This is a genomic window from Clostridium boliviensis, from assembly GCF_033342255.1.
GTDB classification, from domain to species: Bacteria; Bacillota; Clostridia; order Lachnospirales; family Lachnospiraceae; genus Lacrimispora; species Lacrimispora boliviensis.
Window position 1 is genome coordinate 1 of the sequence record NZ_JAWONS010000167.1, and the last position, 57,671, is coordinate 57,671.

Below are 57,671 nucleotides of genomic sequence, written 5' to 3' on the forward strand. Positions count from 1 at the left end.
CAATATAATACATTACACGGCGTCAGGATCTGACGTTCTAATATATGAGGTGAAAAAGATGAAAATAAGAACTGTTGTATGTATCTGTTTATCCGCGGGACTCTTGCTGAGCGGGTGCGCAAAAGGAACTGAACGAATGATTCAAAAAACAGAAAGTACCGTTGATAACACCACTAACGAAACGTTGCCGCCAGCCAGTGAAAGTGTTGTGCCAACCAGTGAATCAACTGAAGAAACCGGAACCAGTCATGTCAAATCAACTGTCCAATTATTTGAAGGAACTTATTTTGATGAGGGCGTTTACAAATATGTAGATCTTCCGGAGACAGAATCACCGTTTGTATATTGTAATATCGAGATCAGCCATATTACTGATACCTCTTTTGATTTTACTATATCCGAAACCGTCATGGCGACCGGTGAGAGTACGGTTATCTTCCCTGCCAGTACAGCTTTTTTCACAGGAGATGGCGGAGAAGCCATTTATGAAGGAAAAGATCAGACCCTTCATTTTGAATTCCCCCATGATCAGGACCTTTATCCTATCATACGTGATATGAAGGTTACCGGCTTACCTAAATTAGAAGGAAATACTTATATCAACAATAATATCCCAGGACATGAAGCCGGATAACTCCACTCCGCACAGAAAGAAGGAGGCAGTAAGCGATTAATTTTACTGTCTCCTTTTTCTTATGCCGTTTTTAACAATCCAGTATATCAGCTCTGCTCACATAGGAAAATGGTTCAGTGCATGATTATGTATGTTATAAACCTGTCTCAGACTATAGTTGGTTATCTCACTGATCTCCTCCCATGTATATCCAGAGATATACTTTAACAAAAGTATGTTTTTTTCTATTTCACAGTCCATCCGGTTCACATTTTTCGCGATTGTTCTGCAAATCTGATTCTTATCTTCCAATTGCTTTCTAAAAGATGAAAGTATATCCGTCATTTTCATATCCAACAGATCTGTACCAAATTTCTCTGACAGAACAGACAGCGGCAGATTCTGTTCCTCTTGCAGATGAGTCAGCAAATCACCCAACGTCTTTACGGAAAAACTGAGCGCCTGATAGGATCGCAAGTAAGCTTTTTTCTGCTCTTTCTTTTCATATTTACCGTTCATCCAGTTACCCTCCTTAAGTTATTTACTAAGTAAAAAGGCGGTTGGGAACAGTTTGTAAACCAAAGACCATTACATTGTATTGCATGCTGCAATGATTGTAAGATTCAGTTATAGAAAACGCGGATCCGATTTTCTGTAACTTGATATTCTTATAAACAGGAGGTATTCATATGGGAAACATTGAAATTGCTGCAAAATGGATGATTGATCTGGCTGACGATGACTCACATGGCTATGATCAGACGCATAGATGGGGACCTGACTACGATTGCTCTTCCGCCGTCATCACAGCATGGGAGAATGCAGGTGTGCCCGTTAAAAGTAACGGAGCTGCAGCTACCGGTTCCATGTACAGACCTTTTCTGAAATGCGGGTTTTCTGACGTTACTTCTCAGATCACACTGAGTTCCGGCAAAGGATTAAAATATGGTGATGTACTGCTAAAGACCGGAACCAGCGGACATACTGCCATGTATATAGGCAGCAGTAAAATTGTACATGCCAGCATTAATGAAAAAGGAACTGCTACCGGCGGAAAAACCGGTGATCAGAATGGAAAAGAAATATGTGTCCGCTCTTACTACAACAAACCTTGGACCTATGTTCTGCGGTATACCGGGAGCGGTGGCGGTTCAGCCGGGGACAGTACAATCAGGAGTTTTCAGATCTGGCTTAATAACAACTATACTGCCAGATTAACTACAGATGGCGTTTATGGAACCAATACAAAAAAAGCTGCTACAAAAGCGTATCAAAGAGTCCTTGGTGTGACTGCCGATGGTATTTTCGGTGCAAACTCAAAGGCTGCAGTGAAAACCCTGAAATCAGGAAGCAAAGGAAATGCGGTTCATCTCCTGCAGGGAATGCTCTATTGCCGGGGATATAATCCCAATGGGGTAGATGGTATCTTTGGCTCAGGAACAACAAAAGCAGTAAAGAGATTCCAGTCCGCCAAAGGGCTTAATCCCGACGGACTTGCTGGTGCCAATACGATGTATGCACTTTATAATTAGATGCCAGTCAGCATATTAAAAGGCTATGACTGTATAAAACAAGGAGAAGCTATATGGAAGATAAATTAAATAATACAGCATCTGCAGCAAGTATTTCGCTGCCAGAGAGCGGAGGTTGGTTTGAAAGTGCTTATATCAAATGGAATCCTGTCAGCAGCGCAGTTTCCTACAATGCGTATATAAAACCTTCGCATGCAAGTGACTCTGCTTATTTGCAGATTGATAATGAATTAATAAGAAAGTATTCCACCTGTTGGAGAGCGGATGCGGTGGGCCTTGCAGCCGGTCAATATATTATGAAAGCAGAAGCAATACTCTCCAATAATACAAAAGAAAGCATTGTTTCCGGTGCTATCACCGTGAGTTCAAACGACAGAAGCGGATTTGCTTTTTCTGGTGATTCTGAGTATAAATCCGGTTCTGGCGCATACAGAGAAGATGGAATACTAAAAGATAATGCACAAGTGATTTATGTGACATCTGATACAGCAAAAACCGTAACACTTGATGTTACAGTAAACGGATCCGGCAAAAAACAAACAGGTACCGGTATTGGTGAAATTTTAAAATTACGTCAGAAAGGATATGACACCACTCCGCTTGCGATCCGTTTTATTGGACAAGTTACGGATAGTGACATGGATGGAGAGCTGAATAGCAAAGGATACCTTGAGGTAAAAGGAAAAGCTTCTTACAAAGAAATGAATACAACTATAGAAGGCATCGGAGAAGATGCTACTGCCTATGGCTGGGGAATCTTGGTCAGAAATTGCGGAAACGTGGAAATCAGGAACTTAGGTATAATGTTATTTCCAGACGACGGGATATCACTTGATACAGCTAACTGCAATGTTTGGGTTCATAATAATGATATCTTTTACGGAACTGCAGGATCCGATTCCGATCAGGCGAAAGGAGATGGTTCTGCCGATGTTAAGAGCGGATCCACTTATATAACCCTCTCCTACAATCACTTCTGGGATTCTGGAAAATGTTCTCTCTGCGGAATGAAAGATACGGAAGAATTTTTCGTAACCTATCATCATAACTGGTACGACCATTCCGACTCCCGCCATCCAAGAATCCGGGCAGCCTCCGTACATATTTTCAACAATTTCTTTGACGGAAATGCAAAATACGGCGTTGGTGTTACTAAAGGGAGTTCCGCATTTGTGGAAGCAAACTATTTCAGACACTGCAAATATCCTATGATGAGTTCCTTACAAGGTACAGATGCTTTGGGTGATGGTACGTTTTCCGGTGAAAATGGAGGTATGATCAAAGCCTTTGACAATATAATAGAAAATGCATCAAGCCTGATCTATGCAAACTCCAATGACGGAACAGCAAGGTACGATGCAGTCTCCTTTGATGCTTATCTGGCATCTGCAAGAAATGAAACTGTTCCAAATTCTTATAAAACCTTGGCTGGAGGCTCTGTTTATAACAATTTTGATACCAGCAAAGAGATCGGTATCAGCCTCTCTGATATTAATCAAGTGAATGATGTCAAGCAGATTGTTACAACAAGAGCCGGGCGTTTGAACCAGGGTGACTTTGCCTGGATATTTAACGACACAGTGGATGATATTTCTTATGATTTAAATGCAGCATTAATGTCCAAAATAAGAAGCTATGTAACAGACCTTAAATCAATAGGAGGAAAATAATCCCCAATACACAAAGACACGCGGTAATTGGTATCTGCCGCGTGTCTTAACAATGCATTTCCATTATACAGTAAATATACATGGTTCAAATAAAACATTGATTTTATTGTCACGTTTCCTCAGACCACAACTCACCCAGCCGTCCCGAATAAAATGAGGAATATAAGGAGGAGGAATAAGTGACTGATGCAATGGCCAGGGAAAATTTATTTTTCTCCAGGATCTTTGCTGCTTGTGCAATTCGTTTATTATGTATCTCTTTCTCCCTAAGGCCTAACCGTCAGTTTTTTCTGTATAAAATTTCACTATATGTAAATAATAATTCTAACTTTTAATGCAGAGGAGCAGATTATATGAATCGAGATAAACTCATAGCCCAGGTAAAAAATGAATATGCACGAATAGCCTCATCGGAATCCCAGCAGCACTTTCACCAGACGACAACCGAGATCACACCTGAAGCATATTATGAAAATCTGTTAAGTAACGTTATAGACGAGATTAACAAAGGAACATTCGATAATTTCAAATCCGGGGAAGAAGTAGTGACCGCCATTGCAAATGATAAATCCTGGCTTTCCGGTTGGAAATAGAAACAAATTTACAGTTAAAAACCGCAGTCCTTTTTATGGATTGCGGTTTTTATTCTAAAACAAATTCTTTTTATACAGCATATAACCAATGATACCACAAAGCACCATGGATGCGGCGATTATTATCCAGAAAGAGAACTGTGTATGCAAAGGTAAACCTACGTTCATTCCAAAGAAACTGGATATCATTGTATGAATAGCCATAACAATAGTAATAGAAGTTAAAAATTTCATAACTATATTCAAATTGTAAATAAAAATAACCAGAATGGAAAACAACCTTCCGGGTCGCAATCCATTCTGTCCACCTCCTTTTAATTAAACTTTATACAAAATTTACTCACATTAATAGTCTGCCTAATTCTGATAATTGAACTTAATGCTTCTATTAGCTCCAATCCAAAGAAAAAGTCCCACAAAACAAGTCAATCCCTCAGAAATTGTCATGGACCAGATAACACCATTAACTGCAAACAGTAAATTACCGATAATCAAAATTGGAATAAATATAATTCCCCTTACAACGGACATAACAGTAGATTGCACACCTGCTCCAAACGCTTGAAATATGCCTGTAAAAAGAGCGGACAGACCAGCGAAAATACTGGAGCAAAGCTGCGCTAAGAGGATTGTCTGACCGATAGCAATAACCTGAGGATCAATACTAAACAAACCAATTACATGTACTCTGAGTGTTAATAGAATGACTGACAACCCTAATGTAATACCTGACAAATAGAATGCAGTCTTGCTGATTATCTCTGTTAAGCGCTCCTGATTCTTCGCAGAATAGGCATATGCAATTAACGGAACAGCTCCCATTGAAAAGCTCATGGCAATAAAGTCTGCAATTTGAATAACTCTTTGAGAAATACCAAATCCAGCGACAACACTGTCTCCATAGAGCATAGAATAATTATTGAAAAGCAAGCTGGTAATTACCATAAAACCATCAAGTAAAAAAGCGGAAATTCCAACTTTGAAAATATTTTTATAAATCTCTTTACTTGGCTTAAACTCATAAATTGACACACTCTGGACCGTGCTCTTCTTTTGCAGATAATAGACAAACCAGGATACAGAGATCACGTTACCAATAACAGTTGCAAGTGCAGCTCCCATGATATCCATATGCAAAAGGAAAATAAGAATGGGGTCAAGTACCATGTTTACTATAACACCAGCTAACATGCCAATCATCGAGGCCGTAGATGCTCCTTCCGCACGGACTGTTTCCTCCAGCGAAAAATTAGCAATAACAAATGGTGCTCCAATAACAAACATCAGAATATAATTTTTTGTGTATAGTAAAGTGTCGCCCTTTGCTCCCAAAAGCTGTAAGAGTGGTGATAACAATGGCAGACATATCGCCATAAAAATAATACCTGTGATTATTGACGACCAAAAGTTTATGGAACAGACTTTTTTTGCACTGCTGCTATTGTCCTCTCCCAGCAGTCTTGACACATAGGTTCCGGCGCCCACTCCGAACAGGTGCCCAAGTGCCATTAGTATTGATGAAAATGGCAATGCCAGTGTAACTGCCGCCATCATGGCAGTATTATTAAGTTTACCAATAAAAAAAGCATCTGTGATGTTGTAAATAATTGTAGCAATAAAACTTAGCATCATAGGAATTACCATATGCATTATTGCTTTTGTAACAGGTGCTTTTTCCAGATAAAAAAGTGATTTTTGATCTATATTTTCCATGTTTTCCATATTTAAAATTCCTTTCCACGCCCCTGGCCCCTTCCGGATCTGGCGCCAAATTGTCTGCCACCTGAAAAGCGGTCATCAAAACGTCCGTCAAACGGATTCCCTCTGTGCATACGCGGATCAAAATCACGTTCATTCTGTTCATCACCAAGTTCATTTTCCAGAGATACGATAATACGATTAAGATAATCGCTTAAGTTCCTTTGTTCCTCTTCACTCAGGCAATCGAACAGCTTATCAAAGCTGAATTCCGGTTCCGTTGCTTGCGTTGCATTAATTCCTTCGTTTGTGAGTTTAATATTCATAACCCTGCGGTCAGTTTCTGATGGTGTACGTACAATGTACCCATTCTTTTCCAGCTTAGAAAGTAGTTCACCTAATGATTGGGGTCTCATGTCCAGCAGGTATGATAACTCTTTTTGGCTGATTTCCTGTTTCATCTTAAGAATCGCTAAAACTCTGCCTTGGCCTTTGCGTGGATCGCCCATAGGGCCAAAGTGCATATGGTTCAGCTGATGATACTTATGGAGCAGCCACTCCACACGTGTAAGTTGCATGATTAAGTCAAATTTTTTTTCTTCCATCTAGATCCCTCCAGTTATTTGCAAAATTAATAAGGTACCTTTCGATGTCATTATACAGGTACCTTATTAATTTGTCAACATTTTTTTGAAGGTACCTTCAAAACGGCTCTGGGAAGCAAGCCCTAGAGCCGTTTTTCTTCTATTGATGCTGTTTTTGCGGAAAAAACTTATATCCTCAAATGTTCCAAGCGCTGTACGATCTTTTTTAAATTTTCCTCTACACCGTCACCCTGTTTTGTAAGGTGCAGTTCATCGACAATTCTGCCATCACGCATAAATAATATACGTTGGGCATTTGCAGCCACCCTGGTATCATGGGTAACAAGCAAAAGCGCTGTTCCTTCCGCATTAATCCGGGAGAAAAGTTTCATTGTTTCATTGGCGGATCTGGTATTAAGTGCACCCGTAGGTTCGTCACAAAAAATGATCTCAGGTGCCATTAAAAGTGCACGGCAGATGCCTGCGCGTTGTAACTGACCGCCCGAAACCTCAGTAATATTCCTCCCCTTAAGCTCTTCAATTCCCATCTTTCGCATCAGCATATCAGCTTTTTCGGTAAGAATATCAACATTTTTATGGTATCCACGTAATGCTGGAAGCAAAATATTATCAAGAATATCTAAATTTTTAAGCATGGTAGGCTGCTGAAAAACAAATCCCATACCAGTCCGGCGCAGTTGTGAAAGGGCATCTTCTGAAAGCTTTGCTAAGTTTTGGCCATTAAAGGAAACCGTCCCTCCGTCTATGGATTCCATTCCGCTCAAAGCAAAAAGCAGGGTGGATTTCCCTGATCCGGAAGGCCCCATTACAGCCACAAATTCTCCCTTTTCTATCTGTACAGACACCTCCCGTAAAACCGTTTGCTTTTCATTCCCTTCACCAAATGTTTTGACAATTTTATGACCCAACACCAAAGTCTTCATTGTTTACTCCTTTATGTGTGCTGAAACCTGAATATTTTTTATACCCGACGTGCCAAACACAACAGCAAACACAACAGCACAGCTCATTGCCAGCGGGGAAATCAGATAAGCGAAAACAGGATTAACTGCAAATTTGAATGCGGTTGCTCCAAAAGATGCAATCACCATACCTGTCAACATCTCTCCAAGTGTATTGGCAAGAATTGTCCCCGCCAGAATTCCCATAAACAGCACCAACAGAAAACGGGAAAAAAACTGAACCGTAATGTCCCCGCTTGTAAAACCCAGCGATTTCATAACAGCAATGGGATGCCGCTCTTTTGCGATTAGCATTTTCATCATGAGCAGCGTGACCAAAATTGTCATGAGCAGTGCTGCAATCATTGCTGCCACAGAGATATTTCTAATAGAATCAATTGTCGGACCAAAGGTCTGAGCAATATAGCCATCAATATCTGCAACCTTTGCAAACGAAAACTGCTGCGTGTATTTTGCTGCTTTTTTGATACTTAAGCCGTTTTCTTTCAGCTTTACATACACCGTATACCACATGACGTTCCCGCCGTTTTCTGCGAACGCTGCTTTTGCAGTTTTTCCTCCGTTGGTAATGTCGGAATAGATGCCGCAGACCTTTAAGTCCCTCTCTCTGTCTTGATCTGTCAGAACAAGAGTATCTCCAATTTTCTTCCCCAATTCATCCGCATTCATTACAGAAAGAGCGATTTCGTCTTCTGCGCGTGGTGCCTCTCCTTTGACATAGTAAACAGGGAACTCTGTATGGTTGCCTAAATCAATTTTGATTGTTTTGTCTGCGCCGTTTGTGGTCTGTATGGGAAACCGTTTCGTCGTATGCACTACATATTCTGCAACAGCCTCATCCTTCTTAAGAGCTTGCGTAATTGCCGCTATCTTTTCGGGATTCTTGTCAGCTTGCTGAACGCGGATCATAATATCAGATCTTCCGATTCCCATATAAGAGCTAAATCCCGGGGAAGAAATCGTGCTGTATAGATTCTGAGGTACAAGCATAATAAATGTTGAAACTACAACCACGAGCAACATGGTCAAATAAAGACTTTTTCTGGATAGAACGTCCTTAACACCCAGAAATACATTCGTATGAAGCAGCCTGTTTTTTCTCAGCGGCATTCTTTTAACACTTGTGCCTTTTTCCAAAACAGAACCAAACCGGATTGCCTGTGCAGCTGGTATTTTTCGAAAACGGTTAAGCACATTGTTAACATAGATGATCACAGCAAGAAACACGAAAAAGACCGCAGTTCCTCCCCACATTCTAGCAAATACCGTGCCTGTACTGTGTCCCATTGCAAGGAGGATATTTTCAAGCGCAACTCCTTCCAGCGCAATAGACAATCCCCAGCCAAGTGCACTGCCTATCGCGGCAATAACTGCATATTTTCCCAGATAAAGCTTTTTCATATCAGTGATACGCAGTCCGATTGCCTTCATGATCCCGATTTCGCGGGCATCTTCCTCGATTTTAGCAATCAGAGTGAAGCGAATACACAAAAAGGCAATCAAAACTGCCAAACCACTGATCAGCAAAAGCACTGCAATCATCAATCCATCGGATACTGCATTCATCATCCGAAAAAGCGGAAAGGTTACCGTTGGTCCATTAGATTCCAGCCCTGCGCTGTTATATGCTGTTTCAAATTTGCTAAGAGCAGACAGGCTCTTAAGCCGAAACTCAATCAGATATTCAATATTCCCCTTGTTTCTGATTGACGCATAGTCGTTTTCGCTCACCAAAAAACGCTTGGAAGACGCCAGCGGAGAATTCATCTGGGAATCACGCAAAAGACCAGCAACAGTAAATTCCTTGCCTGCAATGGTAACTTTTTCTCCAGTTCCAGCCTTTGCGTAAGCGATCGGAAGGTAAATTTCTCCGTCAACCGGTTTAATGATTTGTCCATCGAGATCAAGAAGGTAATCAAAAACGTTGCTTTGTGTGCAGAGACCATTATCCTGAACACTGTCTGCAAGCGTATCGCCTCCGATTCTGATTTCTGCCCCGTCTATGTTTAGGAACTCCAATACCTGAAATTCCTTGACATCACTGTTTTCCTGTGCAAAGCGCTCCAGCCGTGCTGTATTGACCGCTCCTGCATGCATCTGCAAAAAATGCGGGGTTTTTGCCTGTGCCATCAGCTCATCAATAGAGCCTGCAAGCTGTAATCCCAAAGTCACCCCCAATGAAATGAGTGCTGCAGCTGCAGTGATAAATAACAGCATAATGACTGAAATTGTACGGCTTTTAATAAAATCATTCCAGATGATTCGTCTGAACATCGCCCTCTCCTTTTTCAAGCCTTTGAATTGATTTAAATTGATACAGCAAAACGGATGCAATACACAATAGAATACCTGCCATTATGATAAGAAACCCGGATCCCCTGCCCTTCCCGGTACCCAGAAGCCGGCCGGCACTTCCTGAAAGACTTCCCCCTTCCATCAGCAGCGGAGTAAAGAGACGGTCTGCAAGCAGCCCCGAAAAGCCATAGGCAAACACATAACCCATTTGGGAAATCAGTCCCACAAGCCCCCACGCTCGCCCTTGAAATTCATTTTTAATATTGGTACGCAATAAATAATCAATGCTCATATTGGAAAAAGGCAACATAGAAAAAAACAAAAATCCTGCTATGGTTATCATAATAAGATTTTCACGAAAACCAAACAGTGCCATAAATACGCCAGCACAAAACAGCGCACCGCACAAAATTTTCACATATGCCTTTTTAATTGAAAAAATACCCAGTAAAACACTGGAAACCAGCATCCCCATTGCTGACAAAGACTGTATAGTACCCAATGCACCGCTGTCTGAAAAGCTTAGAATCATAGGAGCGGCAAGTGTCTGAATAAAGCCCAGACATAAAGTTATGACAGAGCCAACCAAAACCAACGTCAGTACCCCTTTGTTTTGAGCGATTGCTTTCCACCCATCTTTAAAGCTGGCAGCAAAAGAAGGATTTTTTGTTTGAGGTTTTGCCTCCAGTCCTTTTCGCACAGCCATGGTTGCCATAACTGTGACGAAAAAGGTACATATATCAAGAATAAGCAGCAGACGTATGTCTGATACCTTGAGCAAAAGTCCAGCTATTGCAGGCGAAATCAGGTATTTTGCGGAACCAGCCATCTGAACAAAACCGCTGGCCTTTGTGTACTGTTCCTCTGTCAGCAGATCAGTCACAGTTGCCCGGTAAGCAGGCTCCAGCAGAGAGAAGAATACGGAGCTTATGGTCACTCCTATACAGATCTGCCAGAATGCTGCCTCTCCATCCCAAAGAGCAAACAGGATAAACAAAGGTCCGATTGCCGAGAGACTGTCCCCGAGTATCATCAAAATCCTGCGGTCATAACGGTCAGCCAGTACCCCTGCGGGCGCACTGAGCAGCAGCGAAGGTAAAAAGGCTAATAACAAAACAAAAGACACTTGCGACGCCATTCCCGATTGCTGATATACATAAACACCTAAACCAAAAGATGTGAGTCCTCCGCCTATTGCCGAAATAAGTTCTCCAGACCAGAGTAGTATGAACCTTCCAAACGGTTTTGACGTATTACCCATTGCAGTCCTCCGTTCTGTCTTCAAAAATCTGTAAAGCAAATGAAAGGGTACCGCTTTTTACCCCCAGCATACGTTCAACATTGAAAATAAGCGCATTTGCACGGGGTGCATATTCCTGTGGATTTATGTCCAGCATGTCACCATCAAACACTGTACTTGCATAAACCACCAACATCTCCACACATTCGTAGGGAAAGGGTGTATGGAACAAACCTTGTTCAATACCTTCACAAATTATTTTCGCAAGAATTGGCGTAAGCCCATTCAGCATGGTTCTTTGCACTTTTTGATGCATCAGCGCATTCTGCGGCCTGTGAATATGCTCAATGACTTCTTTGCCGCTCTGATCCATCTTGAGAGTCATAACGGATTGAATAATACGCTCGTAAACAGATTTGTCTTTATCTTCGGCGATTTCCTTTGCTGCCTTTAAAAGGCGGCTGCTGTGCCGCTGGATCAGTGCGTCCATGATGTCCTCTTTTGATTTGAAATGGTAATACAGCGTTCCACGGGCGATTCCGACTGCTTCTAAAATTTCATTGGTGCTTGTTCCGTCAAATCCTTTCTGAGTAAACAACTGTTCAGCCGCATCCAATATTTCGTTTTTGCGTTGATCTGCATCTTTTATTATTCTCATAAGATCACCTTTCTTTATAGACCGACTATCTGTCTACAATGTAATACATTTTGTAACGAATGTCAAGTTACCTTTAAATATCAATGCAAAAACAAAAAAGCCAGCTGATGCCCGTGGCAATCTGCTGACTTTTTGTATTACAATGATTTCCATTATACAGTAAATATCTGCTTTATCATGCTATTGATTGCCATCTTCTCTGAATTGGATATATCCGCATTAAATTCAGAACAGGCGTATAAGCAAATGTTTTCAATATCTCTATCCGATAACTTCCTGCTGTTTGTAATCTGATTCCATAATAAAGTAAAAATGAGCCTGCCTGAATCAGATAGAAAATTCGTATCCATATTAAAATTTGAAAACTCAAAAACAGGTTTAAAAGCTTCACTTAAGTTATTTTTCATGCAATCGCCCTCATCTTATCTCCTGCCAGGCCTTTTGCCAATTCATCGATATTGACATTAAACTCATCTTCTGATGGACGTTCCATTCCTTTATGAGGTATCCTTTCCCAATCCGAAGCACTGGCTTTCGATGTTTGGGAAAATGATTTGTACTGAATTCCAGATATTCTGCTAATATTAAAATTTGATATAACAATCACTTCCTTTACCCTTTTTTTAGAAATGATAAATAATTCATATACTATATAATATCGGCAAAATAATCGGACAATTAATGCGAATCACAAAATTGTGTTAGTTAATCCTTAGCAAAACTCCTGGCTTATTTATTATCAAAATAATATCTCGGCTTACTCTGCGTCTTCTTTTTTTAATCAATTGCTTCTGTGGGACATCTGTGAAGACAAGCCATGCAATGGGTACAGTCATTGCCCCATATGGGCTTGCCATCAGTTAAGATTATATTATTCAGCGGACATAGCTCTACACATTTACCACAACTAACACATCTAGTTTCATTAACATGAAATCCTTTTGCGCGAACTAGCAGCGTATAAAAAATGCTGTTTATCATATCACTGCTTTCCAGTTTCCCTACAATCCCGGTGTTGGCAGTATTCACAGCGCAATGGACAAGAGCAGTATCGTACAGATTATCCAGGGGTTTTTACAATATATTGCGGATGATAACAATTATATTCAGATTTTGCTCAGTGAACGGGGGGATATTGATTTCCAAAAAGAGCTTTTTACGATGATTTACAGAGAATGCGAATTAATGGCATCGCCAACACCTTCATCACAAACGGAGTTTTATTCTGTTTTTGTGCTCAATGGAAGTGTTGGTCTGATACAGCACTGGCTGAAATCCGGATTGACGAAATCAGCAAATGAAATAGCTGAAATCATCTTTAACATGGCAGCTCTTATTAAATAAATAATTTCACCTGTTCACGCATTTTATGTACTCACCCCACCAATCTTTCATACATGGCTTATTTAATAAAGTACAGAGATCTGCGATAATTATGTCCCTGTACTTTATTATCTATAAAATACTTCTGAAGATATTATAAGAATTATAAACATCCACAATTCCATACCCCCAGCTCTGATTGGGATATTGAAGATTACGATTTCTTTGCGCTCCCCGAAGAAGAAATTTTTTGACTCCTACAGTATCCAGACTGGGATAATTATTATTTACAATCCCCCATTCAAATATCATGGCTGCTATACCTGCCATGTGTGCAGCAGCCGCACCCGTACCTGTTATGGCAGTAAATTCATTATTTAATGTGGGACCTACTACGTTAACACCTGGAGCTGCCAGATCCGGGTTTATAATATTTGATGTTGAAAATCCTTTTCCCGACTCCGGGTATAACGCTCCCGTTACTGCATCATAAGCTATGGCTGTAATTGGTATCAGACTGTTACCAGGCGATGTTATGGTAGTGTAGGGGTTTGGATTAAGAAAAAATGTATCATTTGATATAAAATTACTGGAGGGCAGCCATATGTGGAAATCTCCAGGCAGATCACCCCCGCCGGATACTTTAAACCTCCAGATGCCCGGTGCCGGACTTTTAAAACGCAGCATAATGACCTGTTTACCGCTGTCCCGCTCGATCATAACATAATCAATATAGAGGATTGTCTGGTCAAATATAAAATGTACCTGCTTGGTCTCAAACAACCCCCGGGAAATTGCCGGAACGTATTCACCGGAAGGAGATAAAATATCCATTGCATAGCTCATGGGAGGACTGCCCCAAAGTTCCATTGTAAAGCCATATTCATCCGGTGCTACATTCAATTCTACCGTTACCTTTTCAGCCGGTCTGAGAATACTGTAAAAATGTCTTCTGGCTTGAGCTTCATTTCCTGCGGCAACAGTAATTCCCACTCCAGGGCAATCACCTACTATCTGTAACAGTGAACCCAGTAGTCCATTATTGCCATGTGGACCCTGAGAAGTTCCTACGGCTATACAGACTATCAGCGGCCGCTTTAACTTATCTGCTGTATTAATCAGATACTGAACTCCCCAGTTTATATCAGTTTCCTGGTAACAGATGGCATCAGGAGGGATGAAATAGAAATCAGTAAGATTTTTTTTAGCCTGCTTTAGTTTAACGACTAACAATTCTGCATCCGGAACAACGCCCACGAATTGATTACTCTTATTTTCCGAACCAGCTGCAATTCCTGCCAGCATAGTACCATGACCATTTACATCCATACTGGGAACAACCTCCAGCGGGTCTGCGCTGTTTAATGCCTGGTTAATTTGTTCAGCTGTATATTCTGTCCCATAGTATGCAGTATATCTTAAATCCGGATATGGACCGCTATCTATGGTCTGGTCCCAGATTGCTGCTATTTTAGTCGTTCCGTCTTCTTTGAGGAAAACCGGATTCGTATAATCAATGCCGGTGTCAACGAACCCTACGAGTACCCCCTTCCCCCTCAAATTAAGTGCTGGTATATTCCTTAATGATGTAACTCCAGATGCAGTCAGGCTTTCATAACTCAGTAAAGAATAGCATCTGGGTATCCCTGAATATCCAAAATCTCTGATCAGCCGGGACGTGACCTGGGAAATTGGTAAATAAATACCCGCATAACCTGGATTTGTAATATGTACAGAATATTCTTCATATTGCTTCAGTATGTTAAGATTTCCGTTATATTGAATAATCAAATCCATATAATCATTGCTGGTTATCTTAAACCTGTCCTCTGGCATCATCCGCTTCACCTCCAGTCATCATCAGACAATAAGCCCCTGAAAAATATTATATAAATCAAGTATTCCATATCCCCATTCATAATTCGGATATACCAGTTCCGATTTTCTTTTCGCCCCACGGATCATAAAAACCTTTAAATCCACCGTGCTCATTTCCGGATAATTACCTTTTACGATTCCCCATTCAAACAGGAGGGCCGCCGCTCCTGCCGCATGAGCCACTGCAGCACTTGTACCCGTCACCCGGACAAATCCATGGTTTAAAGATGGACTTAATATATCTACTCCCGGAGCAGCAATCTCCGGCTTAACAATATTAATGCGCGTGTACCCTCTGCCGGCGTCTATATAAAGACTGTTATCTGCCACATTATAAGCCGTAACGGAAATAGGGTTAATGGCACAAGATAAGGAAAGAAGTGTGATATTCGGATCAGATTTAATAAAAAACGTATCTGGTCCTATAAAGTTACCCATCGGGAGCCACATATTAAAATTAATGGGGAAAATCCCTTTGCTGTATACATTGAATTTCCACCTGCCCTGGGATGGCTTTGAAAATCGCAGCAGGATCAACTGGTCCCCGCTCTGTGATTCTACAAGTTGGGAGTCAACATAAATAATTGTGGGTTCAAATATAAATGAAATCTCTCTGCTCTCATCAAGCCGGAGATTAATGACTGGTATATATTCACCCGAGGGAGATGTAATATCAATAGAAAAAGTATTCGGTACTGTTCCCCATAATTCCAGAGAAAATCCGCTTTCATTGGGACCAACATTCAGTTCCACTGTTTCATATCCATTTTTCTCTGTAATAAATCCCCCAAAATGTCCCCTTGCAATTCCTTCATTGCCAACTGCAATTAATATTCCTAATCTTGGCCTGGTTGAATGGAACGATAACCAATTGCTTGTGGTACCTCTTCCATCATGCGCATACTGTGCGGTATCCACAGCAATACACATAATAATTGGCTGATCTTTTAAAGCAGCATAATCCATTAAATACTGAATTCCATAAATAAGATCCGTTTCCTGATAGGCCACTGCATCTTCAGGTATCCGGAAAAATTCTTTTAAATAAGGTTTCGCTTGTTTCATTTTTACGATCACTAATTCAGATTCAGGAGCAACGCCGGAAAATCCATTTTCAAAATCTTCGCCGCCTGCTGCGATTCCGGCAACCATGGTACCATGACCAATCTCATCCCTTGATGGTACAATACTGTATGGGTCCTCCGCCTGCAAAGCTGCATTAATCTGTTCTCTTGAATACTCTGTACCATAAGGTACCGTTTCCGATCCAATTTCCGATATTATCGTCTGGTCCCAGATACTGGCTATCCTTGTTGTTTTATCATTATACTGGAAAACAGGATTTGTATAATCAATACCGGTATCCACAATGCCAATCAATACTCCCCTTCCTTTTAAATTCAGATTGGGATTATTGCGGATAACCGGTATTCCGGATGCTTCCAGACTCGTTTGGCTGACTAAACCAAACAACGATGGTATAGAAGCATACCCCAGCCTGGATATCACATCTTCCGTCATAATACTGGCCGGAAGATGCACAACTGCATAAAAATAATTTATTACATTAACAGAGCCTGCTTCGTATTGTTCAAGAACAGATACATCAGAGCAAAAGCTAACAAAAAAATCTGCATATTCATTGCTATATATTTTTTCAATATCTACGGAATTCATGAATTACCTTATTTATTTTCTTATCCTATTATATTAATACGTATTCGTATAATAGCACTGATTTACATATTCTCTCGTTTCACATAGTAGGTATGAAGAAGTTCATGTGCTTTTTCTCCATAGGGTTCACCGAGAAATTCCTCGTAAAGCTTTTTAATCGCCGGATTTTCATGTGATTTTCTGAATTTCTTGTTTTTATCTTCTTTATATATTCCTTCCATTCGTTTTTTCAGAACATCAAAGTTCCCAAAATTATAGGGCTGACCGCCGCCGCCTATACAGCCTCCCGGACAGGCCATGATCTCAATCGCATGGTAATGGGATTTACCGGCTCTTATATCCTCCAGAATCTTTCTTGCATTGCCCAGACCATGAGCAACAGCAATATTGATATCCTGGTCATTGATCTTTATCACAGCTTCCCTGATTCCATCGAACCCCCTCAGCTCATGAAACTCAACCTCTTCAAGGGTTTCATTAGTAAGCCATTCGTATGCAGTCCGCAAAGCAGCCTCGATGACACCGCCGGTGGTGCCAAATATAACAGATGCACCGGTAGATTCTCCCAGTGGTTCATCAAATTCTTCATCCTTTAGATTCATCAAGTCAATGTTGGCCTCTTTTAACATATCACCCAATTCTCTTGTAGTTAATACCGCATCTACATCCTGTATGTCATCATGCATAAGCTCTGGTCTGGCAGCTTCATACTTTTTGGCCAGGCAAGGCATAATAGAAACCACAAAAATATTTTTGGGATCGATCCCCATCTTCTCTGCATAGTATGTTTTCGCGATCACACCAAACATCTCATGGGGGGATTTGCAAGTAGAGGGAATGTCAAGCATATCATTGAACTGGTGTTCAAAAAACTTGACCCAGCCCGGGCAGCAGCTTGTGAGTATGGGAAGCCTTCCCCCATGCTGCAGTCTGTGAATAAATTCCGTTGCCTCTTCCATAATGGTAAGATCTGCGGCAAAATCTGTATCAAAAACTTTATCAAATCCTAACATTCTAAGAGCAGCTACCATTTTCCCAGTGACCACCGTTCCCGGTTCAGCACCAAATTTCTCCCCCAGTGCTACCCGCACAGCAGGTGCTGTCTGAACGATGACAAATTTGTCTTTGGCATTTAGTGCTTCCCAGACATTTGGGATGTCATTTACCACGGTCAATGCAGCTGTCGGGCATACGGAAACACACTGCCCGCAAAAGGTACAAATGGATTCATGCATGGGTACATTAAGCGCTGGTGCTATGAACGTATCAAATCCCCGGTTAACTGCGGAATACACATTGACCGTCTGTACCTCATTGCACATAGTCTCACATCTTCTGCATAAAATGCATTTATCCATATTTCGAATGATTGCTTTACTTGAGATATCCTTTTCATGAGTTGCCCTGACTCCATGAAACTTGATCCGGCGTATGTCCAGTTCTGCTGCCAGTGACTGTAATTCACAGTTTAAATTCTTTTCACAAATCAGACAGTCCGTCGGGTGATTGGATAGAAATAATTCCACCACCAGTCTTCTTGCCTTAATACATCTTAAGGTGTTTGTCCTTACAATCATCCCCTCCGATACCGGAGTAGCACAGGAAGGGGCGAGATTTCTCCTTCCCTCGACTTCTACCACACATACACGGCAGGAAGCAGATCCATTTACCGTTTTAACATGTTCCAGATTAAGGTAGCAGAGTGTGGGTATCCGAATATCCAGTTTTTTTGCAGCCTCCAGTATGGTTGTTCCTTCCTCCACTGCAATCTTTTGACTATTAATTGTAACATTGACCAGCCCCATAAGTCCGCTCCTTCCTTAACCTTTTTCAATGGCATTAAATTTACATGTATTATAACATGCGCTGCACTTGATACACCTTGACTGATCAATCACATGAACCTTTTTAAGTTCTCCTTCGATGCAGTGCGCCGGACATATTCTTGCACACGCAGTACAGCCCACACACTTTTCCGGTAAAATATGAAAGGAGAAAAGTGACTGACAAACTCCGGCAGGACATCTTTTATCCTTTACATGAGCCAGATATTCATCTTTAAAATAGTGTAGAGTACTGAGTACAGGATTCGGAGAAGTCTGTCCCAGTCCGCACAGGGATGTATCTTTAATCACGTCGCCTAATTCAACAAGATCCTTCAAATCCTGTTCCGTACCATTTCCTTTTGTTATCTTTTCAAGTATCTCCAGCATTCTTGTATTTCCAATGCGGCAGGGAGTACATTTTCCACAGGATTCATCCTTGGTAAATTCAAGGTAGAACTTTGCAATGTCCACCATGCAGTTATCCTCATCCATAACAATCATACCGCCGGACCCCATCATGGAACCGATACTGTTAAGTGACTCATAATCAATGGGTATATCTAAATTTTCTTTTGTGATACAGCCTCCGGAAGGCCCCCCTGTCTGTACCGCTTTGAACTTCTTATTATTCTTTATTCCTCCGCCGATTTCAAAGATTACCTCTCTTAAGGTAATGCCCATTGGCACTTCCACCAGTCCCACATTATTTACCTTTCCGGCCAGAGCAAAGACTTTTGTACCTGGGGACTTCTCTGTACCTATCTTTTTAAACCAGTCAGGACCTTTTAAAAAGATAGGCGGTATATTGGCAAATGTCTCAACATTATTCACACAGGAGGGTTTATCCCAGACACCTCTCTGTGCAGGAAACGGAGGTTTTGAACTGGGCTCCCCACGTTTTCCTTCAACGGAATGGATCAGGGCTGTCTCCTCTCCGCATACAAAGGCACCGGCGCCATACCGCAAACCGATATTAAAATTAAACCCTGTGGAAAAAATATCCTCACCCAGAAGTCCCAGTTTCCTTGCCTGTTTTATGGCAATTTCAAGCCGGCTGATCGCAAGGGGATATTCCGCCCTGATATAAATATATCCATACCGGGCTCCTATGGCATAGCCTGCTATTGCCATTGCTTCAAGAACAGAATGGGGATCTCCTTCTAATATGGACCGGTCCATAAATGCGCCTGGATCTCCTTCATCTGCATTACATATAATATATTTTTCATCCGACTGACTCTTGCTTGTATATTTCCATTTGAGACCGGTGGGGTAACCCCCGCCGCCTCTTCCCCTGAGACCTGACTGGACAACTGTATCAATCACTTCATCCGGAGTCATTTCCGTTAAGCATTTTGCCAATGCCTGATACCCATCTGCCGCAATGTATTCATTAATATCTTCCGGGTTGATAAATCCACAATTCCTAAGTGCTCTGCGGACTTGTTTTTTATAGAAAGGAATGGATTTTTGACCTTCTAATCTTTCGTTTGTATTTGGTTCCACATACAAAAGACGTTCCACCTTACGGCCTTTTATCACATGCTCCGTAATGATTTCTTCTGCATCCTCCGGCTTTACCGTGATATAAAACACATTATCCGGATAAACTTTTAAGATCGGACCTTTCTCACAAAAGCCAAAGCATCCGGTAACGACCACTTCCACCTCATGGGTTATTTCGTGTTTCTTAATCGATTCCTTTAACAGCTTTACAAGCTCCAGGCTGTCAGACGATGTACATCCGGTACCACCACAGACCAGTAAATGCATTCTGAAGTTACTCATAAGCCCTCCTCCTTATTCCAGGTTTTCAAATGATTTATTGATAATTGCATTTTGGAGAAGGCGGCCGTTTTTTATATGCTCATTCACAATCTCCCGTCCTCTTTTCTCATCCACTTTTCCATATATGACAGACGGCATGTCTTTGGAGACAACCTCTACCACCGGTTCCTGGGCACAATACCCCATACAGCCGGTCTGTGTTATACTGACATTGGTTAGTCCCTGCTTTGTAATTTCATCCAAAATGGCTTTCATGGTTGTTCTGGCGCCATTTGCAATCCCACAGGTCGCCATCCCCACACGGACTAAAACCTTATCTTCGGATTCAGCAGTAGACCTTAGGTCTAATTGATCAAGAGCTGCCTGTCTGATCTTTTTAAGTTCTTCCACAGTCTTTAACTTAGCCATCACTCATCCTCCTGATATTCTTTCAGAATTGTTTTAACCTGGTTCAGTTCTACCCTTCCATAAACCTTATCATTTACCATCACCACCGGAGCTAGTCCGCAGGCACCAATGCATCTTAATCCTGATAACGTAAATTTCTTATCTTCGGTTGTTTCACCCGCCTTGATATTTAAGATTTTTTCAAATTCTCTCATAATGGCATCGGCACCTCTTACAAAGCATGCGGTTCCCAGGCATACATTGATCACATACTTACCTCTTGGTTCTGTGGTAAAGTAAGAATAAAAGCTAATGACACCAAAAACTTTTGCACTGGGTATTTCCAGCTTTTCTGCAATATAGAAAATCACATCATTTGACAAATATCCATAGAGCTGCTGAGCCTTATGCAGTACAGCAATTAGCGCTCCCCTTCTGTCATCCATGCTGTCAATAAATTTCTGCAGCTGTTTAAATTTCTCCTGCGTATTGCATTTGCTTTCCATAAATAGATCTCCTTTTGACTTTATGTAGACGTTGTCTGTCATACAAAGGTTAGATTTCCTGATTATCCTGACTTATATACATATAATTGAAAATTAAATAAACCCGGAATATAAGTTCCATGCTATAAACAGTAATAATATAAAAATTATATCAATATCTTTTATATATATCTGATACATGGCAAAGGAGTACAGATGGATTTTTTGGAAAGCAGAACGTATACGAATTTAGGTATCGCCTATAATGCGGAAGCAATTGCCAGTACAAGAGACAGAATTTTTGCTGATATGGCAAGACTGGAAGGCTTCATGGAAATAGGAAATATATACGACGTGACCTCCCAATATAATAAAGAACATGCTAGAATCTGGTTAAGGCAGTTAAATCAAGGTGTACTTCCGAATACGGAGGAAGCGCTTGTGCAATCCAGAGATAATGATTTAAACCTGGCTAATAATCTTTATCAGGATTTTGCACGAATTGCACGGGAAGAAGGTTTTATGGATATTGCAGCACTATTTGCAGGGATAGCCAACATAAATTATCAACTGGGAACAACATTTTCCAGGTTGTACGAAAACGTAGTACAGAATGAGGTATTTTGTAAACCGGTTGAAACACTTTGGATCTGTATGCAGTGCGGCAATATTATGTCCGGAGAATGTGCACCGCTAATATGCCCTGTATGCGGTTTTCCTCAGGGATACTACCGTTTATATAATGAAATCATTTAAATTTCCTTATTTGTAATGTTAACTGCCAATAAAAAGAGCTACCGTATCGGCCAACCAGCCAATATGGCAACTCTAGTCTGCAACATAACTGAAGCAGCAATGTCCGTTGGTTTTGATGACATCAACTATTTTTCTCGTGTCTTCAAAAAGTACATGAATCAAATTTCTAAATGCCAGATTATGCACAAAAAAATATTTATACAAACCAAAGGCACGGGAATTCCCGTGCCTTTACTTATTTCATCGCAATCATTAAGTATCGATGTATAGTTCCCTCAATTTTACCAGTTTCATCGATCAGCCTTTGCATTTGTAACAACTGTGAAAAACACTTTTCCACTGAAAAATCTGGAAACTCCCATTCTATAATGTGTGCAAACCATACAAATGCACCAACATCATAAAACTTGATAGGTCTATATGCTTCTTCAGCCCGAATAAGTTGGAATTTTGCATTATTAAATACTTTACTCTGTTCTCTAAGATTAAGATGTGGAAAAGGTTTCTTAGTTCCTGGCAAAACCATTTCTATTAATTCTCTCTCGTTTTCACCACCGACTTGTTCTGTTATAAATATGCCATCTTTTTTCAGTAATCTATATAGTTCTTTGGCGTCGAAATCGCCATGGCGATTTATAATCACATCAAAGATTTCATTGCCATATGGTATTTCAGATGGATTATTACACTCCTTAAAGTTTATTCCAAGGGGGAGTAATTTTTCTCTGCACAAATCTACATTTGGTTTATAACCTTCCGTTGCTGATGTTCTACTATATGGATGATTTAATGAAAGTAAAAACTCACCGCCCCCAGTATCATAATCTAAGATTTCTGAATTACTAGTTATATAGTTTCTAACTGTTTTTTCGTAATCCCATGGTAAGTTGTTATCTTCCTCATATCTACCATAAATATGTGAGAAATCCCAGCCATGTATATGTGCTATATCCTCTTCTTTTTTCCAAATTACTTTTAATTCTTCAGCGTTCATCTTTTCTGCTTCCTTTCAAAATTAAATATATTTTGATTGGTGCAGTTTCTGACAACATAAGTAAATTTCCAGTAATTAACCTCGATACAATCTGCTGTCAGTTTTAGAACTGCACCGAGTAGTTAATTCGTTTCATTAACGTAAACCTCCAAATTCCTGTTATTTATCAGCTTTGTGTTTTTTAGCAGTAGTTATTGTATTTGTTTCGCCCTGTTGAACACTACTTTGTTTTTATTATAAGATGTTCAACCTTCCGTGTCCATATTAATGAATCATTTTTATTTTAATACGGGTAAACATATCCTTCCACTTTTTCTGCGGGAGTTATTTTAGTTACCATAATAAGAGGATCCGCATATTTATGCCCATCATAATCATCGTAATTTAAATTCAGAGTTCCCTCTACGGTTATCCATGAATCTTCTTTTAAGCTTTTTACTTGACTGTAATCACAGAGAATACCGGCAGGAGCCAGATCAGCGACACAGCAGGTCATCGCAAGACGAGCCACTGCAAACTCATTTTCTCCATAGGCTTTCGTATCCTTCAGTACATATCCTGTCATTGTAATGGTATATCCTTCGTATTGCTCCTGCTGCTGGTCCAACAGCCGCCTGGGAATCATCAGTTTCCGATATCCGGTATAGCCGCAAATCAGGTCCTCTTCCCCGTCCTCAAACTGTATTACTAAAGCTTTCACTTTCCTTTTATCAAATAGATTGTTTAAAAAGGTCGTTTTACCTGAATCCAGGTTCCCTGTAACAACATAAACGGGTATTTCCATATTTCTCCTTTACTAAAATAGTACCCAGAAACCTTTTATCACGAAATCAAGAAGAGGCAGACGAGTCCATAAATGACTTTAACTCCTGACTAACTGACGGATTCTGTATCAGGAACTCCAACATCCCTTTTATCCTGAACACGGTAAAAGAGCATAGCGTATGTTCAACCAATTCCGCTTCCTCTAAGGCATTTGCACTTCCTATCAATGTAAAAAAACTTTCTATAACATTGTGACGCTCCAACAAATAGGCCCCTGTTATTCTCCCTTCTGTGGTTAAAAGGATGTTATCAAGATTATTATATTTTAAGAAATCCAATTCAACAAGTTTGGAAACCATTTTAGATGCAGAAGATGGTCTGACATTTAATTTCTCAGATAGCTTATTAATGCGCGTATACTCCTCTTCTAAACACAATCGATACGTCATCTCAAGATAATCCTCCAAAGCAGGGGTTAGTCTGCTCTCGTTTTGCTTTATCAGCTGATATCCGCGTACGGTATGAAATTTGTTTTCTATAGGCTTGTTCATAAGCACTTCCCCCATCACAACATTTTTTGAAGTATTCCTGTAACACGTTATGCTTTATCTTCATAAATTAGTCATAAGAAACGGTGTTTCCCGTCCCTAACTTGGCAGCCTATTATTCTATTACTTAAAAACCACTTGCCTTATCTCTATTTTAGGCATATTATGTTAATATATTTAGGTGCACCTAAAAACGTGGATGTTACAACTAAAAAAAGGTGAAGATTATGGATAATTATACAAAGCGGCTATTTAGCCGCAAGATACCAACTTTGATTGTCACAGTTCTTGTCTTGCTTATTGGAACGCTGACATCACATTTATGATACATGGAGGAAAATAAAATGACACCCAATAAAGAGGATTATCTAAAGACTATCTATAAACTCGGTGGCTTAGAGAAGCTGGTAAGCAATAAACAAATTGCAGAAGCCCTGCAGATTTCACCCGCCTCTGTGACAGAAATGCTGGGGAAACTCAAGCGGGAAGGGCTGATCCGGTACGAACCCTACAAGGGCTCCAGTCTGACGGAGGAGGGAATGCATTCCGCCATCTCCTTAGTGCGGGTACATCGGCTTTGGGAGGTGTTTCTGATGCGCCACTTAGGATACTCCTGGAGCGAGGCTCACGAAGATGCAGAGCTGCTGGAACATATTACTCCGCAGCGCCTTACTAATCGGCTTGATCAGTTTCTGAATCACCCTGCATACTGTCCTCACGGAAGTTCCATTCCTAACCCCGACGGTCAGATTGATCTCATTCCTATGCAGCCCTTAAGCCACCTTGCTATTGGTGTAAGCTCCCATATCCGAAAAGTCACGGAAGAAAAAACGCTGTTGGACTATTTACAGGAAAAGGGAATTGTAATCGGAGGTACAGTACGTATTATTGAGGCCGCTGCATACGAAGGCCCGCTCACCCTTGATATGAACGGCGAACGCATTCAAATTAGTTATAAAGCAGCCTGTCAAATCTACGTGGAGGACACAAAAGAACTAAAATATCAACTAAATTGTTAAGGAGGATTTTATATGGTAACTACTCAAATGTCATTAAACCAATTACCACTCGGAAGAAAAGCATATGTTTCCGCTTTGACTTTTGACGGTACAATAAGAAGACGAATGCTGGACTTAGGTATCGTCGACGGGACTGAAATAGAACCCCTGTATAAGAGTCCCACAGGCAATCCGGCAGCCTACCTTATTCGGGGTGCTGTCATTGCATTGCGATCCGATGTATCTGAAAAAATCATAGTATCGATGATATAATATTATTTCATTATCTTAGGAGGATAACTTATATGGGCCTTACCAATGCATCAACTGGGACGGGAGTTTTAAATCACTGCGGCTTACATATTGAGAAGGTGACACCAAAAGATAAGATAATCGCATTAGCAGGAAATCCAAACGTAGGTAAAAGCACAGTTTTCAATGCTCTGACAGGGTTAAATCAGCACACAGGAAATTGGCCCGGGAAAACCGTTGTCAACGCACAGGGAAAATACCGATATAAAGATACGAATTTCATCATGGTAGATATTCCAGGGACCTATTCGCTGATGGCAAATTCCACCGAAGAGGAAATTGCCAGGGATTTCATCTGCTTTGGGGGTGCTGACAGTGTGGTAGTCGTAGCTGACGCTACCTGCCTGGAACGAAACTTAAATCTGGTTCTGCAGACACTGGAAGTTACTGACCGCGTTATATTGTGTGTTAATTTAATGGACGAAGCGAGAAAGAAGAAAATCAGCATTGACTTAAAGATTCTCGCTTCAAGACTTGGAATTCCGGTAATCGGGACCAGCGCGCGATCCAAAAAGGGATTAGATGACTTGATGGATGCAGTGAAAGAATTATCAGAAAGCGAAACAGCGCATAATACGCTGCACGTAGATTACGGTGAAGAAATAGAAGCTGCTGTCAGTCTGATGGAACCAATTCTTGCTGATCTTTTAGGTGAACAAATCTGCCGTCGCTGGGTGGCTTTAAAGTTACTTGACGGGGATGAGAGCCTTCTTACCTCCCTAAAAACTCATCTTGGCTTTGATCTTTTGCAAAATGAGGAAATTGCACAGGCGTTCAAAGAGGCAAAACTCACTATGGAAGATGCCGGGATACAGACCGACCAGTTCAGGGATCAAATTGTTACAAAAATTGTTATGAGCTGTGAGAGTATCTGCAAAGAAGCCGTCACCTTTGAAAAAGAGGAATATGCAGCACGAGACCGCAAAATTGATAAGATACTCACATCAAAAATAACTGGTATCCCTATTATGATTGCGATGCTATTTGGTATCTTCTGGATTACCATTACTGGTGCCAATATTCCTTCCAGCCTTCTTTCCTCTGGACTGTTTATGCTGGAAAAACCTCTGTCCCAGTTCTTTTTATGGTTGTCTGCGCCGGAATGGTTACGGGGAATCTTCGTAGATGGTATTTTCCGTACATTAGCCTGGGTGATCTCCGTAATGCTTCCTCCAATGGCTATCTTCTTTCCGTTATTTACACTACTGGAGGATTTGGGATATCTGCCGCGTGTGGCATTTAACCTTGACAATTTTTTTCGCAAGGCCTGTGCCCATGGAAAACAGGCACTAACTATGTGTATGGGCTTCGGGTGTAATGCCTGCGGTGTAATCGGGTGCCGAATCATTGACTCCCCACGCGAACGATTAATTGCCATTCTCACAAATAACTTCGTTCCCTGCAATGGACGGTTTCCAACACTGATCGCTATCATTACCATGTTTTTTGCCGGAGCAGCCAGCGGGACATTCCAAACCGTTATTTCTACCCTGATGCTGACCGGAACTATTGTGCTTGGTGTTGCAATGACGCTTCTCATTTCAAAGTTGCTTTCAAAGACAATTCTTAAAGGAATGCCCTCCTCGTTTCAGTTGGAGCTTCCTCCCTATCGCCGGCCGCAGGTTGGGAAAGTCATTTTGCGTTCTATTTTAGACCGGACACTTTACGTATTAGGAAGAGCCATTGTCGTTGCAGCTCCTGCAGGACTGGTCATCTGGATACTGGCCAATATCCATGTCGGGGATCTAAGCCTGCTTGCTCATTGTGCCGGTTTTCTTGATCCGTTCGCCAGATTCATTGGTCTTGATGGGTACATTTTAATGGCGTTTATTTTAGGCTTTCCAGCTAATGAAATCGTAGTTCCTATTTTAATTATGAGCTACATGTCAGCAGGAACATTAACTGATATGGATAGCCTGACAGAATTACATCAACTTTTTGTAAATAACGGCTGGACCTGGCTTACAGCCGTATGTTCAATGCTGTTTACGTTACTGCACTGGCCATGCGGAACAACGTGCCTTACAGTAAAAAAAGAAACCCAGAGTTTAAAATGGACACTGGTCTCCTTTGCAATTCCAACAGCGGCTGGTATTTTTGTATGCATGGTTGTGGCAAATACTGTAAGATTGCTGGGACTTGTATGAATTGCTGATTTATAATGTCTAAATCACATACTGCCCTACCATAAAAAAAAGGAAAGCCGGCATATCGTCAGCTTCCCTTTTATTATTATTTACCATTCATCAAAAGTATTCAGATTTAATAGCCGCTGATCCTAATCCTATCGGTCCGGTTCCATCTTTTCCTGGTATATTTTACACCCCTTTCTTTTATAAAATATCATTATCTTTGTTTCTAAAATCTAAATTTATATTTGAATTACTCTTCCCGTATTATTATATAAGAATTTTTCTTTTAATTCCTGACGAATAAGGCGTATTCCTTCCTCACCGGTACAATGTGATACTGCTATTAATTGTATTTTCATTTCTTTAAAGGCATCAACTGTCTTTTGAACTCTTGCTTCATCAGCCTCAATCAAGTGAGTTCCGCCAATTACAGCATAAATTGGAATATCTACATTTTCAGAAATTGTTTTTAATATGTTTACGATTCCAACATGAGAACAACCAACAATTACAACCAATCCTCGTTCTGTAACAATCCCCAATGAAATTTCATCCTCAAAATCATCTGGAATATACTTAGTATTCTCTTTTATAAAAAATCGGTTGTTTCTTTTTTCATAGTCTGTATGCTTCATAAAATGATGAAAGACCATAATGTGTTCAGTCAGATATACCATTTCTTCTTTTACTTTTCGTAAAGAAATTTGATTCTTTAATATAAATTCCTCATCAAATGAATTACCATTAAATTTATATCCATGAGTATCTGCCATTTTGTATTTAGGCTTAAAGAATTCTTCTCCTGCAATAAGCGTTGGTAACTTACCAGCTTCACTTACAAGCTTTTCAAATCCGCCACTGTGATCATAATGTCCATGACTGATGAAACAAAAATCTAAATCATTTATGTTTTTATTAAGAGCCTTGGCATTTTTAATGAAATCGCCACTCTGCCCGGTATCAAATAGAATTTTCTTTTCGTCAGCTTCAATATATAAAGATAATCCATGCTCAAATAATAACTGTCCATCATCTGACGGATTATTTTCGATCAAAGTTGTTATCTGCAGCTCCAACGTATTCTTTTCCTCTCAAACAATTTGTTTTTCTTAATCATTACAGTGCCCCTCATGAGCGTGTTCTGTACATACACTTCCAGTCGATTTTAATACACCCGCAATATAGTGTTTTACAGCATCATCTGCATTTCCCTGTGCCCCAACTACAACTTCAATTCCATTTTCATTGAATAAATCCTGTGCTGTTTTTCCCATTCCGCCGGCAATAATAACTTCTGCATTCTTCTCTTTTAAAAATACAGGAAGATATCCTGGTTTATGTCCTGGGTTTGGTATAAATATTTTATTTTTCACTTCAGCATTATCTGCATCATAAAGAGTAAACCCTTCACAATGTCCAAAATGTCCACTTACCATAGTTCTATCACTTGCTACTGCTATCTTCATTTTTAATTCCTCCTATTAAGACTATTCATACGAACCCACATTTCCTCAATGGCTATTCTTGCTGAACTGTCTTCAAACTCTGTTATTGGGCATAATGTATTAACGGATTCCATAACCTTTTTATCAAAAGGTATCTTTCCAACTACATAAAGAGCTTTTTTACGTGCATAGTTTTCTATCTGAGATGTCATATCAGGATTAATATCATATTTGTTTATACAAATCATTACCTGGGTTTTAAAATGCTCGGCGAGTTCCAAAATTCTTTTCAGATCCTCAAGGCCGGATCTGGTTGGTTCTGTAATTATGAGTGCGATATCTGTTTCTGTAATAGATGCAATCACTGAACAGCCAATTCCGGGTGAACCATCCAGTATTGTAATATTATTATCTGCTTCAAAACGTTCTGAATTTTTTCTAAGATAAGTTACCAGCCTTCCGGATCCATCACTTCCAATTCCCATCATAGCTCTGGATATGATACCTTTATCTGTTTTAGTCAGAAACGTATCTGCCGTCTTTTCTTCTACTAACGCAATAGCATTCTGAGGACATACCAAGGTACAGGCTCCACAGCCTTCGCAGCTAAATGGGTCAATTTCCAGGTTTTTTATTGCTCCAAACCTGCATACATCTTCACAGATTTCACATTCGATGCAAAGATTCCTGTCTATTTTCGCACATTTGCCACCATAGAAATTTTTCTTTTCAATATCCATTCCTTTATAAAAAAGATAAAGGTTAGGCGCGTCCACATCACAGTCTACTCTTATCACCTTCTTGGCCAATTCAGATAAAGCCGCTACCACAGTTGTTTTACCAGTTCCACCTTTTCCGCTTAGCACTGATATTACCATGCAAACGCCCCCTTTATCCTCTGCGCCATACTATCAAAAATTGGTTTGTGGTATGGATCCTCGCACAGCATAATACCCTTTGAATATATCGCTGCAGCTTCCATGCTGTATGGAATAACTCCAAATAATGTAATGTCATTCTTTCGGCAAAAGTTTTTTACCATATTTTCCTGTCCATCATCTTTATTTATGATGATTCCATATGGAATGTCATAAAGCTTTACAAGCTCCACAGCCATTTTTAAATCATGAAGTCCGAATTCAGATGGCTCAGTAACCAAAATGGCTGCGTCTGCAATTTTAAGTGACGCTACTACATTGCACGACGTGCCGGGAGGGCAGTCTATGAAATGATCTTCCATGGGTAACTCTTTCAGACATTTCTGTATAACCGGTACTGCCATTGGTTCACCTACATTCAAGATACCACGGTAACAATGAATTGCTTTCGCAGTTCCCCCTTCCAATTTACCAATGGAACGCCTTGCATAAGATAAAGCGTCTGTTTTACATACAATTTTGCATGCTCCACAGTCGTGACAGAGTTTTTCAAATACTACAATATCTTTTCCCGCTTTAGCCAACGCATGAAACTGACAAGTTTTGGCACAAACACCGCATAACACGCATTTTGTTTTGTCAATAACAGGATATTGGACATAAACATTATCTTTATTTTTTATGGAAGGGTTTAGAAAAATAAATCCGTTTGGCTCTTCCACATCTAAGTCTACGTAGCTGACACCTAATGTCACTGCAAGATTGGTTGCTACCGTGGTTTTCCCTGTTCCTCCCTTTCCGCTAAGGATCGCTATTTTCATGCTATTCCCCTCTTCCTGTCACATACCATGGTGGGCACTTCCGGCAATACTTATTTCAGAAAGTTGATTCTTCTGATACATTTCAATTGCTCTGAATACAGGAACAGCATCACAGCTATATGCCTTCATATCAGCTTTTTCTAGTAATTCAAATGCATTAGGCCCAAGATTTCCTGTAATAATAACATTCACATTTTTGTCAATAATCTGGCTTGCTGCTGCAATTCCTGCACCACCGCCTGAAGCCACACCTTCATTGCCGATTACACTGTATTCGCTTGTCTCAGTGTCGTAAATCTGAAAATAATCACACCTGCCAAATCTTCTGTCAAGCTCGCTTTCCTTATACTCCCCAGATGCTGAAACTGCAATCTTCATTTTTGCTACCTCACTTTTCCTTTTAGTTAATTATGAGCATATGCTTATTATAATACTATTCAATGAGGTTTTTGTCAAATGCCAATTACAACTATTTAAAAAAGTAACTTTTAAATAAAAAGCCAGCACTTCGCCCATTGCGAAAAGCTGACTTTTAAAGTCGTATACAGAATTGTAATAATATGGGATGATACCGATGAAAATGATAAAATTGTATTCTAACTTAACTTATGAAAGCTGCCTTAACCGCCAATCTGGCATTCCAGACCTGACATTCTGGCAATCTTCAGCATATTTTCCATCTGTTCACTGTTCATGGGTTCTATTCCCTTTAAGGAATAGTCTTCTCCCAGCCCTTCATATTTTGCCTCCCCCAAACGGTGATATGGCAGAAGATGAAGACGCTTCACTCCCTGAATGGAGGCAGCGTAGGTGGAGATCATTTCAATCTCCTTTTCTGTATTATTGAATCCAGGAACAACCGGTACACGAATAATCAGTTCCGTTTCAGACAGACCAATCTTCCTGATATTTTCCAGTATCCCTCTGTTTGACAGTCCCGTGAACTTCAGGTGCTTATCCTCATCCACATGCTTCATATCACACAGTGCCACATCAAGCCAGGGAAGAAGCTGTTCAATCACTTCATATTCCGCAAATACAGATGTCTCAATGGCGGTCGAAATCCCCTCAGACTTACATGCCTCAAGTAAAGACCTGGCAAAGTGCGGCTGCATCAGGACTTCTCCTCCGGAGATTGTTAAACCACCATGGGAACGGTAATAGTAGATGATGTCTTTCCTGATCTCCCTCATCACTTCCTCTACCGTCATTTCCTTCCCAATCAGCTTCTGTTTTCCCTGAACAAACATATATTGCGGTTCTTTGGATAGATTCTCCGGATTGCAGCACCATTTACAGCGCAGCGGACACCCCTTCAAAAAAACAAGGGTTCTGATTCCTGGTCCGTCGTGAACGGAAAATCTCTGAATTTCCGAAACTATTCCTTTCGCTTCATATATTCCCTGCATGCTCCGTCTCTCACTCTCCTAGAATACTTGCTCTGTACGATTAATAATGTCATCCTGAAGGCTCTTATCAAGGTAAATGAAATGAGCGCTGTATCCAGCCACACGGACAACCAGATTCTTATATTTATCGGGATTATTTTGTGCATCAACCAAAGTCTCACGACCTACTACATTATACTGCACATGCATTCCTTTCTGATCAAAGAATCCTCGTACCAATGCTGAAAGTTTTTCCAGTCCTTCTCTTCCGCTAAGAGCAGAGGGATGGAATTTCTGATTGAATAATGTACCGTTCGATACAATCATATGGTCTAAATGTGCAACGGAATTCGCAGCTGCTGTCGGTCCATTGGTATCTCTTCCTGATACAGGTGATACACCGTCAGCCAAAGGCTCTCCTGCCTTTCTTCCGTCCGGCATTGCACCAGTCTGTTCTCCCATTGGCACATTAGCAGATACGGGATATAAACCTGGCTGGAATTGTCCTCCCCTGACATTTCTGTATTTTTCTACTTCGCGGCAATATACCAGTGCAGAAAGTCTTGCCAGGTCATCGGCTTCTTCAATATCATTTCCGAACTTCGGCACATTTTCCATATCCTCCAGCATACTGCTGTAATCACCGGAAGCTTTCTTTCCTGTTATTCCCTGGGATGTAATCTCTGCAAGACGGGCAATATGTTCCGGAGTCAGGCTCTTTCCTCCTTCTGTCAGACGACGTACTACTTCCTTTAAAATCTCTGCATCCACGGCTTCTAAGGATGTTCCGCCAAAGTTATCTTCCATAGCCTGTTTGATCTGGGCGAGGGTATACTTTTTCTTATCAAATACAAGTTCCTTGATGCACATCAGAGAATCGCCCACATTTGCAACACCAACTCCCTGAGGTCCGGTAAAGTTATAATGGGCTCCACCGCACTGAATCGACTTTCCTTTTCCAATACAATCATCTACCATAGATGATACAAAGGGAAGGGGCGCTCTCTGACCATGGGCCATATCAACGGAATTATCTGCATTGGTGAGGAATCTTACACAGTATTGCATCTGTTTCTGATAAGCTTCCAGAATCTGCCCAAAGCTTGTAAAGGAAGTAAATTCTCCGGTCTGAGGCGTAATTCTCACTCCATCCAGACAGCCATTGTAAACCACCAGTTCCAGAACTTTTGCCAGGTTAAAGAATGCTGCATCATGCCAGCCTTCCGTCTTTCCACCGACCTGAGGCTCCACGCAGCCGATGATTCCATAATCTCTCGCATCTCCCAGAGTAAGCCCCCTGTTTACCAATGCCGGAATGATTACCTCATCATTGTAATATGCAGGCATACCGAGGCCCAGTCTTGAAGTTTCAGCAGCCTTAATTAACAGTTCATGAGGAGAACCGTTCCAAACACGGATTGAAATAGATGGCTGGGGAAGCTTTGTATGCTGGGTTGCTTCCAGGCATGCAATAGACAATTCGTTGGTCGCATCGATTCCTGCCTTATCCTGCCCTCCTACAATCAGGTTCTGGAACATGGGATAACCGCCAAAGCCTTTGGTGGATCCGGTATCACGGACTTTGTTCACATCATTAAACTTCACCCAAAGGCAGTCCAAAAGCTCCTGCGCTCTTTCCTTTGACAAATTCAGATTATCGATATCTGCCTTATAATAGGAATATATATACTGGTCAAAACGCATGGGTGAAATGGAGTGACCATTGGATTCAATCTGTATGATTGCCTGAACAGCCCAGAAGGATTGTAAAGCCTCATAAAAATTCTCCGCCGGATTAGCAGGAACTTTCCTGCAGTTTGCTGCAATCACTCTCAATTCCTGAGCCCGCTTCATATCTTTTTCTTCTGCAGCCATCTTTTCAGCAAGAGCTGCAAAACGCTCAGAATAACGAATCGCTGCTTTTGATGTAATAATTACCGCATTTAAGAAATGGGTCTTCTCAATCGAGTCAGGACAACCTTTATCCAGGTTCGCCAATGCATTCTCCGCATCTTTGATGATGCCTGAAAAACCATTCTTTAAAACCCTTTCATAATCAACGCTGATATGGCCTACGCCATTAAAATAATAATTTCCCACAGTGAACACATTATGATTCATAGCTGTCTTTGTATCATCATACATTAATTCTGTTGCCAATTCATTGACAGTACGACCGTTCCAGTATGTAAAGCACTCTTTCAGCTGATTTTTCACTTCATCTGTAATGGTAAAAACATCACCTTTACGCTGCGGAAGAGAATCAAACTCATCCAAAAGCCATTTGTTAGAAAACTCCGGAAAGATCTGTGTGGATCTGGGTGCTGTCGTAAGATTGCCTACAATTAATTCACTGTCACGAATTACCAGCGTCATATTTTCCAGAATATATTCCAGAGCTTTTGCTCTTCTAAGAACCATCGGCAATGCTTCTGTCTCTTTATAAGACTTTGTTATCAGTAAAGCCCTCTCTGATTCCACTGCCGGCAATGCTTTATATAATCCATCGATTAAGTTTTGAATCCTTGGGCTTGTTTCCTCTGGCCCAATATTTAATATCTGCTTCATGGTTTTTCCTCCATCTCAACTACATTTTTTCTCTCAAAGGTTTAATGACTTTTTTGTATATTCCACCGCCTAAAAAACCGCCGAGAAAAGGTCCGAAAATCGGAACAATTAGTCCATATAAATTGCTGCCTAACCCATATTTTCCCCAGCCTGCTGCCATTACAAACAATCTCGGGCCAAAATCTCTGGCGGGATTCATGGCAAATCCAGTCAGTGGTCCAAAGGCAATCCCACAGAAAATAACGATGGCACCAATGGCAATGTCTCCGATTCCCGTGTCGGGTGCAGAAACATTTTCCTTGTCTGTCACTGCATATATGGTAAGTACCAGCATTGCAGTAATGACTGTTTCATTGATAAATGCTTTCAACATGGAGACCCCGGCTGCCGCTCCGGTCACAAAGATCCCCATAGCTCCGGTTCCTTCTGCAGTTCCTCTTACCCATCCGTTCACTTCTTCCATTCCACTTATTCCGGAAGAAAACAGATAGTATACAAGTGCGGCCGCACAGAATGCACCAAGTGTCTGCGCAGCGATGTAACACACAGCCTTTATCTTGTCAAATCCGTCCCATACAACCAATGCCGCCGTAACTGCAGGATTTAAATGAGCGCCGCTCACACCTCCCACAATATAAATCGCAATCGTAATCGCCCCACCCCAGCATACTGCCATAAAAGGATAACTAATATCACTCATTTTAAGCACCATGGCCGCTACAGAGGCAAATCCAATTGAAACAAATATGAATGTGCCCAGGAACTCTGCCAAACATGGAATCAGTATTTTTTCCTTCATCCCCTTATTTTCCTCCTGTATAGCTTTTTTTGTACAAATCCTTTAAATCCTCTGCTAATGGCTGGAGGGGATTTGTCTTTGTGCAGTTATCTCCTGATGCAGCCATTGTCATCTGGTCCAGATTATTATAAAAATCTGTCTCTTTGACACCTGCTTCTCTGAAAGAAGCCGGAATTTTAACCGCTTCAGACAACATCTTTACCGCTGCCTGCAGCACTTTGGCTCCGTTTTCAGCATTTTTAAGAGAAAGTCCAAGCCTCCATGCAAGAATCCCATATCGTTCCCTCGCTCTCTGATCGGCTGCATTGTAACCCAACACCCATGGGAGTAAAATTGCATTGGCTCTTCCATGTGGAACGTGCAATACACCGCCGATCGCATGTGCCAGAGAATGATTAATTCCAAGGGAGGCATTCGTAAATGCCATTCCCGCCATACAGGACGCATCGTGTAAAAATCCTCTTGCCTCTAAGTCATTTCCATGCTTTACTGCTGTCGGAAGGTATTCAAATACAATCTCCACTGCTTTTTCTGCCAGGGCATCTGAAAAATTGCTTGCATCAGTAGAAACATAAGCTTCCAAAGCATGAGTCAATACATCCATCCCTGTATCGGCAGTAATGGACGGGGGAACTGTTTTTGTCAGATCACCATTCAGTACTGCTATATCCGGGAGCAGAGCATCATCGACCACCGGAATTTTGCGCTGATCCATTTTAATAACGGAAAAATTAGTAACCTCTGATCCGGTTCCGCTTGTGGTGGGTATTGCTACAAACACCCGCTTTTTATCTTTTTCTGCAATTTTCCCACTGCAGTAAAGAATACTTTTCGCTGCATCAATGGTAGATCCGCCACCGCAGGCAATAACCAGATCAGGATCTGTCTTTATAAAAACTTCCGTCCCTTCTGCAATCAATGCGGTATCCGGGTCAGGATAAATATGGTCGAACACAGTTACCTGTGCATCCGTTTTTAACTGTTTCGTGACAGGTTTAATGTTTCCGCTTTTAACCATAAACGGATCGGTAATGACCAGAACCCTGTCATAGATTAATTCATCCAATACCTGTATGGAACCGGCACCAAAATATACTGCCGGCTTAATCTGAAATTTTTTCATTTTGATACCCGCCTTACCTTATTCAAATTCTATGGTATCAACAATTCCCACAATGGACATATCGCCCACCATGCTCATATCGTTGTCTACGCTGCCGCCCCAGTCAACCAAAACACAGTCTCCGACACCTGCGCCAACCGCATCAATGGCAACAAAGGGAGTTTCACTTTCCATCAGTTTTCCTGTCTCATCCACTGACTTTATCACCAAAAGCTTTCCACCCACCAGTCTGTCTGTCTTCTGAGTGGCTACTACTTTTGCTATTACTTTTGCTAAATGCATGTAATCACATCCTCTCAGATTCCGCTCAGTATCCGGCGTACCAGATCTTCCACTTCTGCACTTGGTATAGAAGTTTCGACCTTCTGCTCCATCTTCACACAGCCACAGGCTGGGATCTCCCTTTTCATTTCTTCTAAGGAACGCACTCCATAAGCGATACGGCGTATATTGATCAGGTTCGCCGGCCCGATGTTATCCGATGTGGAACTGCCTCCAACTGCACCACAGCCTAGTGTCAGGGCCGGAACAAGATTGGTGGAAGCTCCGATTCCGCCGAGAGTAGCAGGGGTGTTGACCAGCAAACGGGATACATTCTTCTTCAAAGCGAACTCACGGATAATATCCTCATTCTGGGAATGAATCGTCATGGTGTGGCCTTTTCCTTCATTGTTCAAGATTTCCATACAACGCAGGCAGGCACTTTCCCATGTGGGCTCCGTGTAAAATGCCAGGACTGTTGTTAGTTTTTCCCTGCTGTACGGATTTTTGTGAGAAACTGTATCCTGGAATGAAACCAGAACCTTTGCGTCACCCGGTATCTCAATGCCGGAAAGCTTTGCCAGTTCCTGAGCACTTTTTCCAACAATCACCGGATTCATTGTCATATTGGAACGAAGCAGAAATCTTCCCAGTTTTTCGGACTGCTCTTCTGTCATAAAATAAAATCCCTGACGCTTCATCTCTTCCACGATCGTATCTTTCATCTCTGCTTCCACCACAACAGATTGTTCCGACGCACAGATTACACCATTGTCAAAGGTTTTGCTCTCTAAAATCTGGCTTACTGCCTTTTTCACATCTGCACTGCGCTCAATAAATGCGGGGCCATTTCCTGGTCCTACCCCTATGGCCGGAGTTCCTGAACTGTATGCCGCTTTCACCATGGCTTCTCCGCCTGTAGCCAGAATCAAACCAATATCCTTATGCTTCATCAGGGCATTGGTGCCATCCACAGTCGGGACATTGATGCACTCGATTAATCCCTCTGGTGCTCCTGCTGATACACTTGCATTCTGAAGAATTTTCACGGTTTCCCTGATGCAGTTTACAGCAGATGGGTGTGGAGAAAATACAATTGCATTTCCTGCCTTTAAGGCAATCAGGGATTTGAAAATAACCGTTGATGTTGGGTTTGTAGATGGAATTAAGCCGGCAATGACTCCCATTGGTACGCCTACTTCCATCACTTTCAATTCTTTGTCATCACGGATCAATCCAACCACTTTCTGATCTTTCATTGCCTCATAGACATACTTGGCAGCAAAAACATTTTTAACTATCTTGTCTTCCCATTTCCCGTACCCGGTTTCTTCTTTTGCCATCTTTGCCAGCATTTCAGCATTTTTAAGTGCTGCTTCCATCATGGCCTTTACGACCTGATCCATTTGTTTCTGGGAAAACTCCTGATAAGACGACTGTGCTTCTTTTGCTTTTGCCACCTTATTTCTAACCTCCTGTATGCTTTGGAGGTCCTTATCATATTCCATCACGGCTGATTCCCCTTTTTCTTTTCAATAATTTCTACAATAATGTTCTTTTCGTTTAATGCTTCTCTTGCCAAAGGAGTGATGACACTCCTGGAAGATACTCGGACCCTCTGTCCCGGTCGGAACCCCTGTGCATCTTTCATGGTCAGCACCTGAAATACCTCTAATGATTGTTCTGGTAAATGGTTTTCTGAATAAATGGGGATTTCCGGATAAAGCATCTTCTTCAACCGGGAAGAAAATTCCTCCCGCCCAATCAATATGGCTCCAAATTCGTTCCATCGCTCCTCATAGCCAGCCATCATCCGATTATAGGACTCATTGAGATTCATCCCTGTTTCCCTTGTATGTCCGCTATTCGGACTGCAGTTTTCCGTCACTGCAAGAATGGGAATCTTCTTCATAAAGCCAGCTGCAATCGCCATGGAAACTAAGTTGTCCTGAATTCCCATTGCTCCCTTTGCCAGAGTATTTCTGGTTAATACCGGAATAATGATTATGTTAATTTCATTTATTTCTCGATATAATGTCTCCCCATCCAGAATATAGCGTGAGTCCAGCCTGTCTTTGATTTCACTGGATGCAAGGCTTTTAAAAGCCGGAGTCACCGCTATTTGGGCTTCTGTCAGCAGCAGCTCGTCTACCATCGTCTGATATTCCTGATAATCTGCAGTACCTCCAGTCAGCAGAACCAATGCCTTTTTATCCATCATTGGCAAAAGACTTTTTAAAATATTTCTGATAATTTCTTCTTTTTCCATCATTTTATTACTATGCCTTCTCTTTCACAGATGGAATTGACATAGCAATTCCTATGGGTGTCACCAACAAAGGATTTTTCGGTTTATAAACTGCAATCCCCAGATATTTTTGAAAAACTGTCTCAATTCCCTTTACGCAGCTGGTTCCTCCTGCTAAATAAATGGGCCCCTCCTGTTCTTTCATAAAGGAACGGGTAATGTGCGCCATTTTTTCCATAACAGGCTGAATCATGGTAAAAACCTGCTGATAGTTGTCCTGGCTTTTTTTGTACTGCTCCGCCTCTGAAAAGTTCAGTTCCATGGCACCGGAGATCACTAAAGTCATGTGAGTTCCACCGGTGGGTTCATCCATGGAATATAAGATCTGGCCATCTTTTACCGCTGAAACACCGGTAGTACCGCCGCCTATATCCACGACAATTCCGTCCCTGATTCCCATCATAACGGCGGCAGCTTCCGGTTCATCAATTACATGAGTCACATGAAAACCTGCATTTTCCACCACGTTACTGATCACCTTTGTATTTCCGGTTATGATACCTGGCGGAATTGCGGTCGCTGCTTCTTCCAGTTTCGTGCTCAACCGTTTTTCCAGTCTGCTTTTTAGTTTTTCCAGTATCCGGACAGCATCTATGAATTGCACCACAATTCCGTCCTTCACTACGTTGGCTGGCTCCATTTCAAATGCTACCGGGCGGTTTTTCTGGTCTAAGACCGTCACCACAATATTCGAGGTTCCCAGGTCCACGCCTACTTTCAGAGGCAGCACAAATTGTTTTAAATCTATGAATTCTTTTTTGGAAGTTGCATTCATTTGGAGCAGATATTCATTCCACCGATCCATTTCAGTCTGCTCTCTGATCATATATTACCATCCCTCTCACTTAATCAGCTGAACAACGGCATCTGACGGGGTTCCTGCAGCATTGGCCTCATCTGTATCAATGTGGAACTCCGGCGCGGACTGCTCCGTTACCCGGATTACCACATGGTGCATGGTATAGCCTCTTTCACCCGGAATTTCTACAGATACCGTATCACCGTCATTTACCTGAAAATGCAGGGCATCCGCAGGACTCATATGGATATGAGGTTTCGCAACAATAACGCTCTCCTTCATCACCATCATCCCCTTTGGCCCGATTACACAGATGTCTGCTGCACCACTCAAATCGCCGGAAAGACGCACCGGTGGGTTTACACCCAATGAAAATGCATCCGTACGGCTGATTTCAACCTGGTTTTGTTTTCTTACCGGACCAAGCACTCTTACATTTGAAAAACTGCCTTTTTTTCCGGCAATGCACACAGTTTCCTTTGCTGCATACTGCCCGGGCTGTCCAAGATCTTTTGCCTTTGTCAGCTCATATCCCTTTCCAAAAAGGATCTCCACAGACTCCCTGGTCAGATGGATATGACGGTTTGACACTCCCAGTGGTATTCCACTTTCCGCCGGCTGATTCTCCACCATAGACAATATTGCTTTTACAGTGAATTCCTGATGACTGGTCATGTTCCATTTCCTCGCTTTCCTCTTGCATGAATGCACAATTTCTCCATTTGTCCCTTTTCTCTTGGACACTTGGGGTCCTTGCACAGATTGCAGGTATATGCTGGATTTTTTTCATTCTCAGATTCGCTGTCTGCTATCTTTTCTTTTTCCTCTGCCGGTTTTTCACTGGATTCCACCTGTGTGGCTTCTTCCACTTTCGCAGATTCTTCCGTCATAAGCCAGCCCTTAAGCCCTGCGGACAGCCGGGGTATTACATGAGCAGATACTACTGTTCCGACTTTTTCTGCATTTACCCGTGCTGAAGTGACTGCCGCTTTTACAGCTCCCACATCACCGCAAAACTTTACAGTAAAATAGGCTCCTGTGGCATTCTCTATGCCCACCAGAGAAACATTTGCTGATTTAAGGCCAGTATCTGCCGCTTCTACCGCCGCAAGCAGACCAATTACTTCAATTAATCCCAGCGCTTCATCTTTCAAAATGCTCTACCTCATTTCTGTGCCATTTTACAGTGTGGGAGTCGTAACAGATACTGGATTCTGTCCCATACCACGAAGAACGGAAAGTCCCACATCCCTTGCAGCCAGCACAGACTGTCTGACAGCTCCTGAATCGCCTGAAAATGTCACAATAATCTCATTGGAAAAACATGTGCCTGATGCAGGGCTTGCATATGTAACAATATCAACATTTGCTGTTTTCATAGCCATATCTGCCATAAGAAGTCCTACTGCTGCCGGTGCTCCTACCGTAATTCCAAAAGCCTTTCCTATGGGAGCATTAAATGCCTTATTGAGCGCATAACTTGCGCGGGCAGTGTAATGAAGCTCAATATGCCCTGCATCACATCCATACACATTACCAAAGTTTGTATCAAGAGACGACAGCATAATTTCTACGGCACGTCTTGCGTCAGATACATCTTCTGCTGCAAATATAATCGTACTTCCATGTCCTGCTCCGCCTTTTGTATCACGGCAGAATTCTACGCTCACAACTTCTGTGTTTGTAGCTTTTACTGCCTCATCGGCTGACATCACATGAGGTGCCCCACCTGTTCTGGAACTCACGATACCGATGGAACGATACTTGGGATCCAGCTTTAAATTTTCATGCAGATGATACTCCAGATTTGCAATTACCAAGCCAACTGTATCCCCAATTCCGGCACCTACAAACTCAGTGAGATTGCACTGAGTTAAAGCAGCTGTCTCCACTTTTTCTGTTGTCTGCTCTTTATTCTCAGAACCAGTAACAGAACTTAAAATCTTATCTAATAAATCCTTATCCATGATCTACCCTCTCCTGAATTATTTCTCCTGAAATTTTGGTAACATTTTCTCCACATCTGTATGTGGTCTTGGAATTACATGAACAGATACAACCTCACCCACACGTTTTGCAGACGCAACACCTGCATCAGTGGCTGCCTTCACTGCACCGACATCCCCCCGTACCATTACGGTTACTAAACCAGAGCCGATTTTTTCATAGCCGATTAAAGCCACATTTGCGGCCTTTACCATTGCATCTGCTGCCTCAATTGATGCAACCAATCCTTTTGTTTCTACTAAACCTAATGCTTCCTGTCCCATTTTATTACCTCCAGATTTTTATTTTTATCTATGCAATCATGCAAATGGCATGTTACATTTTCACAAATAAAAGTGTTGATTCCCTGTTATCATTATCAATATTATCACATACATTTGCGTTCCCTTAGGATTTCAGGAAGTAGTTCTAGTATTTTTCCCATCTGTGATCTGGTATTATTTCTACCTCTTTTTTTAACTATCCGCTATTTAAGGGATACTCAAGGTGGGAAAAATACCACTTCGTAAAAGTGAATTGAAAAGACCAGTCAACTATGTTATTATTTTATATATCTAAAATGAGGAGTTGAGTTTTTCATGAATCCAGAATTTGATCTTTTACTCGAGAATTTAATTGACTTTGATGAATTCAGCAAAATTCAATCTGAGCTGTCAAGTATCGTAAGCTTTTCTGTAGTAACCGTTAATATCGATGGGAAACCATTTTCTTCTCTTAGTAATTTTTCTACATTTTGCCAGTTAATCCGTACTTCTGAGGCGGGCCGACAGGCCTGTATATCATGTGACTACTACGCTTTGAAGCATTCACTTGAGATGAGGCATTCGATTGTGTACGATTGCCACTGTGGTTTAAGAGACTGTGCTGCTCCCATTATTGTTAACGATGTTCTTTTAGGCGGCGTTTTAGGTGGACAGGTTTTGATTCATGAACAGGACAGGGCATTAATTGATACAGAAAAGCTGGCAAATAAATTTCATCTATGCAAAGAGGATTTAGACCGGACAGTAGCAGAAATTCCTGTTGTTGCAGAAGACTATATCCAGACATGTCTGAAGTTTTACAGTTTTTTTGCCGAATATATCGCAGAAAAAAGCTATAAGACCATCATCCAACAGCAACTCAATCATGAAACAATTGAGCGAATCCGCCAACAGCAGATTGCTTCTGCTCAGACCTTAAAAAGGATTCAGGCACAGATGAATCCTCATTTTCTTTTTAATGCCTTAAACTCCATCGCACGTACAGCACTTCTTGACGGATCTGAAGAGACAGAACAGCTGATTTATGATTTATCTAATTATTTGCGTTATACAATCAAAAATACTTCTGATACTCCAACCATTGAAGAAGAACTGAACAATTTGAATTATTACCTGAATATACAAAAAGCACGTTTTGGGGATAAGATTGCCTGCCATATTCATGCAGATGAAAGCATCAGAGACTGCCGCATTCCCAGCATGACCCTTCAGCCTTTGGTTGAAAACTCTTTCATTCATGGTTTAAAAGACTGTATGGCGAATGGAATTATAAGAATTGATATTTCAAAGACGAATAAAAATCATAAAAATGATATTTTAATTCAAATTTATGATAATGGATGTGGTATTTCAGAGGATATCATTGAATTGCTGCAAACAGAAGAAAATATTGATAACCCTGCCTCTGGATTAGGATTAATGAATACACAAACCCGTATTAAAAAATTATACGGTTCGGAATACGGAATAACCATTGACAGCAAAGTGTACACTTATACTAAAATTGATATACTTCTCCCAGTCACTTACCGTTAGCACTAAAGGAGGTGGATTGTATGTATAAACTTTTAATATGCGAAGATGAATCATTGGAAAGAAAGGCCCTGAATCTAATTATTCAGCGTCATTATCGCAACATTCATTTAGTTGGATCTGCAACCACCGGTTTTGAAGCGATTAAGTTAGCTCATCAGCATTTACCAGATATTATCCTGATGGACATTGATATGCCTCAATGCAATGGATTAGATGCGCAAAAAGAAATTTGTAATTTTTTGCCTAATGTAAATACAGTTATTATCACTGCTTACAATGAGTTCACTTATGCACAACAGGCAATAAAATGTGGTGTTATTGACTTTTTGCTAAAACCGATTGCTCCAAATGATCTGTATAACTGCCTCGACAAAATATTAGGATCAATGAAAAAAAAAGATACTTCCCCTACTGTACCGCCTAAATATACAGATTATATTCAAGAAATACTAAATTATATTGATTACCACTTTTTAGACGATTTGAATTTAAGTGACCTGGCTTGTGAATTCAATTTAAATGAGAAGTATATAAGCAGATATTTTAAACAAAAAACAGGAACTTCTTTTACGGAATATATAATAAAACTGAAAATAGAACGTTCAAAAAATATGCTAAAATTCTCTGATGCTCCCATTTATGAAATTGCAGCGGACTTAAATTTTAATGATGCTTCCTACTTTACAAAAGTTTTTCAAAAACAGGAAGGTATTTCTCCCTCTCAATATAGGAAAAATGCGGGGAACTTCCAGATTGTATAAATACTAATCCCCATATAACCAAAATGGTTCCTGAAGCGTAGGTGTTAAATAGAAGTGTATTTAAAAAGAGCCTTATAAGTTCTTATGAACAATTTCTTTTAAAACGGGTAAAACATGGGCTCTCATGGTCTCACACAAAATAAGGGTTCCGGTAATATTGTTATGGTAATATTCCAGCTCCAATAGCTCCACACAGGTATGGCTTCCAATATATCCGGCACCCCCTGTCACCAGTATTTTCATCCTTTATCCCTATTCTTTCTCTATTGAAATTTATTTATAATTTCTACCATCTCCACCCACTTCTTCTCCATATCTGCTACCAGAGCAAACTGGGTTCTGGCCCTGTCTAAGTTATGGTTATTCCTGCTGGTGTGAAAATAGGTATCTCCCTGAAGGTAATCCGTTAAAAAACGCATACCACATTCATAAGTCATTAATTTGGCGCCCATAGGCAGCATTGTCCTTTCCTCTGCCGTCAATACCTCTTTGCAGCCTTCCAAATAGCCTTTGGTATAGATTTCAAACAATTCCAAGGATAAGGATGCCCTGCTGGAATCCGGATCATCCTCTTCGGCCGTATTGGCTCCGAACCGGATGGCATCACCGAAATCAAAAATAGAGAGCCCAGGCATAATAGTATCTAAGTCAATGGCACACAAGCCCTCGCCAGTCTTGTCATCGATCATGATATTGTTGAGCTTGGTATCATTGTGGGTTACACGGAGCGGTAGCCTGCCTTCTCGCAACAGTTTCATTGCAGTATCTGCCTCGTTCTCCCTGTTCAGCACAAAATTTATCTCTTTCCTGACCAGGTGTGCCCGGTTGCAGACATCCGCTTTGACCGCTTCCTGAAAAGCTTTTAAGCGAACCGGCGTATTGTGGAAATTTAAGATGGTTTCTGTCAGTTCTTTGGCGGGGTATTCTCCCAGTCTGCGCAGGAAATGACCGAAGGCTCTGCCGCTCTGGTAAAAGTCTTCCGGATTTCTCACCTTATCGTAGGTAGTAGCTCCCTCAATAAACAGATACCCTCTCCAATAGTTTCCTTCGCTGTCCTGACAGTAATCCTTCTCATCCCGCGCCTTAACAATATTTAACGTCTCCCGGTCCGGATCCCCAGCCTGAGCAATGATCGTCTCACGCAGAAATGAGGTGACACCTGAGATGTTTTTCATAAGAGTTACAGGATCCTTAAATACCTCATGGTTGATTCTCTGGATGATGTAAGGCTTTATCACTCCCCTGTCCTTGCAAACCAGACGAAACGTATCGTTAATATGACCACTTCCATATCGCTCACATGAAATCATCTCTCCCTCGAAGGCCAGCAAACCGATGGCCTCTCCGATCTTTTTACATTGTGCGTCTCCCATTACTGTTCCTCCCACAGTCTTTCCGGATAAATACCGGTTTTCTTAAGTTCCTTGATGGCATTCACCACTGTTTCTTTATCTTCTTTGTAAGTGACGCCGTACCAACGGTCCACGCTCTTCAAAACGGTAATTCGTCAAGCTCTGTAAATTAGCCCACCATGGTATACTGACACTTCTCACCGTCGGAAATTTCCGACAACTGATTGTATATAGATACAAAAGCGCTTTTTCCATAATAATCTATCTGTTTTAATCCTCCATAACGGCTGCCCATACCTGCAGCCATAATCACCAGAATCGGTTTTCCATTCATTGCTGTTACCTTCTGAAATATATTACCCTCAGTATAATGAATATAGCTCAAAAAATATTTGCACTATCTATTATTTTATTTGCATGATCGTACTCTTCTTTCATTCTTACATGAGAATGTGATATACTAATTAAAAGAACGAACATCAAAAGAGAGGATAACCCATGGCCTATAAAAGCACTTCACTCCGCCCCTCAGCCGTCATAAAGAAAATTATAACCGTTCACTATTTCGAATACATGAGCAACTTCACTTTTCCCGGCGAAAGCCACGACTTCTGGGAATTTGTCTGCGTTGACAAGGGCGTCATTGACGTGATGGCAGACGGGAAACGGATCCCTTTAAAGCGGGGAAACATCATCTTCCACAGTCCAGGGGAGTTCCATAACATACTGACCAATGGGACGATTGCCCCCAACCTGGTGGTAGTGGGATTTGAATGCAATTCTCCCTGCATGAAAGCATTTAAAGGAAAAATTTTGTCCGTTCAGGAAACGGAAGCAGCTCTGCTGGCCCAGATTATCATAGAAGCCCGGAACGCATTTTCTGGAAGGCTTGACGATCCCTATCAGGAAGAACTGGCCAGACGGCAGCCAGTCGGTTCCTTTGGCGCGGAACAGCTCATCGGCAATTATCTGGAAGAGTTGATCATCCACCTCTATCGTAAGTACAATTCCAATGTGGAGCAGATTCTCACGGAACGCCCGGCAGAAAGTAGAATCCATGGAGATATCCATAACCGAATCGTCCGCTACATGGAAGAACACCTAAGAGAGCATCTCACCATTGAAGCCATTTGCCGTGACAATTTGATCGGGCGATCCCAGCTTCAGAAAATATTCCGGGAATCCCACGGCTGTGGCGTCATCGATTTTTTCTTAAATAAGAAAACGGAAGCGGCCAAACAATTAATCCGCAACAACCAGCTGAACTTTACGGAAATTTCAGACTGCCTGGGTTATAGCTCCATTCACTACTTTACCAGGCAGTTTAAAAAAATAACCGGAATGACCCCCACCGAATATGCCTCCTCCATACGTTCCCTTTCAGAAAAGGCACCAGAAAAAGGTTGCTCTTAAACGCTGAGAAAATTTTTATCTGTAAGTATCAAACAAAATCGTGTATAAAAAGTTTAGAATGAAACGAATTGTATTATTCATTATTAATAAGCCGGCAGGAGGATAGATCTCGGTATGTAACTCCAATATTCAAAAAATCTATTGACTTTCACGGAACGTCATAGAGTATAGTTATCCTATCAAGAGCAGGAGGACAGATATATGAAAACAGTAAAGGAAGTATCAGCACTCACCGGTGTCAGCGCGCGCACGCTACACTATTATGACGAGATTGGATTGTTTGTACCCACAGACAAAAGTGAAGCTGGATACCGGCTTTATGACGATAAAGCCTTAGAAATTTTACAGCAAATATTGTTCTTTCGTGAGTTTAATATTCCTCTAAAAGATATCAAAGCCGTCATGAAAAATCCCTCTCTTGATAGAAATCAAATTCTGCAAATGCAGAGAGAAATGCTGGTTGAAAGAAAAGAACGCATGGAACGCTTGATTGCCAGCATAGATAACGTTCTGAAAGGAGACAATAAAATGGATTTTTCGGTTTTTACCAAAACAGAGATCGAGAAGATGTTTCAACTTATGTTCGACAGCATGCCGGAGGAAATGCGCCAAACGGCCATTGGTGAATTTGGCAGCATAGAACGCTGGAAAAAGCATTATATTGAAGTCGTATCGTCAGAAGATATGCAAAAACGCTATGCAAAAGTAGTTGAGTGGTATGGTGGGAAAGACGCTTATTTATCTACCCTCAAAAATCCGATCAGTAAAGAAGTTGCCGAAAGCTACAAGAAACGGGAGGATACAATTCGCCAAAAGCTAATCGGTAAACGTGATTGTGATCTCAATTCTTTTGAAGTCAAGGAGATTATCGGTGAATACGGTTTCGTTATGAAACAGGTCTGTCAGATGAAAGAAGAAAAAGGTCTGATGCTAGCGGTTGCACAGTCCTACCGAAACAAGCAATGTCAACAAGCAATTGATCAACAATATGGGGAGGGTGCAGCAGAGTTCTTCGCACAGGCAATAGAAGCGTTTTATTATGATTGAATTCCCTTTCATCAGTAGTTTATAAGCATAATGAAAAACCGCAGCCCCAGCCTCATGGTCAGCCAACATTTTTTATCCTTTTAATACGCACCTATACCCCTATAGTGACATGACTGGCAAGGTCTTTGCTTACGGTGTCAAAGGTATCGAACCGGCAGGTATCCTCTATGGATCTTGAGATTTTAGTCAATCCCTTTCCAAGCCCTGCCTCAATAAAATGTCTGATTCCTGACTGGGAGAGTGCGGTAATTAAGCTCCCCCACTTCATGGTGCTGTACATGTTCCGTATCAATTCTTCCGAAAGATCCTGAGCTTTCCACAAGATGCTCTGATCGATGGCTGACACCACTGGAATGGTGGAATCAACCACTTGGATCTTTGCTGTGCTGACTGATAAATCCCGTTCCGGTCTATGATACAGAGGCGTGTGAAATGCAAATTTGGAATCAATGGCATAAATATTGAGAGCACCTCTTTCCGCTGCCAATTCGCATACCTGCTGAATAAAATTTTCATAACCTGATATTCCAAAACAATAGGGATTATTTTCGCAGGCGATAAACACCTTGTCCTCACACTGGCTATCCTTAATGATCCGGACAAGCTCATCCTTCTCAAACCCGATGATGGTTGCCATCCCCTCCTTTCTGCTTTCTTTCCGGTTGATTTCATAGAGTAAAAAGGCCCCATCCTCAAACGTAATGGCATGACTGCAGGCCAGTGCCGTTATGAGCCCCATGCTGTACCCAATCAGATAGTCCGGAACCACGCCGTGGGAGGCATACCACTCGTATATGGCATAGTCACAGGTGTAGATCGTCAGCCAGTTATAGAAATTACTTTCTGTATCCAGGGGATTACCATTAAGATAGACATCGATATCCAGTTCATATCTGTCTTTTAATATGGCTGACAGCTGTCGGATTCTTTCTCTTTGCTTCTCGGGAATCTTATGGATTATCTTCCGGTAATCCGTACCGATTCCGGCAAACATCATTGCCATACTGTCATTCTTTTCAAGGCTACGTTCCATAACTGTCTCCTATATCTTTATGTTTCCGACTGGTTTTGAAATAGATTTTATTTGTCCGCCTGTCCCATATAAACCAGCTGACGGATGATAAAAAAATAGCTGTGGCACACATTGATAACAGTTTTATTCCTTTTAACACCACATCCACACTCCTCTCCAATCATGTAATTTCATTTATAAGATTTCCCGGTATAAATAAAATGCTTCCGCATAGGCCGTATTGATTTCCGCTCCCCGATATCCTGCTACCAGTCTGCTGGTGTCTAAGGTTCTGGTCTGGGCATTATTTTCTGTAGAATATACAGAAAGAGCCGCCATCTTATCCTCGATCTCATCGCTGATATCTACATAGTAATTGGGATCAAACTTCTGTGTGGAAGCAAATATTTCATAGAATAATACTTTTTTTAAAAATGGGGTCTTTGATGGCCGGCACCAGACCATGGCCGCCTGGGAAACAATCCGGTGATCCGAATTCATATCCGCATCATAATGGCAGTATAAAACTTCCGGCTTTATCTCAAAGATGATCCGCTCCAGAGACGTTACAATATCCAGCTGGGGTATGGTATCTAACATGATCAGGGGATGGTCTGCAAAAAATATCTCCTGTATTCCCAACACTTCTGCCGCTTTTTTTGCATGAGATTTTCTTGTGCTTATAAGCGCTTCATCAAAGCGCCTGGAAAAACCCGAACTGATAAACACCACAAAAACCTGGTCTCCTGCTTTTGTATGCTTTTTTATGGTTCCTCCGCATCCTAACACTTCATCATCAATATGGGATGCTATTACCAGTACTTTCATTATTCCGTTCCTCCATTTAGTGACTCATAGTAATCCTCTAGTATATTATTCATGGTCTTTAATGCCTGAAATGACAACCTCTGTCGTGCCTTTTCAGCACAAACAAGGGAAGGAGCCTCTTCTTTCACTTCCTTTATGACCAGGGAAGACTTAGAATCACATAGTTTAAGTATTTTATTTACCAATTGAAGCATGGTCATACAATCCTGTGGGGCTAAGTTAAAGATCCCGCTGCAAAAAAAATCAAGGCACTGACTAATGGCCATCGTAAAGTCAGTTACATCAAGTAACTGAATGATCTTAGAAGGAGATACGGAAAGCTCCAATGCTTCATGATTTCTTGCCCTGTCAAAGAACAGGGGAACTACAGCAATCTTTTTTTGCCCGGCTCCGGAGATATTAACAGGGCGGAGAATCATCAGCTTCTTACAGGGAATCAGGCTCTGGCAGAGAAGCTCCGCTTCATATTTTGTCTCAGCGTAATTTCCCACTGGAACGACAGGAGATTCCTCTGTGATGAGCTTACCTTCCCTCGCGTAAACTGCAGCGGTGGAAATGTAAATAAACCTGGAATATCCGCAGGATTCAATGAGATTTTTTGTTCCTTCCACATTTATCCGGCTAAAGATCCGGCTGTCGATATCGGCTCCAATAGTAGTACGGTTTAAAGCAGCCAGATGTATAACAGCATCAAACTCCCGATCCAGCTGAAATTTTTTTGTAATATCCACCGTGTAATATCCGTCCAGGTCATAAAGGGAAGACGGCTCCCTTCCCAGCCCATAGATCTTATGTCCGGCAGACCTTAATCTGGAAAAAAGATACCCACCCACAAAACCATTGATGCCTGTGACCAGCACATTCATATTTCTTCCTCCCGATATGCAATTGCAATCTGATTGTCTTCTCTTGTGATCCACTGTATTTTAAGCACTGCGTTATAAAAATCCAAAGGCAGTATGGTACAGGAAAGACCCACATCAGCCGGAAGAGAAATTTTTGTCAAATCAGCAGTAAGGCCCAGTGAGAGCGCTTTTATGACTGCTTCCTTCATGACCCAGGTTCTGCAAAACATCTGGTACTGCTTCCTTGCAGGAAGGCTCTGATAGCAGGCTGATTCTTCCGGAGAATAGAGGGATTCCATGATCTCATACTTTCTTTTTTGGAAGGAATGTGCTGTTTCTATATCGATACCTACCTCCCGATTCCTGTCTGCAATCAGAATCAGATATTTTCCGCAGTGGGACAGATTAAATTTCAAATCAGTGACCGGTTCTAAGACGGAAGGTTTTCCGTAGGAATTCCTGTAAAATTGTATCTTTCCCGGAAAATAATTCAGATAACTGCTTATTATCATTCTGGTCAGGGAACGCCGGAGCATCACTCTGTTTCTTGACTGTGGGATTGTGATCAGTTTTAACCGTTCTTTCTCTTCTTCCGACAAATAATTTTCATAAGGAATCTCACTTACTGCCCTGCATGCGTCTAAGTCTGCCAGATACACGTCTTCTTTTAAGAGAATGACTGCCCTAAGTTTTATAAGTGTTAAAAGACCGTACACAGCACTCTTAATTCCAATATCCTTTGAAGTAGCGCTGATCCATTCCGCCTCTTAATTTTTTCCAGTACTCTGGGTGGCTTACATACCAATTCACAGTCTGGGAAAGCCCGGAGAAGATATCAAATTGGGGCTGCCAGCCAAGAGCCCGGAGTTTGTCTGTATTTAAGCTGTAGCGAAGATCATGGCCCGGTCTGTCGTTCACATAGCGAATCAGAGATTCATCTTTTCCCATAAGAGACAAGATCCGTTTCGTCAAATCTATATTTGTGACCTCCTGGGCTCCGCCTACGTTATACACTTCTCCGTTCGTGCCATTTTTTATTACCTGACAGATTCCGCTGCAATGATCTTTTACATAGAGCCAGTCTCTGATCTGACTGCCGTCACCAAACACAGGAACCGGAATTCCTTCATAAAGATTGGTGATAAACAGAGGGATCACTTTTTCCGGATATGCGAACGGTCCGTAGGTATTGGAAGCCCTCGTGATACAGACAGGAAGTCCATAAGTAGCAAAATAGCTGTACGCCAGACGATCTCCCCCAGTCTTTGAGGCAGAATATGGGTTTCTGGGCTTTAATTCAGAAGTCTCATAAAAACTTCCTTCCTGAATCTGTCCATACACCTCATCCGTGGAAATTTGGATGAATTTCTCCAGTGTCTCCCTGTTTTTCAATGCATTCTCCAGAAGTACGTATACCCCGATCACATCGGTCATTAAAAAATCCCGGGTGTTTCCAATGGAACGATCCACTGCAACCTCAGCTGCAAAATTAACCACTATATGGATGCCCTCCATCAGTTTTTCTACCAGCTCAGAATCGCAGATATCTCCTTTTACAAACTCAAAATCTTCCCGGTCCATTACATCTGCCAGATTATCCATATTACCGGAATATGTAAGCTTATCCAGTACAGTCACATGGATATCGGTTTCCTTCTCATATAAATATTTCACGAAGTTTGAACCGATAAATCCGGCACCGCCAGTAACTAAATATTTTTTCATCCTCATTCTCCTTCGTATTTTCTATATAATATGCTGGCATTGTGTCCTCCAAAGCCAAAGGAATTAGAGATTGCCATGTTTACCACTTTTTGAACCGGAACATTGGGTACATAATTTAAATCAAGTTCCGGGTCCGGCTCCTTATAATTGATGGTTGGGGTAATGATTCCCCGTTCCATTGTCAAAACTGTAACAATCCCCTCAATCACTCCCGAAGCTCCCACCGTATGCCCAATCATGGATTTGGCAGAGGATACGTAAAGATTATCTGCATGAGAGCCAAAGCAGGATTTAATGGCCATGGTTTCGTATTTGTCGTTTAAATAGGTGGAGGTTCCGTGGGCGTTGATATAATCAATGTCTTCCGGATTCACTCCTGCCTGGTCCATGGCAAGTTTCATGGTTTTTGCCATCATGACACCATCTGCTTCCGGTGCTGTGATATCACCTGCATCGCTTGTAATGGCGCATCCACCTACCTCCGCATAGATTCTGGAGCCCCGCTTCTTTGCATGCCTTTCAGATTCCAGGATCATAATGCCGGCTCCTTCACCCATAACAAATCCATCCCGGTTTTTGGAGAAAGGACAGCAGGCAGTTTCCGGCGTCTCATTCTTTACGGAAAGGGTCATGATCTGGTTAAATCCCCTGATATAGTCTTTTTGTATGTGGGAATCGGCTCCCCCTGTAATGACCACATCTGCAAAACCCGACTGAATCAGCTGCTGCCCCAATGCAATGGCATAAGCAGATGAAGCACAGGCAGTGGATACATTAAAATTGGGTCCTTTGAGACCGTAGCGGATGGAGATCCAGGCGCTGGGAGCATTGGGCATGGATTTAACAATGCTGTTGCTTGATGACTGTTCTTTCTCCACATCACCGTAAGCAGTAGTTACAATCCCCAAAATTACTGCTACACGGCTTCTGTCACAAGCATCAAAATCAATGCCGCTGTCTTTGACAGCCTCATCTGCTGCCACTATTGCCATCTGAGTTAAGCGGGTCATCTTGCCCCGCTCTCTTTTTTTTATCAGCTCTTTTGCCTTTTCTAAAAAGCTGTCGTCTGCCTGAGCAGCAATCTTTGTTTCTAATTCGGAAGGATCGAAAAGCGTAATCGGTTTTACTCCTGAAGTTCCCCTGATCATCTTACAAAAGCTTTCCTCCATGGTATTTCCTAAAGCATTTATCATTCCCATTCCTGTAATTACAGTCTTGTTCTCTTGCATGCATACCCTCCTAACGTTCACGATATACCTTAAAATCTGCCGGAAGCAGCAACGGATCCAGAGTCTTTTCATATTCTGCCATTAAGGTTTCTAAAAGCATCTTCTCTTTCAGTTCCTTATAAAGAAATTTTAGTGAAGCAGATAAACCTAATACTTCCTGTACACTTTCCTGAAACTGCTTTTTATCTAAAAGAGGATCTTTCATGTACCGCGCAGCTTCATTCAGAAGAAAGGACAGGAATCTTACCCCATATACCTCATAGCACTCTTCCCGGTTTTCAATACCAGCAGTATCTTTCTTACCAATGTCTTCTAAGGATAATAGTCCCTCTCCCCGTCTTCCGTCTTTCCCCTGTTTCATCAATTCCGTTACTTTTAAAAGAAGAGGCTGATAAAGGACAGAATGAAGTTTGTCCGGCAAATTGGCCAGACACTGAGAGATGATCGGAAAACCAGTCGAATCTACCATTTCAAAGATTCCAAAGAGCAGCACCTGCTTTGTGATCTGGTCAAGCTCTTTTAAGGTCAGTTCTCCTTCTAATGACAGTTTATAGGTGTATGCAGCCAGTGAGATCAAAAGCTTTGATAACACCAGGCGGTTTTCTCCCCTTAATACCAAAGGTTTTCTTTCGGTCATAGAAAGGAACCTGACCATTTCTTTCACTGTCTCCTCACTTGTATCCGGGCCTGCATTTACTTCTGCTGTGGAGATTAATTTTAATGGATAGAAAAAGTGGAGCCCCAGGCACCGCTCTTTTGCCTTTTCATAATAAAATACACCCGTTACGTCAAGAGAAGAGGAATTTGTGGCAAAGATACAAGTATTTTTTACGATCTCTCCCAGTCTTTGAAACATTTCCTGCTTCACGGATAAATTTTCAATCACAGTCTCTATGACAACATCACAATCCGCTAAGTCATACAGGCTGTCTGTGATTACGGGAGTTTCCTTTCCCATAAGCTGTGGGTCTCGTTTTAATATTTTCTGTGTTCTCTTTGTGATCTTATCTATTTGCTCCGGATTTTTGGAGACCAGTATGACACGGCACTCATACCCTATTAAGGAATAGAAAAGATCCTGTCCCATTCTTCCTGATCCAACGATTCCTATTGTCATTCTTTTCCTATTCTACCAGCAGGTCACTTCCGTATTTAAGGCGATATTCATCTCCTGCAATTTTGCTGGTTTTATATAGTTTTCCAACCTGTTCATAAAATTTCGGTTCCGGCAACACGGTTTCTACTACTGCATTGGTTAAATTGTAGTAATCCAGGTTATAATTAACGATGTCTTTTTTCATCGTCTCATAAAGTTCTGTTCCCGGAAACGGAGTAAGCACTGTAAACCCGGCATGGTAAATGGGATTATCGCTTACAAACTGTGCCACCCGGTCAAAATCTGATTCCACATATTCCGGTCTTACAATATAATTCCCGTTAACCAAAATCCCAAGACTGTTCAAAAACTTTAAGGCACTGGAAATGTTCTCGATGGTATTTTGTTTATTATAAGCTTCTAATTCTTCATTGCTGGTGGCTTCTAATCCGCAGATTGTGATACGAAGCCCTGCCTTAACGGCAAGTTCAATAATATCCGGATGCCGGATCACCGTATCCGTCCGCACATCTGCCAGATAATAATGGTGATTTAATCCCTCTTCAATAATTCTGGTAAATAAAAGTCTGGCCTTATTTATATCACCAAAGGTATTGGCATCACAGAAACGGATAATGGGATATTCATCCATTGTCTTTAATTCCCGGATAATGCATTCCACATCTTTATGAAAATACCGGCCGCCCGTGGTCTGCCAGATGCTGCAAAAGTTACATTTGTGGGTACACCCCTGGGAGGTGCTGATATAGTGGATCTTTTTCCCCATCTGCCGAATGGTATAATTATATTTATCCGTCAGCTTCCGGTTTGGCATAACCGTATCCAGAATATGCTGCTCCTTAATTTCCTCCGTACTGAGACTGCAGATGGACTGGGTATAGAAAAGGCTTGTCCCTTTATTTAGTCCAAGTCCTGGAATCTTACTGAAATCTGCCAGCCAGCCATCTGCCTTAAACATCTCTATCATCTTTTTAAAGCTGTATTTTCCAATTCCAACAGTAACAAGATCAGCGTTTGAGCCTGCAAAAGAATCGGGGCAGAGGGTAGGGTGTATGCCGCCTGCCATGGTTAAAATGCTCTTATTGTATTCTTTTGTGATATTTAAGATTTTAAGTACCGAATTATACTGGGCGGTAATGCAGGTAACTCCCACGAAATCAGGTGAAAACCTTTTTAATTCTTCCACATATGCCTGGGCAAAATCATATCCGGGTATATTATCTTCTTCTGTCTTTTGATCCAGGATCACCACTTTATCGTCTGGTACCATGCTTGCCAGTTCATTTAAAGCAAGAGGCGGACCGACCATGACCCTTCTTCCAAACGATTTTCTTACGGCCTCGTCAGCAAAATCAAACATACGGAAAACTCTGGGAATGGGAGGATTTACCAATAGTATTTTCATTTCGTTTCCTCACTTTATATTTTTCTTAATGTAAAACCTGCCTGCATGAATTTGCTTACCTCCATGACAAAGCTGAAAATCAGATCCCCGTTCTGGTAGTTGTGCTCCTTTAACAGATTGTCAATGGAAATTAAAGCGGCGGGAGGACCTGCATATCCCACATCTTCGATGGCACTGTAAAACTGGTCTTTGCGGATACCCAGGCCAAGGCATTCTTCAATAATCAGCTCTCTCACAAATTTTGAGGGCATATTTACTACAAAATGCTTTAAGTCTTTTAAGTCAATGTTTTTTTCGTTTAACATACGAACCAGGGCATTATAAAAGATGGATTTTCCATTTTCCTCCATCGCATAGTCCCGCATTTCATTTAAATAAATCTGACGGATATGATGGTAACCATTCTGATAATCCTCTTTTGGATTGGTCCAGTGATAGGGATAACTGTTTCCCATGGCTGACTTCTTTTTGCTTCCTGTTGATTCAAAGTAGGTATCTTCCAGATAAAGCCCTTCCTTTTCATCCTTTGCCGCGGAAAATACCATGGCACCGGCCCCGTCACAAAGATACCAGCGCAGGAATATGTCCTCTTTGGTGATAAGCGTCTGATTATAAAATTCCGGGATAAAGCAGGAACTTGCCACACTGGAGGAAATCACAAGAGCATTCTTATATTCCCCTGAAGCAAGCATGACATGGGCAAGCTTAATTGCTTTGTAGATGGAGGTGCAGTTGGAATGAATGTGAATCTCTCCGCACATATCAATCCCCAGCTCTTCCTGTATTCTGGTGGTAATAGGCGGAATCTGATGGGAATACGCACCGCCGTATATTAAAAGATCAATATCCTTTGGCAAAACACCGGCTTCTTCCATGGCCTTTTTAGCCGCTTTGACGGACATGGTTAAATTGTCATCCGTAAATGTCCTTGTCTGATTGTCAAAGGCATAGTAGCAGTGATTGATCCCAAGCATCTCTTTAATAATTGGCTGGACTCTTCCTGCCC

The 57,671-nt window shown here is 41.4% G+C and carries 61 protein-coding genes and 1 pseudogene (1 of these 62 running past the window's edge); 14 read left to right on the forward strand and 48 right to left on the reverse strand.

All coding sequences use genetic code 11. The features are described 5' to 3' along the window. Positions 1–58 precede the first annotated feature (58 nt). Positions 59–634, forward strand: a complete 576-nt coding sequence (locus RZO55_RS10540) for a hypothetical protein (protein ID WP_318064241.1) — start codon at positions 59–61, stop codon at positions 632–634. 96 nt (positions 635–730) lie between these two features. On the opposite strand, the gene RZO55_RS10545 is transcribed toward RZO55_RS10540, so the two are convergent. Beyond that, positions 731–1,132, reverse strand: a complete 402-nt coding sequence (locus tag RZO55_RS10545; protein WP_318064242.1) for a sigma-70 RNA polymerase sigma factor region 4 domain-containing protein — start codon at positions 1,130–1,132, stop codon at positions 731–733. A 170-nt stretch (positions 1,133–1,302) separates the two neighbouring features. Between RZO55_RS10545 and RZO55_RS10550 the strand changes: the two genes are divergently transcribed. The 3 genes from RZO55_RS10550 to RZO55_RS10560 all read left to right on the forward strand — a co-directional run bounded on the left by RZO55_RS10550 (position 1,303) and on the right by RZO55_RS10560 (position 4,408). Further along, the gene (locus RZO55_RS10550; protein ID WP_318064243.1) at positions 1,303–2,145 is read left to right on the forward strand and encodes a C40 family peptidase; all 843 of its coding nucleotides are present in this window, start codon (positions 1,303–1,305) and stop codon (positions 2,143–2,145) included. Positions 2,146–2,198: 53 nt separating this feature from the next. Continuing rightward, positions 2,199–3,815, forward strand: a complete 1,617-nt coding sequence (locus tag RZO55_RS10555; protein ID WP_318064244.1) for a pectate lyase family protein — start codon at positions 2,199–2,201, stop codon at positions 3,813–3,815. Positions 3,816–4,168: 353 nt separating this feature from the next. Then, complete coding sequence (locus RZO55_RS10560) at positions 4,169–4,408, forward strand: hypothetical protein (protein ID WP_097003543.1); 240 nt, start codon at positions 4,169–4,171, stop codon at positions 4,406–4,408. Between the two features lie 54 nt (positions 4,409–4,462). Here RZO55_RS10560 and RZO55_RS10565 read toward each other — a convergent pair whose 3' ends face one another. The 9 genes from RZO55_RS10565 to RZO55_RS10605 form a co-directional block, all read right to left on the reverse strand. Then, a complete protein-coding gene (locus RZO55_RS10565) occupies positions 4,463–4,642 on the reverse strand; it encodes a CorA family divalent cation transporter (protein WP_318064317.1) in 180 nt (59 codons plus the stop codon). Positions 4,643–4,765: 123 nt separating this feature from the next. Continuing rightward, entirely contained in the window at positions 4,766–6,130 is a 1,365-nt protein-coding gene (locus tag RZO55_RS10570) for an MATE family efflux transporter (protein ID WP_318064245.1), read from the reverse strand. Positions 6,131–6,132: 2 nt separating this feature from the next. After that, on the reverse strand, positions 6,133–6,711 hold the full coding sequence (locus tag RZO55_RS10575) for a MarR family winged helix-turn-helix transcriptional regulator (protein WP_318064246.1): 579 nt from the start codon (positions 6,709–6,711) through the stop codon (positions 6,133–6,135). Positions 6,712–6,878: 167 nt separating this feature from the next. Then, the gene (locus RZO55_RS10580) at positions 6,879–7,634 is read right to left on the reverse strand and encodes an ABC transporter ATP-binding protein (RefSeq protein ID WP_318064247.1); all 756 of its coding nucleotides are present in this window, start codon (positions 7,632–7,634) and stop codon (positions 6,879–6,881) included. A 3-nt stretch (positions 7,635–7,637) separates the two neighbouring features. After that, on the reverse strand, positions 7,638–9,947 hold the full coding sequence (locus RZO55_RS10585) for an ABC transporter permease (RefSeq protein WP_318064248.1): 2,310 nt from the start codon (positions 9,945–9,947) through the stop codon (positions 7,638–7,640). Beyond that, on the reverse strand, positions 9,922–11,229 hold the full coding sequence (locus RZO55_RS10590; RefSeq protein WP_318064249.1) for an MFS transporter: 1,308 nt from the start codon (positions 11,227–11,229) through the stop codon (positions 9,922–9,924). The genes RZO55_RS10585 and RZO55_RS10590 overlap by 26 nt, the downstream gene beginning before the upstream one ends. Beyond that, positions 11,222–11,866 carry a TetR/AcrR family transcriptional regulator gene (locus tag RZO55_RS10595; RefSeq protein ID WP_318064250.1) on the reverse strand — a complete coding sequence of 215 codons (645 nt, stop codon included), beginning with the start codon at positions 11,864–11,866 and terminating at the stop codon, positions 11,222–11,224. The genes RZO55_RS10590 and RZO55_RS10595 overlap by 8 nt, the downstream gene beginning before the upstream one ends. 152 nt (positions 11,867–12,018) lie before the next feature. After that, positions 12,019–12,273, reverse strand: a complete 255-nt coding sequence (locus RZO55_RS10600) for a hypothetical protein (RefSeq protein WP_318064251.1) — start codon at positions 12,271–12,273, stop codon at positions 12,019–12,021. Between the two features lie 370 nt (positions 12,274–12,643). Next, complete coding sequence (locus RZO55_RS10605; RefSeq protein WP_439100050.1) at positions 12,644–12,847, reverse strand: EFR1 family ferrodoxin; 204 nt, start codon at positions 12,845–12,847, stop codon at positions 12,644–12,646. Between the two features lie 54 nt (positions 12,848–12,901). Between RZO55_RS10605 and RZO55_RS10610 the strand changes: the two genes are divergently transcribed. Then, entirely contained in the window at positions 12,902–13,210 is a 309-nt protein-coding gene (locus tag RZO55_RS10610) for a TetR-like C-terminal domain-containing protein (protein ID WP_318064253.1), read from the forward strand. Between the two features lie 111 nt (positions 13,211–13,321). Here the strand turns inward: RZO55_RS10610 and RZO55_RS10615 are convergent, their stop codons facing one another. From RZO55_RS10615 to nuoE, 6 genes are all read right to left on the reverse strand, one after another. Beyond that, positions 13,322–15,028, reverse strand: a complete 1,707-nt coding sequence (locus RZO55_RS10615; RefSeq protein WP_318064254.1) for a S8 family peptidase — start codon at positions 15,026–15,028, stop codon at positions 13,322–13,324. Positions 15,029–15,049: 21 nt separating this feature from the next. Further along, positions 15,050–16,744 (reverse strand): S8 family peptidase, encoded by a 1,695-nt coding sequence (locus RZO55_RS10620; protein ID WP_318064255.1) that lies wholly within the window; start codon positions 16,742–16,744, stop codon positions 15,050–15,052. A gap of 62 nt (positions 16,745–16,806) precedes the next feature. Next, positions 16,807–18,549, reverse strand: coding sequence for an NADH-dependent [FeFe] hydrogenase, group A6 (locus tag RZO55_RS10625; RefSeq protein ID WP_318064256.1), 1,743 nt, complete (start codon positions 18,547–18,549; stop codon positions 16,807–16,809). A 15-nt stretch (positions 18,550–18,564) separates the two neighbouring features. Continuing rightward, entirely contained in the window at positions 18,565–20,358 is a 1,794-nt protein-coding gene (locus RZO55_RS10630; protein WP_318064257.1) for an NADH-ubiquinone oxidoreductase-F iron-sulfur binding region domain-containing protein, read from the reverse strand. A 12-nt stretch (positions 20,359–20,370) separates the two neighbouring features. Next, positions 20,371–20,766, reverse strand: a complete 396-nt coding sequence (locus RZO55_RS10635) for a (2Fe-2S) ferredoxin domain-containing protein (RefSeq protein WP_318064258.1) — start codon at positions 20,764–20,766, stop codon at positions 20,371–20,373. Continuing rightward, on the reverse strand, positions 20,766–21,251 hold the full coding sequence (gene nuoE / locus RZO55_RS10640) for an NADH-quinone oxidoreductase subunit NuoE (RefSeq protein ID WP_318064259.1): 486 nt from the start codon (positions 21,249–21,251) through the stop codon (positions 20,766–20,768). Before nuoE ends, RZO55_RS10635 begins: the two co-directional genes overlap by 1 nt. A gap of 195 nt (positions 21,252–21,446) precedes the next feature. Here nuoE and RZO55_RS10645 point away from each other — a divergent pair, with 195 nt between their 5' ends. Continuing rightward, positions 21,447–21,986 carry a rubrerythrin family protein gene (locus RZO55_RS10645; protein ID WP_318064260.1) on the forward strand — a complete coding sequence of 180 codons (540 nt, stop codon included), beginning with the start codon at positions 21,447–21,449 and terminating at the stop codon, positions 21,984–21,986. 63 nt (positions 21,987–22,049) lie between these two features. Continuing rightward, positions 22,050–22,256 carry an AraC family transcriptional regulator gene (locus tag RZO55_RS10650; protein ID WP_318064318.1) on the forward strand — a complete coding sequence of 69 codons (207 nt, stop codon included), beginning with the start codon at positions 22,050–22,052 and terminating at the stop codon, positions 22,254–22,256. Here RZO55_RS10650 and RZO55_RS10655 read toward each other — a convergent pair. The 3 genes from RZO55_RS10655 to RZO55_RS10665 form a co-directional block, all read right to left on the reverse strand. After that, positions 22,222–22,980, reverse strand: coding sequence for an SAM-dependent methyltransferase (locus RZO55_RS10655; protein ID WP_318064261.1), 759 nt, complete (start codon positions 22,978–22,980; stop codon positions 22,222–22,224). The genes RZO55_RS10650 and RZO55_RS10655 overlap by 35 nt on opposite strands. A 283-nt stretch (positions 22,981–23,263) precedes the next feature. Then, positions 23,264–23,764, reverse strand: a complete 501-nt coding sequence (locus tag RZO55_RS10660; RefSeq protein WP_318064262.1) for a TIGR03943 family putative permease subunit — start codon at positions 23,762–23,764, stop codon at positions 23,264–23,266. Between the two features lie 46 nt (positions 23,765–23,810). Further along, complete coding sequence (locus tag RZO55_RS10665; protein WP_318064263.1) at positions 23,811–24,296, reverse strand: metal-dependent transcriptional regulator; 486 nt, start codon at positions 24,294–24,296, stop codon at positions 23,811–23,813. A gap of 341 nt (positions 24,297–24,637) precedes the next feature. On the opposite strand from RZO55_RS10665, the gene RZO55_RS10670 reads away from it, so the two are divergent. Genes RZO55_RS10670 through feoB form a run of 3 tightly spaced genes read left to right on the forward strand, consistent with a single transcriptional unit; the run spans position 24,638 to position 27,750 of the window. Continuing rightward, complete coding sequence (locus RZO55_RS10670) at positions 24,638–25,312, forward strand: metal-dependent transcriptional regulator (protein WP_318064264.1); 675 nt, start codon at positions 24,638–24,640, stop codon at positions 25,310–25,312. A 12-nt stretch (positions 25,313–25,324) separates the two neighbouring features. Further along, positions 25,325–25,564 (forward strand): FeoA family protein, encoded by a 240-nt coding sequence (locus tag RZO55_RS10675; protein WP_318064265.1) that lies wholly within the window; start codon positions 25,325–25,327, stop codon positions 25,562–25,564. 32 nt (positions 25,565–25,596) lie between these two features. Further along, complete coding sequence (feoB, locus tag RZO55_RS10680) at positions 25,597–27,750, forward strand: ferrous iron transport protein B (RefSeq protein WP_318064266.1); 2,154 nt, start codon at positions 25,597–25,599, stop codon at positions 27,748–27,750. A 224-nt stretch (positions 27,751–27,974) separates the two neighbouring features. Here the strand turns inward: feoB and RZO55_RS10685 are convergent, their stop codons facing one another. The 17 genes from RZO55_RS10685 to pduA all read right to left on the reverse strand — a co-directional run bounded on the left by RZO55_RS10685 (position 27,975) and on the right by pduA (position 42,395). Further along, entirely contained in the window at positions 27,975–28,790 is an 816-nt protein-coding gene (locus RZO55_RS10685) for an MBL fold metallo-hydrolase (RefSeq protein ID WP_318064267.1), read from the reverse strand. A gap of 54 nt (positions 28,791–28,844) precedes the next feature. Then, positions 28,845–29,201 carry a NifB/NifX family molybdenum-iron cluster-binding protein gene (locus RZO55_RS10690; protein WP_318064268.1) on the reverse strand — a complete coding sequence of 119 codons (357 nt, stop codon included), beginning with the start codon at positions 29,199–29,201 and terminating at the stop codon, positions 28,845–28,847. 2 nt (positions 29,202–29,203) lie between these two features. Next, positions 29,204–30,058: an ATP-binding protein gene (locus tag RZO55_RS10695; RefSeq protein ID WP_318064269.1), complete on the reverse strand. Its 855-nt coding sequence runs from the start codon at positions 30,056–30,058 to the stop codon at positions 29,204–29,206. Beyond that, positions 30,052–30,879 (reverse strand): nucleotide-binding protein, encoded by an 828-nt coding sequence (locus tag RZO55_RS10700; RefSeq protein WP_318064270.1) that lies wholly within the window; start codon positions 30,877–30,879, stop codon positions 30,052–30,054. Before RZO55_RS10700 ends, RZO55_RS10695 begins: the two co-directional genes overlap by 7 nt. An 18-nt stretch (positions 30,880–30,897) precedes the next feature. After that, the gene (locus tag RZO55_RS10705; RefSeq protein WP_318064271.1) at positions 30,898–31,257 is read right to left on the reverse strand and encodes a NifB/NifX family molybdenum-iron cluster-binding protein; all 360 of its coding nucleotides are present in this window, start codon (positions 31,255–31,257) and stop codon (positions 30,898–30,900) included. A gap of 242 nt (positions 31,258–31,499) precedes the next feature. Then, complete coding sequence (locus RZO55_RS10710) at positions 31,500–32,288, reverse strand: glycyl-radical enzyme activating protein (protein ID WP_318064272.1); 789 nt, start codon at positions 32,286–32,288, stop codon at positions 31,500–31,502. 18 nt (positions 32,289–32,306) lie between these two features. Next, entirely contained in the window at positions 32,307–34,835 is a 2,529-nt protein-coding gene (locus tag RZO55_RS10715) for a glycyl radical protein (RefSeq protein ID WP_318064273.1), read from the reverse strand. A 19-nt stretch (positions 34,836–34,854) separates the two neighbouring features. Then, entirely contained in the window at positions 34,855–35,634 is a 780-nt protein-coding gene (locus RZO55_RS10720; RefSeq protein ID WP_318064274.1) for an MIP/aquaporin family protein, read from the reverse strand. Positions 35,635–35,638: 4 nt separating this feature from the next. Beyond that, entirely contained in the window at positions 35,639–36,757 is a 1,119-nt protein-coding gene (locus RZO55_RS10725) for a 1-propanol dehydrogenase PduQ (RefSeq protein WP_318064275.1), read from the reverse strand. Between the two features lie 18 nt (positions 36,758–36,775). Then, complete coding sequence (locus RZO55_RS10730) at positions 36,776–37,039, reverse strand: EutN/CcmL family microcompartment protein (RefSeq protein ID WP_318064276.1); 264 nt, start codon at positions 37,037–37,039, stop codon at positions 36,776–36,778. Positions 37,040–37,053: 14 nt separating this feature from the next. Then, positions 37,054–38,526 carry an acetaldehyde dehydrogenase (acetylating) gene (locus tag RZO55_RS10735; RefSeq protein ID WP_318064277.1) on the reverse strand — a complete coding sequence of 491 codons (1,473 nt, stop codon included), beginning with the start codon at positions 38,524–38,526 and terminating at the stop codon, positions 37,054–37,056. Beyond that, complete coding sequence (locus tag RZO55_RS10740) at positions 38,526–39,290, reverse strand: flavoprotein (RefSeq protein ID WP_318064278.1); 765 nt, start codon at positions 39,288–39,290, stop codon at positions 38,526–38,528. Before RZO55_RS10740 ends, RZO55_RS10735 begins: the two co-directional genes overlap by 1 nt. Before the next feature lie 7 nt (positions 39,291–39,297). Next, positions 39,298–40,152 carry an ethanolamine utilization protein EutJ gene (gene eutJ / locus RZO55_RS10745; protein ID WP_318064279.1) on the reverse strand — a complete coding sequence of 285 codons (855 nt, stop codon included), beginning with the start codon at positions 40,150–40,152 and terminating at the stop codon, positions 39,298–39,300. Positions 40,153–40,167: 15 nt separating this feature from the next. Next, complete coding sequence (locus RZO55_RS10750) at positions 40,168–40,800, reverse strand: phosphate propanoyltransferase (RefSeq protein ID WP_318064280.1); 633 nt, start codon at positions 40,798–40,800, stop codon at positions 40,168–40,170. After that, a complete protein-coding gene (locus tag RZO55_RS10755) occupies positions 40,797–41,279 on the reverse strand; it encodes a BMC domain-containing protein (protein ID WP_318064281.1) in 483 nt (160 codons plus the stop codon). Before RZO55_RS10755 ends, RZO55_RS10750 begins: the two co-directional genes overlap by 4 nt. A 27-nt stretch (positions 41,280–41,306) precedes the next feature. Beyond that, positions 41,307–42,092 (reverse strand): propanediol utilization microcompartment protein PduB, encoded by a 786-nt coding sequence (gene pduB / locus RZO55_RS10760; protein ID WP_318064282.1) that lies wholly within the window; start codon positions 42,090–42,092, stop codon positions 41,307–41,309. Positions 42,093–42,110: 18 nt separating this feature from the next. Next, entirely contained in the window at positions 42,111–42,395 is a 285-nt protein-coding gene (gene pduA, locus RZO55_RS10765) for a propanediol utilization microcompartment protein PduA (RefSeq protein ID WP_104437222.1), read from the reverse strand. Positions 42,396–42,710: 315 nt separating this feature from the next. Between pduA and RZO55_RS10770 the strand changes: the two genes are divergently transcribed. Beyond that, complete coding sequence (locus RZO55_RS10770) at positions 42,711–43,931, forward strand: sensor histidine kinase (protein ID WP_318064283.1); 1,221 nt, start codon at positions 42,711–42,713, stop codon at positions 43,929–43,931. A gap of 20 nt (positions 43,932–43,951) precedes the next feature. Continuing rightward, positions 43,952–44,692: a response regulator transcription factor gene (locus RZO55_RS10775; RefSeq protein WP_318064284.1), complete on the forward strand. Its 741-nt coding sequence runs from the start codon at positions 43,952–43,954 to the stop codon at positions 44,690–44,692. A gap of 114 nt (positions 44,693–44,806) precedes the next feature. On the opposite strand, the pseudogene RZO55_RS10780 reads toward RZO55_RS10775, so the two are convergent. From RZO55_RS10780 to RZO55_RS25800, 3 genes and pseudogenes are all read right to left on the reverse strand, one after another. Beyond that, a pseudogene (locus RZO55_RS10780) lies at positions 44,807–44,935 on the reverse strand (NAD-dependent epimerase/dehydratase family protein); the annotation flags it as partial. A 20-nt stretch (positions 44,936–44,955) separates the two neighbouring features. Next, complete coding sequence (locus tag RZO55_RS10785) at positions 44,956–46,065, reverse strand: phosphotransferase enzyme family protein (RefSeq protein WP_318064285.1); 1,110 nt, start codon at positions 46,063–46,065, stop codon at positions 44,956–44,958. Positions 46,066–46,213: 148 nt separating this feature from the next. Then, on the reverse strand, positions 46,214–46,378 hold the full coding sequence (locus RZO55_RS25800) for a hypothetical protein (RefSeq protein ID WP_336624286.1): 165 nt from the start codon (positions 46,376–46,378) through the stop codon (positions 46,214–46,216). Positions 46,379–46,542: 164 nt separating this feature from the next. Here RZO55_RS25800 and RZO55_RS10795 point away from each other — a divergent pair, with 164 nt between their 5' ends. Then, positions 46,543–47,457: a helix-turn-helix domain-containing protein gene (locus tag RZO55_RS10795; protein WP_318064286.1), complete on the forward strand. Its 915-nt coding sequence runs from the start codon at positions 46,543–46,545 to the stop codon at positions 47,455–47,457. A 201-nt stretch (positions 47,458–47,658) separates the two neighbouring features. Then, a complete protein-coding gene (locus RZO55_RS10800; protein WP_318064287.1) occupies positions 47,659–48,504 on the forward strand; it encodes a MerR family transcriptional regulator in 846 nt (281 codons plus the stop codon). 91 nt (positions 48,505–48,595) lie between these two features. Here RZO55_RS10800 and RZO55_RS10805 read toward each other — a convergent pair whose 3' ends face one another. The 9 genes from RZO55_RS10805 to RZO55_RS10845 all read right to left on the reverse strand — a co-directional run. Then, the gene (locus tag RZO55_RS10805; protein ID WP_318064288.1) at positions 48,596–49,537 is read right to left on the reverse strand and encodes an ACP S-malonyltransferase; all 942 of its coding nucleotides are present in this window, start codon (positions 49,535–49,537) and stop codon (positions 48,596–48,598) included. Between the two features lie 174 nt (positions 49,538–49,711). Next, a complete protein-coding gene (locus RZO55_RS10810) occupies positions 49,712–50,344 on the reverse strand; it encodes a PIG-L deacetylase family protein (RefSeq protein ID WP_318064289.1) in 633 nt (210 codons plus the stop codon). Then, positions 50,344–51,210: an NAD-dependent epimerase/dehydratase family protein gene (locus RZO55_RS10815; RefSeq protein WP_318064290.1), complete on the reverse strand. Its 867-nt coding sequence runs from the start codon at positions 51,208–51,210 to the stop codon at positions 50,344–50,346. The genes RZO55_RS10810 and RZO55_RS10815 overlap by 1 nt, the downstream gene beginning before the upstream one ends. After that, positions 51,207–51,848: a 4'-phosphopantetheinyl transferase family protein gene (locus RZO55_RS10820; protein ID WP_318064291.1), complete on the reverse strand. Its 642-nt coding sequence runs from the start codon at positions 51,846–51,848 to the stop codon at positions 51,207–51,209. Before RZO55_RS10820 ends, RZO55_RS10815 begins: the two co-directional genes overlap by 4 nt. Before the next feature lie 64 nt (positions 51,849–51,912). Then, positions 51,913–52,914: a dTDP-glucose 4,6-dehydratase gene (gene rfbB / locus RZO55_RS10825; RefSeq protein ID WP_318064292.1), complete on the reverse strand. Its 1,002-nt coding sequence runs from the start codon at positions 52,912–52,914 to the stop codon at positions 51,913–51,915. A 2-nt stretch (positions 52,915–52,916) separates the two neighbouring features. Then, positions 52,917–54,143, reverse strand: a complete 1,227-nt coding sequence (locus tag RZO55_RS10830; RefSeq protein WP_318064293.1) for a beta-ketoacyl-[acyl-carrier-protein] synthase family protein — start codon at positions 54,141–54,143, stop codon at positions 52,917–52,919. Positions 54,144–54,153: 10 nt separating this feature from the next. Then, the gene (locus RZO55_RS10835; RefSeq protein WP_318064294.1) at positions 54,154–55,260 is read right to left on the reverse strand and encodes a 3-hydroxyacyl-CoA dehydrogenase family protein; all 1,107 of its coding nucleotides are present in this window, start codon (positions 55,258–55,260) and stop codon (positions 54,154–54,156) included. Between the two features lie 7 nt (positions 55,261–55,267). After that, positions 55,268–56,665: a B12-binding domain-containing radical SAM protein gene (locus RZO55_RS10840; RefSeq protein WP_318064295.1), complete on the reverse strand. Its 1,398-nt coding sequence runs from the start codon at positions 56,663–56,665 to the stop codon at positions 55,268–55,270. Positions 56,666–56,679: 14 nt separating this feature from the next. Beyond that, positions 56,680–57,671, reverse strand: partial view of a 3-oxoacyl-ACP synthase III family protein gene (locus RZO55_RS10845; protein WP_318064296.1) — the 3' portion only. Its footprint extends 121 nt past the window's final position; the window shows 992 of its 1,113 coding nt (coding positions 122–1,113); the start codon falls outside the window, past its right edge — the gene reads right to left on this strand; it ends in the stop codon at positions 56,680–56,682.

Coding starts and splice junctions, on each gene's coding strand:
- RZO55_RS10690 (WP_318064268.1), bottom strand. CDS start 29,201: ATGAAGATAGCAGTAGCAAGTGATAGAACTATGGTAAGTGGACATTTT.
- RZO55_RS10670 (WP_318064264.1), top strand. CDS start 24,638: ATGACACCCAATAAAGAGGATTATCTAAAGACTATCTATAAACTCGGT.
- RZO55_RS10575 (WP_318064246.1), bottom strand. CDS start 6,711: ATGGAAGAAAAAAAATTTGACTTAATCATGCAACTTACACGTGTGGAG.
- RZO55_RS10705 (WP_318064271.1), bottom strand. CDS start 31,257: ATGAAGATTGCAGTTTCAGCATCTGGGGAGTATAAGGAAAGCGAGCTT.
- pduA (WP_104437222.1), bottom strand. CDS start 42,395: ATGGGACAGGAAGCATTAGGTTTAGTAGAAACAAAAGGATTGGTTGCA.
- RZO55_RS10635 (WP_318064258.1), bottom strand. CDS start 20,766: ATGGCTAAGTTAAAGACTGTGGAAGAACTTAAAAAGATCAGACAGGCA.
- RZO55_RS10775 (WP_318064284.1), top strand. CDS start 43,952: ATGTATAAACTTTTAATATGCGAAGATGAATCATTGGAAAGAAAGGCC.
- feoB (WP_318064266.1), top strand. CDS start 25,597: ATGGGCCTTACCAATGCATCAACTGGGACGGGAGTTTTAAATCACTGC.
- RZO55_RS10740 (WP_318064278.1), bottom strand. CDS start 39,290: ATGATGGAAAAAGAAGAAATTATCAGAAATATTTTAAAAAGTCTTTTG.
- pduB (WP_318064282.1), bottom strand. CDS start 42,092: ATGGATAAGGATTTATTAGATAAGATTTTAAGTTCTGTTACTGGTTCT.
- RZO55_RS10620 (WP_318064255.1), bottom strand. CDS start 16,744: ATGAATTCCGTAGATATTGAAAAAATATATAGCAATGAATATGCAGAT.
- RZO55_RS10770 (WP_318064283.1), top strand. CDS start 42,711: ATGAATCCAGAATTTGATCTTTTACTCGAGAATTTAATTGACTTTGAT.
- RZO55_RS10590 (WP_318064249.1), bottom strand. CDS start 11,229: ATGGGTAATACGTCAAAACCGTTTGGAAGGTTCATACTACTCTGGTCT.
- RZO55_RS10600 (WP_318064251.1), bottom strand. CDS start 12,273: ATGAAAAATAACTTAAGTGAAGCTTTTAAACCTGTTTTTGAGTTTTCA.
- RZO55_RS10835 (WP_318064294.1), bottom strand. CDS start 55,260: ATGACAATAGGAATCGTTGGATCAGGAAGAATGGGACAGGATCTTTTC.
- RZO55_RS10805 (WP_318064288.1), bottom strand. CDS start 49,537: ATGGAACGTAGCCTTGAAAAGAATGACAGTATGGCAATGATGTTTGCC.
- RZO55_RS10840 (WP_318064295.1), bottom strand. CDS start 56,665: ATGAAAATACTATTGGTAAATCCTCCCATTCCCAGAGTTTTCCGTATG.
- RZO55_RS10795 (WP_318064286.1), top strand. CDS start 46,543: ATGGCCTATAAAAGCACTTCACTCCGCCCCTCAGCCGTCATAAAGAAA.
- RZO55_RS10730 (WP_318064276.1), bottom strand. CDS start 37,039: ATGCATTTAGCAAAAGTAATAGCAAAAGTAGTAGCCACTCAGAAGACA.
- RZO55_RS10545 (WP_318064242.1), bottom strand. CDS start 1,132: ATGAACGGTAAATATGAAAAGAAAGAGCAGAAAAAAGCTTACTTGCGA.
- eutJ (WP_318064279.1), bottom strand. CDS start 40,152: ATGATCAGAGAGCAGACTGAAATGGATCGGTGGAATGAATATCTGCTC.
- RZO55_RS10560 (WP_097003543.1), top strand. CDS start 4,169: ATGAATCGAGATAAACTCATAGCCCAGGTAAAAAATGAATATGCACGA.
- RZO55_RS10605 (WP_439100050.1), bottom strand. CDS start 12,847: ATGATAAACAGCATTTTTTATACGCTGCTAGTTCGCGCAAAAGGATTT.
- RZO55_RS10610 (WP_318064253.1), top strand. CDS start 12,902: ATGGACAAGAGCAGTATCGTACAGATTATCCAGGGGTTTTTACAATAT.
- RZO55_RS10720 (WP_318064274.1), bottom strand. CDS start 35,634: ATGAAGGAAAAAATACTGATTCCATGTTTGGCAGAGTTCCTGGGCACA.
- RZO55_RS10735 (WP_318064277.1), bottom strand. CDS start 38,526: ATGGAATATGATAAGGACCTCCAAAGCATACAGGAGGTTAGAAATAAG.
- RZO55_RS10810 (WP_318064289.1), bottom strand. CDS start 50,344: ATGAAAGTACTGGTAATAGCATCCCATATTGATGATGAAGTGTTAGGA.
- RZO55_RS10710 (WP_318064272.1), bottom strand. CDS start 32,288: ATGCAGGGAATATATGAAGCGAAAGGAATAGTTTCGGAAATTCAGAGA.
- RZO55_RS10785 (WP_318064285.1), bottom strand. CDS start 46,065: ATGGGAGACGCACAATGTAAAAAGATCGGAGAGGCCATCGGTTTGCTG.
- RZO55_RS10645 (WP_318064260.1), top strand. CDS start 21,447: ATGGATTTTTTGGAAAGCAGAACGTATACGAATTTAGGTATCGCCTAT.
- RZO55_RS10555 (WP_318064244.1), top strand. CDS start 2,199: ATGGAAGATAAATTAAATAATACAGCATCTGCAGCAAGTATTTCGCTG.
- RZO55_RS10655 (WP_318064261.1), bottom strand. CDS start 22,980: ATGAACGCTGAAGAATTAAAAGTAATTTGGAAAAAAGAAGAGGATATA.
- RZO55_RS10800 (WP_318064287.1), top strand. CDS start 47,659: ATGAAAACAGTAAAGGAAGTATCAGCACTCACCGGTGTCAGCGCGCGC.
- RZO55_RS10630 (WP_318064257.1), bottom strand. CDS start 20,358: ATGAGTAACTTCAGAATGCATTTACTGGTCTGTGGTGGTACCGGATGT.
- rfbB (WP_318064292.1), bottom strand. CDS start 52,914: ATGAAAAAATATTTAGTTACTGGCGGTGCCGGATTTATCGGTTCAAAC.
- RZO55_RS10660 (WP_318064262.1), bottom strand. CDS start 23,764: ATGGAAATACCCGTTTATGTTGTTACAGGGAACCTGGATTCAGGTAAA.
- RZO55_RS10595 (WP_318064250.1), bottom strand. CDS start 11,866: ATGAGAATAATAAAAGATGCAGATCAACGCAAAAACGAAATATTGGAT.
- RZO55_RS10675 (WP_318064265.1), top strand. CDS start 25,325: ATGGTAACTACTCAAATGTCATTAAACCAATTACCACTCGGAAGAAAA.
- RZO55_RS10665 (WP_318064263.1), bottom strand. CDS start 24,296: ATGAACAAGCCTATAGAAAACAAATTTCATACCGTACGCGGATATCAG.
- RZO55_RS10750 (WP_318064280.1), bottom strand. CDS start 40,800: ATGACCAGTCATCAGGAATTCACTGTAAAAGCAATATTGTCTATGGTG.
- RZO55_RS10580 (WP_318064247.1), bottom strand. CDS start 7,634: ATGAAGACTTTGGTGTTGGGTCATAAAATTGTCAAAACATTTGGTGAA.
- RZO55_RS10830 (WP_318064293.1), bottom strand. CDS start 54,143: ATGCAAGAGAACAAGACTGTAATTACAGGAATGGGAATGATAAATGCT.
- RZO55_RS10540 (WP_318064241.1), top strand. CDS start 59: ATGAAAATAAGAACTGTTGTATGTATCTGTTTATCCGCGGGACTCTTG.
- RZO55_RS10615 (WP_318064254.1), bottom strand. CDS start 15,028: ATGATGCCAGAGGACAGGTTTAAGATAACCAGCAATGATTATATGGAT.
- RZO55_RS10650 (WP_318064318.1), top strand. CDS start 22,050: ATGGCAACTCTAGTCTGCAACATAACTGAAGCAGCAATGTCCGTTGGT.
- nuoE (WP_318064259.1), bottom strand. CDS start 21,251: ATGGAAAGCAAATGCAATACGCAGGAGAAATTTAAACAGCTGCAGAAA.
- RZO55_RS10565 (WP_318064317.1), bottom strand. CDS start 4,642: ATGAAATTTTTAACTTCTATTACTATTGTTATGGCTATTCATACAATG.
- RZO55_RS10695 (WP_318064269.1), bottom strand. CDS start 30,058: ATGGTAATATCAGTGCTAAGCGGAAAAGGTGGAACTGGTAAAACAACT.
- RZO55_RS10725 (WP_318064275.1), bottom strand. CDS start 36,757: ATGAAAAAATTTCAGATTAAGCCGGCAGTATATTTTGGTGCCGGTTCC.
- RZO55_RS10815 (WP_318064290.1), bottom strand. CDS start 51,210: ATGAATGTGCTGGTCACAGGCATCAATGGTTTTGTGGGTGGGTATCTT.
- RZO55_RS25800 (WP_336624286.1), bottom strand. CDS start 46,378: ATGAATGGAAAACCGATTCTGGTGATTATGGCTGCAGGTATGGGCAGC.
- RZO55_RS10550 (WP_318064243.1), top strand. CDS start 1,303: ATGGGAAACATTGAAATTGCTGCAAAATGGATGATTGATCTGGCTGAC.
- RZO55_RS10700 (WP_318064270.1), bottom strand. CDS start 30,879: ATGAAAATAGCGATCCTTAGCGGAAAGGGAGGAACAGGGAAAACCACG.
- RZO55_RS10570 (WP_318064245.1), bottom strand. CDS start 6,130: ATGGAAAACATGGAAAATATAGATCAAAAATCACTTTTTTATCTGGAA.
- RZO55_RS10585 (WP_318064248.1), bottom strand. CDS start 9,947: ATGTTCAGACGAATCATCTGGAATGATTTTATTAAAAGCCGTACAATT.
- RZO55_RS10625 (WP_318064256.1), bottom strand. CDS start 18,549: ATGGGGCTGGTCAATGTTACAATTAATAGTCAAAAGATTGCAGTGGAG.
- RZO55_RS10715 (WP_318064273.1), bottom strand. CDS start 34,835: ATGAAGCAGATATTAAATATTGGGCCAGAGGAAACAAGCCCAAGGATT.